This is a genomic window from Aeromonas sp. 102P (assembly GCF_051920345.1).
Taxonomy (GTDB): domain Bacteria; phylum Pseudomonadota; class Gammaproteobacteria; order Enterobacterales; family Aeromonadaceae; genus Aeromonas; species Aeromonas veronii.
The window spans coordinates 1,330,001-1,386,538 of record NZ_JBQBCZ010000001.1 but is presented as its reverse complement, the minus strand read 5'-3'; the positions used below and the strand labels follow the sequence as shown (position 1 = coordinate 1,386,538).

Below are 56,538 nucleotides of genomic sequence, written 5' to 3'. Positions count from 1 at the left end.
GCACGGCCACTGCCAACCGATAGGCCTTGATATGGCGCGCCGAGAGGCGGTGATAGAGCCGCCGGGCAAAGAAGAGTTCACTCCCCCCCTCACCCGCCAGCAGACGGGAAAATTGCCCGGACGGCATGGCAAGCAGGCAAGAGTAGGTGACGAGCACACCGCGCAGGGCGGCGTAGCCTTCCAGTTCTAGCGCCTCTACCTCGGGGCGCATGAAAACCTGCGCCCGCGCAACCTGTTTGAGGATATCGAGCACCCGTGCCGCGGGAGCCTGACCGTGGAGCAGGGCCTGCGGATAGCTCCCCTGCAGGATCGCCTCATGCTCGCTGATATAGGTGCTGGCCGCCAGCGCCACCAGATCTCTGGTCAACCGGTGACGAAAATGGGGGAAGAAACCCCAGCTGGAGCGCTGTGCATCACCAAGCAGGGTCGTCATGTAATCGCTGCCATCAGCGCTGCAGAGGGCAGCCAGCAGCTCATTCAGGGTGAGAATGCGCCTGTCTACCGCATCCTCCAGATCAGCGATGCAGTAGGAGATGTCATCTGCCGCCTCCATGATGTAGGCCAACGGATGGCGGCAGCCTGGGGCCAGCCCCAGACTCTGGCCGAGGGCGCGATAGAGGGGCTGTTCACTGAAGAAGATGCCGCGCTTGCTGCTCCAGCCATGATGCTGGCCGTAACTCACACCGGGTTGCGGCTGCTGCGGGTATTTGCACAGCGCCCCCAGCTGGCCGAGGGTAAGGTTGAGTTCGTGCAGGCTGTGTACCAACCGCAAGCTCTGGGCATTGCCGTCAAACAACAGCAGATCCTGACGCAGCTCCGCCCACTGGATCGAGGGGGGCTGTGCCAGTGCCTGCTGATAGAGGGGATCGACCATTTCACCGAGCCACTGGCTCATCACCTGCTCGCCGAAGTGGCCGAACGGCGGGTTGCCCACATCGTGCAAGAGGCATGACATCTCGACCAAATTGATAAAGGCCCCCTCGCACACCACACTGGCTGGCAATTCCGCCAGAATGCGGCGACTGATCTGGCGGCCGGTCTCCTGCACCTCCAGCGAATGGGTGAGACGGCTGCGCACCGAGGCTTTCACATCGAGCGGAAAAACCTGGGTCTTCTGCTGCAACCGGCGCACCGGTGCCGCCTGCACTATGCGGGCGCGATCCAGCTCGGTCGCCTCCAGCAGCTCCTCTTTCCCCCAGGGGTGAACACGCTCGGGGGTGATCAAACGGCTATACATCCTGTGGCTCCTTGCCCGCGGCTCCCATTGGATTCAAGACAACAACCAGCGACGCAGACGGGCGATATCGCCCGGATATTCCCGACGCAGCGTCTCAATCCAGTCTTCCACATTCTCCCACCAGGCGGGATGATCCGGGCTCTGGATCAGTTGCGCCGTCTGCTGCAGGCGACGCAGGCCGATGGAGCTTGCCGCCCCCTTGATCTTGTGCGCCTCCTCCACCACGCCAGCCTGATCCCGCGCGATCATGTTGGAGTCGAGCACCGCCATGTAGTCGGGCATCATCTTCTCGAACAGCTCGACGCTGGAGAGCAGTACCGGCTTGCCCACGGTATCGGCATAGTCGGTGAGGAAAGGGAGATCCAGCAACGCATCCTGAGCCACCGCATCAGCCTGCTCGTCCGCCTCGTCGTCGGCCAGATCGGCAAACAGGTGACCAATCACCTCGCGCACCGCCTTCGAGCCGAGCGGCTTGTTAATCACATCCCGCATGCCGCGATCCAGATAGTACTGGCGATCGCCGGTTACATTGGCCGTCAGGGCAACCATGGGCGGCAAACTTTCGCCGTAGCGCTCGAGCAGGGTTGCCGCCACATCGAACCCGGTCATGTCAGGCAGCTGGATATCGAGCAGGATAAGGTCGAAATCATCCGGGTTGGCCATCGCCAGCGCCTGGGAACCATCGCGCGCCACCTTGACCTGATGGCCGAGCTTGTTCAGCAGGGCGCAGGCAACCGTCACATTGAGCTCGACATCCTCCACCAGCAGGATGTCGAGGGAAGGCATCTCCTCTTCCAGTTCAGGCAACGCCTGTTCGACACAGGCGACCTCCAGTTCGGCGGTAAAGCAGGAACCCTCACCCGGCTCGCTATCCACGTAGAGCTGGCCGCCCATGGCCTGTACCAGCTGACGGGAGACCGCGAGGCCGATACCGGTACCGGTAGCGTGTTTCTTGCCCTGCACCTGGTAGTACATGGCGAAGATCTTCTCCTGCTGGGCGCGGGGAATGCCGACGCCGGTATCTTCCACCTCGAAGTGGAGCGCCAGCTTGCCCGGCTCGTCGGCAGGATGGGAGAGGCAGCGCACGGTGACGCCACCCTCATCGGTAAACTTGACTGCATTGCCCACCAGATTCCACAACACCTGACGCAGTCGGGTGCCATCCGCCATCACGAACTGCGGCATGTCGCCATCGCGATCAAAGTGCAGATAGAGCCCCTTCTGCTCCGCCTGAATGCGCGACAGCGTCTCCAGCTCGTCGAGGAACGCAGGCAGGTCGATCCGGGTTGGCGCAATTTCAAGCCGGCGCCGATCGAGTTTGTCGAGATCGATGATGTCGTTGAAGATGTTGCCAAGGGTGACCGCACTTAAGTGAATAGTCTTGAGCTGCTGACGCTGGCTCGGGTCGAGCGGGGTATCCATCAGCATCCGGCTCAACCCCACAATGCCGTTGAGCGGGGTACGCAGCTCGTGGCTGATGGTGGAGATGAAGGTGGTCTTGTCGCGGCTCGCCTTCTCCAGCTTGTCCTGATACTGCTTGCGTTCGGTGATGTCACGGCCAAAGCCGAGCAGGCCGAGCCGCTTGCCAAAGCGGTCGAAGAAGGGCACCTTGCGCAGCTCGAAGTAGGCCTTGCGACCATCGGGGTACTCCAGCCACTGCTCATAGGTGAGCGGCTCGTTGCTGGCAAAGACTTGGCGGTCGGTCTCTACCACCTTGTTGGCGATCTCCTGTTTGTAGACATCGAACGGGGTAAGGCCAATCAGCTCGCTCTCAGCCTTGCCGGTCAGCTCCTCCATGGCGCGGTTGCAGCCGGAGAACTGCTCATCCTCATTGCGGTAGTAAACCAGATCCGGGGAGCAGTCGATAAAGGAGCGCAGCAGAGCGGTGCGCTCTCCCAGATGAAGCTGGGCCTTTTCCCGCTGGAACACCTCGTTCTCCAGATCCTCGATGGCCTGCAGACGCAGGCTCTCGGCCCGGTTGGTCTCGGCGATCTGGCTGTTGAGGCGGCTGATGTTCTCCTGCAGCTGATTGTTGAGCTCGAGATCCCGCTCGCGCATATCCTGCAGCTTGCGCACCATCCGGCTCAGCCGCTGGCGGGAATCCTCCAGCTGATCCACCACGATGGAGAGAAAATAGACCGCCCAGGGGGTGACCAGCAGACCAAAAAACACCGAGCGCACGAAATCGATGACATCGATGCTGCCCCGCAAAAACAGGGTAACCCCCATCTGGATGGCGACCGCCAGCACTATGATGCCGGTGGCCAGAAACATGCTGAAACGCACCAGACCCAGCTTGGTCATCAGATCGACGTAATATTGCGCCCAGGATTTAATCTGCTTCATCTTGTTGTTTTCTCCCCGATATTCGCCGGACAGAATACCAGCACAACGCGCTTAACTCTTGTGTGATAAGCCAATAATTGGATATTCCTGTATCATATGTGACCATTGCACTCACCCGGGCAATACCAAGGTGACATCAGCAGCACGAACATCCCGGGCTTTACACCTCAACAGTTTGATATATCAGGAGTCTTTTGATGCGCAATCTCACCTTGCTGGGCCTCGGCCTGCTTGCGAGCCACGCTGCATACGCCGATCTGGGCGAAATTCCGCGCCAGTCCGGTTGGTCCGGCTTCCTGCTGGGCGGCGTCAGCGCTACCAGCTACAAGTCCAACTTCTATGCCGGCGACGACAACCACAGTCGCATCAACGATCTGGGCTCACCGGATAGCGAGAACAAGCTGACTCCGCTGATCAACGCCGATATCCGCTACACCTTTGCCGATACCCGAACCCAGATCTTCCTCGGTAACCTCATCCAGGATGCCATCCGCTTCGACTTTACCCAGCAGTTCGGTCTGCGTCAGGAGATGGGCGACAAGGGGATCGTCGCTACCTCGCTGGTATTCAACGCCATGCCGGTCGAGCTGTGGAGCGATCCTTTTGCCACCGGCGTGGATCGCAGCTCCACCGACCTGAAATCCAAAGGGGCGCGTTTCGCCTGGGACAAGATCTGGGGCAGCAACTTCAACGGCAGCATCACCGCCCGCAGCATCGACATGGATGATGAGCAGAGCGGCCAGCAGTATGACCGGGTCCATGGCACTCACTACGCATCCATGCTGGATCGCAATGGCAAGATGTATGACATGCAGCTCTCCTACAAGTGGACCTTCGCCGACGGTCAGGCTCTGGAACCTGCGCTGATCTACAAGCAAGCCAACCTCGATGGCAGCGCCGAAAGCTTCGAAAACACCGGCCTGCAACTGACCTATGCCAAGCGCGGCCCCCAGTGGTCGATTGTCAGCAACGTCTATGCCGGCAAGCGCAAGTATGACGAAGCCAACCCCATCTTCGGCCAGCGCGCCGATGCGGACGAGTTTGCCATCAACGGCACCTTCTTCTGGCATAGCCTGTTCGGGGTGAAACCGCTCAGCGCGACCTTTACCCTCTCCTATGCCAACGCCAGCTCCGATATCGGCTTCTACGATACCGAAGCGAGCCGCGTCAGCACCGGTCTGCTCTACAACTTCTAACCTCAGCAAAGCCGCGATAAAAAAGGCCACCCCATGGGTGGCCTTCTCATTGCTGCCGTAGACCTGCTTCAGATACCGAGCGAGTCGAGCAGATCGTCGTGATCGTTGCTGGCGGCCGGAGCTGCTGCAGGCGCCGGTTTGGCTGCGTCTTGCTTGGCCTGGGCGATCAGGGCATCGGGATCAAGCTCCTCGTGCTCCATCCCCTCATTGTGGATGCGAATGAACTCGGTCTTGTCCATCGCCAGCTCCAGATAGAAGATGTTGTTGCGAGCGGTGAAGAAGGTGACGCGGCGGGATTCCGGGCTGTCGAGATTGGTATCGACGCTCAGCATCACCTGCTTGTTGAGGGCCAGCATCTTCGGCTGGTTCTGGGTGATGTGAGTCTGCAGATCGCGGCCCACCTTGACGGTGAAGCTGCCGACGATCTGGTTCATCAGCTCGCCCATCACGTTGCTCACCTCGTCCGAGGTGTGGGAGATGGCGAGATCCTCCTTGGAGAGCCCCATGCTCAGCATATAGCTCTCATAGAGCTCCATGGCGGCAGCGGCGGAGAAGTTGATCACTACCAGACCGGAGAAGCCGCCATCGAACAGCACGAAGCAGCCGATATCGGGCTTCAGGCAGGTCTTGCTGATCCGCTGCACCATACCGGAAAAACGTACCTGACTCATGGTCGCGGCACTCAACACGTCGGTTACCGAGTTGCACAGACTGAGCAGTACATCCTCAGTCGTCAACACGACGTCATCATCGGATCTTGTAACTATCATGTGTCCTTCCTGAACATCGAGAATGGGCTTATCTATACCATAACTCTAACAGATGGCGCGGCCAGAAGACTGAAATAGCGACACGCCTCTCAGTTGACTCCGTTATCAGCAGTCACAGGGGTGAAACCGCTCAGCTTGGCGAGCCGGGCGCGCCATGTATCGGCCTGCTGCGCCAAAACTTGTGGCTCGTAAGGAACGACCGGATGAGCTCCCCAGATGGGGCCTGGCCAGGCGGCATCGGTGGCGAAACGGGCAACATGATGAATGTGCAGTTGCGGCACCAGATTGCCGAGCGCGCCGATGTTGATCTTGTCCGGACTGAGAGCCTGCTCCATCAGCGCCGCGACGGCGCAGGACTCCTGCATCAGCTGTTGCTGCTGCTCCGGTGCCAGATGGTGGATCTCGCGCAGGTTATCTACTCGCGGCACCAGAATGAGCCAGGGGTATTGACTGTCTTTGGCCAGCAGGACGCGGCAGAGCGGCAGATCGCCAAGCCAGCAGGTATCGGCCTGCAGGCGGGAATGCAATTCAAACATGAACACCTCGTTGAGTACGATGAAGAGGGCATCCGACAGGGATGCCCACGTTACTGCAACGGGCGGCAAACTTAAAGCTGCGGCACGGCCCAACTGATAAAGCGCTTGCGCAGGGCCGGGTCTGCCTGGAGGAACAGTTGCTGCAACTGCCCTTCCAGCTCGCTGGCAGCCACAACAGGTTGAGAGCCGCCAGACACTGCATTGATTGACGGAGCCGCAACCACTCCCACCGTCAGCGCCGCCCTGCCGCCACTGCGGTTGTATTCAGCCAGTTTCCCGTTCCAATCCACCCCAAGCAGGATGCCGCTGGTCACCAGTGCATCCTGCTGGATGGCAAGTGCCCGGCCACTCTCCTGCAACGCCACTGCGGGCGATTTGGCATAGGCCTCCATCCCCTGCTCATCGGCCGGTACGCTCGCCACCAGTTGCAACCGCTGGTTGCTCGCCTGATAGCGCACCACCTGCGGCTCGGAGCGAACCTGCCGATCATTCTCGCTGCTGCTGCGGCTGGGGATGACCCCCTCGAAACGCACCAGCAGTTGCTGCTCGCCATCCGCCAGGGTGGCATGCTGCTCATCTTGCAAGGTGCCGTTGCTCACCGCGAGGATGCGGAAATTCTCCGGCACCTTCACGTCCACCATGGCCTGCACACTGCCAGCCCCCAACACTGCACAGAGCAGCACAAACCCGGTCAACCCTCTATTACTCTTCATTCCCGCAGATCTTCCTGATGCCGATGATGGGCGCAGGGTAGCAGCCAAAGATGACAGAAAAATAACGCCGCTCAGAGCAGGTAGTGGGGTCGCTCGGCAAACCACTGGGCCAGCACCTGCTTGAACAGCCGGATCTTGCGCGGCACCCGCCGCTGCTGGGCATGCAGCACATGAAGCTGGTGCAGGCCGCACTGCCACTCATCTAGCACGGTCACCAGCTCCCCCGCCGTCAGCAGCGATTCCACCAGCATCAGCGGGCACTTGGCATAGCCCATACCGGCACGTGCCAATTGCAACACGGTACTGTAGTGGTTGGCTCGCACCTTGCCTTGTACCAGAATGTGGGCCTCTTCCCCCTCACGGATAAAGTGCCACTGCTCCCAGGCCGGATTGTGCCCCTGCAACAGGCAGCTGCGCCCGCTCAGCTCATAGGGAGTGGCAGGACGCCCCTCTCGCGCCACCAGTGCGGGACTCGCCACCACCACATCCTTGAGCCGGCCGAGCGGCAGGGCCACCAGATTGTCCGGCACCTCGCTCATGGCGCGCAGGGCGATGTCGTTTTCTCCCTGACTCATGTCGACCATCTGGTTGGTGAAGTTGAGCTCCACCTCCACTCCCGGGCAAAGCGCGGCAAAGCTGGTCAGCAGTTCGCTCACCATGCGATCGCCGGTGCTGACCGGGCAGGTAAAGCGCAGTCGTCCGCAATACTCTTCGGTCAGCGCCTGAATATCCTGCTCCGCCTGCCGTGCCAGCGCGAAGATCTCCCCCGCCTGCTGATAGAGGGTCTTGCCCGCCTCGGTCAGGCTGAGGCGGCGGGTGGTGCGCTGCAACAGTTGTGCATTGAGGGAGGCCTCCAGCGCGCTGACGTGGCGGCTCAGCATCCCCTTGCTCACTCCCAGCGTATCGGCAGCGGCCGAGAAACTGCCGCGCAGCACCACCTCATAAAAGCTGGCCAGATGGGCGATATCCATCATTAGCTCCAATATGGAAACAATGGGTTTATTTTACGCGCTTTTTCGCATTTTATGTTGCGCTAGAATCAACACATCCCAACCAGGAGTGATGCAGATGAAAATTGTGATTGTGGGTGCCTCCGGCACCGTCGGCTCAGCTGTCAGTGAACTGCTTGCCAAAGATCATCAGGTGATCCGGGTCGGCCACAGCCGTGGCGATGCCACGGTCGACATGCGCGATCCCGCCTCCATCAAGGCACTGTTTGCCCAAGTGGGCCAGTTTGATGCGCTGGTCGTCGCCAGCGGCAGCGTGGCCTTCAACGGCCTGACCGAGATGACCGACGAACAGTGGCAGGTGGGACTGGAGAGCAAGCTGATGGGCCAGATCAACCTGACCCGCGCCGCCATTCCCTATCTGACTGACAAGGGTTCCATCACTTTGATCAGCGGTATTCTGAGCGAGGAGCCGATCAACTGGGGCGTGAGCGCCAGCACCGTCAACAGCGCCATCGATCACTTTGTGAAAGCGGCCGCCTGCGAGCTGCCAAGGGGCATTCGCATCAACGTGGTGAGCCCCACCGTGCTGGCGGAGTCGATGGAGAAATACGCCGACTTCTTCCCGGGCTTCGTGCCGGTGCCCGCCGCCAAGGTGGCGCAGGCTTACAAAAAATCGGTGTTGGGCATCCAGACCGGCCAGGTGTTCAGGGTCAACGGCTAATCGCCGCTCGCTTGCCGCCAGACCAGCAATAAAAACGGGCCCCATAGCGGGGCCCGTCTGTTTCTCTGCCTCTCTCCATCGCCACCGGCAAACGTTTGTTTGTTGGCGACAAAAAAGAGAGCAACCCTTAGTCGATCAGACCGTACTGATCGCGCAGCACCTCGATGATCTCCTGCTTGGGATTGGCAGAACGCGCCAGCTTGTGGCCGATTATCTTCTCGGCGATCCCTACATAGGTGTTGGAGATATCCATCATCACTTCGGTCGGCAGCTTGTTGTCGCGGGCCAGGGCAAAACGTTCCGGCATGCGGTTCTTGTTGAGCAGGATGTCCGGATCCGGGAAGTGGCTGAGCAGCCACTGACGGAAACCCTCTTTGGACTTCTCGACAATCTGCCCGTCGCGCAGGGCCGCGCCATCCCAGATACGGGAGCTGTCGGGGGTGCCCACTTCATCCATGTAGATCAGCTTCTCGTTGCCCGCCGCATCGTGGACGTAACCAAACTCGAACTTGGTATCGACGAAGATCTGATCCAGCCCGGCCAGCGCGTCGCTGATGACGTTGAAGCCCTCTTTGAGCAGCACTTCGTAGCGGTCGATATCGGCCGGCTTGCTGAAGTTGAAGCCCTTGTAGTGGCGCTCGATATCGGCACGGGAGACGTTGACGTCATCGGCTTCCGGCACGCCATCCAGCCCTTTCAGCACGCCCTTGGTGGAGGGAGTGATGAGGATCTCCGGCAGCTTCTGATCCTTTTTGAGCCCTTCCGGCAGGGTGATGCCGCAGAACTCGCGCTCGCCATCCTTGTAGGCACGCCACATGGAGCCGGTGATGTACTGGCGGGCAATCGCCTCGATCATCACCGGACGGGCTTTTTGCACAATCCAGACGAAGGGGTGCGGAATATCCAGAATGTGGCTGTCGGCCAGCCCCTTCTCCTTGAACAGCTTGAACCAGTGGCTGGAGATGGCATTAAGCGCCGCCCCTTTGCCCGGCACGCCGTTCAGGCCATCCACACCTTGCCAGATGCAATCGAAGGCCGAGATGCGATCGCTGATCACCATGAGGGCGAGGGGCGCATCGGCCGGTACATCATAGCCTTTCTCTTTTATGAGCCGGGCACTGTCTTCGGGGGTCAACCAGTAGACGCTGCGCACTTTGCCGGAATGGACAGGTTTATCGGTACGGATCGGTAAATCGTCATTCACCGCCAATACTTGATCTGCAAGACTCATGGCTAATAACACTTCCTGTTTGTGGGGGGTAAACATCGCGAGTCACTCACCTGCACGCTCTGTTTGCAACGTGCTGGCAAGGGGGCTCGCATCATCGAAAACCGCTCGGAATCCCCGCGTTTTCAGGGGGATTCAGATAACAAAACAGGGGCACAAGGCCCCTGTATTTATTCTGCTTTTGCTGCTGCCTGATCGGCCAGCCCCTTGGCGAACGCCTCGGACAGGCTGATATACATCTGGGAGATAACCCCGGACGATACCGGCTTCTTGTCCTTGTCGAACAGGGTGATGGAGGTCTTGCCTCCCGCCATTTCGCCAAGCTGGAAGCGGTATTTCTCCTCCTCCAGTTTGAACGGCTCGCTCCCTTTCGCCTTCCAGAACTCGGCACCCGGCTCTTCGTATTCGACGTCGATCCAGCCCAGTGACTGCTGGGTATCCTTGATGGTGAAACCGTAAGCGGGCAGTACCTGGTTGAGGCGACGCCACACCTGATCAAAGGAGCCTTCGGCAATCCAGGCGCTCAGCTCGTTGTTGTCCAGACCCAGTTGCAGACCCATGCCATCGTTGGACTTGTGCTGCTCACGGGCTTTCAGCTGGCTGTCGTAATAGAGCGAGAACTGGTTCAGCACCCGCGCGGCATAGCGCTGGGCATCGGCAGGGGTCAGCTTGTTGCTGGTCTCGCCGTCGATGGTCTCTTCGTGATCCAGCACCCGGACCGACATGTTGACCGCGTGGCGCTGGGCATCGTTGCGCACGGTGAACTGGTAACGCTGACGGATTTTGAAGTCTTCGTCATCTTCACCCCAGCCATCGAGGGCGACTGTGTTGTCAAACCAGCCGGTCTGCAATACGCCATCCTGCTGATCCAGCTTCTCGGTGGTGACCTTGTATTTGGCCAGGAAGTTCATCAGGAACGACCAGGTGTCGCGCTCCACGCTCTGGCTGGTGCTCAGGGCATAGAAGGCAACGGTCGGTTCGGTTGCGGTCTGCACCACCTGACTGCCCGGTACCACGGTCAGCAGTTGAGCGGGTGGGCGCACATCGACCTGGGCGCCGAGGGCACCTTCACGGCTGCTCTCGGGAAGCGGCGGGATATCGTACTGGCTGTTGAAGGTGGGGGCACTCAATCCTGCGGGGATCAAGAACGCGCGGCCCTCGAGGCGGGCATCTTCATAACCGAAGTCGCGGTTGGCCATTTTGCGGTCCTGGGGGGTGCTGCAACCGGCCAATACGGCCACAGTCGCAACGCTCAGCACCAGACGGGCTCTATTTCCCTTTCCATTAGATTTAAACACTCGCCATCAACTCCGCTGTGGTCAGTGCTCGCGCCATCAGCTGTTCGCCCTCGGGGGTGAGGTCAACCAGCGGCAGGCGCAAGGTGGCTGTTGCAATCAACCCCAGTTGGGCACAGGCCCATTTCACCGGGGTGGGGCTCGGTTCGCAGAACAGAGTCTTGTGCAACGGCATCAAGAGATTGTTGATGTCATGCGCCTGCCCGGCATCACCGGCCAGCGCAGCACGACACATGTCGGCCATCTGGGCCGCTGCAATATTGGTGGTGACCGAAATCACGCCATCGCCACCTTGCAGCATAAAATCACAACCAGTGGCATCGTCGCCACTGTAGAGAGCAAACTCCGGCCCGCACAGCTCGCGCAGCAGCGGGGTGCGGCTCAAATCGCCGGTTGCCTCTTTCAAACCGATAATGCCGGGAACCTTGGCCAGACGGGCCACGGTCTCCGGTTTGAGATCGCAACAGGTGCGACCGGGCACATTATAAAGAATTTGGGGCAGACCACTAGCCTCGGCGATCGCACAATAGTGGCGATAGAGACCTTCCTGAGTGGGCTTGTTGTAGTAAGGAGTCACCGAGAGACCCGCCACCACGCCGGTTTTGGCCAGTCGCTTTGCCAATTCAATGGCATGGGCGGTATTGTTGGAGCCGCAACCGGCGATGACGGGAATGCGTCCGGCGGCATACTCAACGGTCTTTTCAACGACAGCGATATGCTCCTGCTCGCTCAGGGTCACCGATTCCCCTGTGGTACCCACCGCAACAATGGCGCTGGTCCCGGCGCTGACATGATAGTCGACCAGTTTGGCCAGACTGGCCCAATCGACTTCACCTGAAGCCAGCATGGGGGTAACGAGCGCAACAATACTACCGCGTAACATGGACTTTTCTCCCGATTTTCAGGGGCGTAATGGTAAAGCTGACCCCTTTGAAAAACAAGGGAGAGAGGGGGCAAGCCGTGATACCATCCGGAACAAAAAGTAATGGACGAAAGTCGGCAGCGTCCCTCAGGGAGTGGTCATCAGGGCCGGAGGGTTGGCTTGCCAGCGCGGCTTTCGCAACGAAATAACGGACGAGAGAAGATTTATGACTCACTACCTGGTCGTAACGGCCATCGGCACGGACAGGCCTGGCATCGTCAATGAAGTGACCCGCCACGTCAGTGGCTGTGGTTGCAACATTGTGGACAGCCGCCTTGGCATCTTCGGCAATGAATTTACCTTTATCATGCTGCTCTCGGGCGACTGGAACAGCATGATGCAACTCGAAATCAGCCTGCCCCTGCGTAGCCAGGAGTGGGATCTCATCACCATGATGAAACGCACCGAGCGCCACCAGTCCCTGCAGTATGACGTCCGCGCCAGTGCCGATCTGTTGATCCGCGACGAGCCCGGCATCGTAAGCCAGTGCACCCAGTTCTTCAGCGAACATGGCTGGAACATCCAGGCGATGCAATCCATGACCCTGGAGCAGCAGCCGTTCAACCTGCTGAAGATCAGTTTTCAGCTCAATCTGGCCAGAGAGGGTGAAGTGGAAGGTTCGCAAACCGCCTTCGCCGAATTCTGTCGTCAACTGGGTGCCGAATCGTTCGAGTTTATCGTCAATCGCAAACACGCCTGAGGGCGTTTTACCCGAGGAGACCCCATGCAACCACTACAAGCTGGCAGCCCCGCCCCCGATTTCTCCCTGCCCGACCAGAATGGCAATCAGGTCAGCCTCGCTGGCCTGCGCGGCAAGAAGGTGCTGGTCTATTTCTACCCCAAGGCGATGACCCCCGGCTGCACCACCCAGGCCTGCAGCCTGCGCGATGTGAACGCCGAGTTGGCCGCCCTCAATGTGGTGGTGCTTGGCATCAGCCCGGATCCGGCCAAACGGCTGAAAAAGTTCGAAGAGCGGGACCAGCTCAACTTCACCCTGCTGGCTGATGAAGACCACGCCGTCGCCGATGCCTTTGGCGTCTGGGGCCCGAAGAAGTTCATGGGCAAGGAGTATGACGGCATTCACCGTCAGAGCTTCCTGATCGACGAAGAGGGCAAGATTGCCCACCACTTCGACAAGTTCAAAACCAGCGATCACCATCAGGTGGTACTGGATTTCCTCAAGGGGTAACCCTCCCCTGCGTTATTGAAAGGCCTGCCATGCAGGCCTTTTTCGTCTGCTCAGCCACCCCTTGCCAGCGGATTTTTCTCACCAACTCCCCCGCCCAGATCAAAAAATTCATTTTATATATGGGTTAACGTGACCCCAGAATCATCTTCCAGCGAGATATCCCATGAACATGAGCAACACTGAGCGTTTGATCCTGAGCAACCAGTACGAAATTCTGGCGAAACTCAATCCGGAGAAAGCGGACGTCTACCAGCGCGCCAGCACCATCATCGAGCGCGGCTACTGCCTGCAGATCCTCGAGCTGGAGAAGAGCTTCGGCCATCTGGATCTGGCGACCTGCCAGGAGGTGATCGACACCCTGGAACTGCACCACGCACTGGCCATCTCATGGGGCAATCTGGATGCCGCCGATCAGAGCGAGATCAATGCCAGTCGGCTGGAGTTCAACGGCTACAGCCGCAGTCAGGAGCGTGAGCTGGCTGACTACGTCTGCTTCCTGCTGGAGGTGGACAAGCGCTTCCCCGAGCTCAAGTGCCCGTGCGACGAGCTCTCCAGCGACATCGCCATGCGTGACAAGTACCAGCGGATGCTGCAGGTGTGGCGCCAGTGTCCACGTCAGTACAAGCTCTCCATCCAGGAAATCCGCAAGGTGCTGGCGGCCTGATCCACACACCAACCGCAACAAAAAAGGCGCCACTGGCGCCTTTTTGCATCTGAATCGGGTTATTCGTAGAGAAAGGATTTATCGAGCTGCTGGAAGGCGGCATTGAGGGTATCGGCCAGCTCTTCATAGCGCGGCTGAGACACCAGCTGGCGGCGGCCACCCTGCTCGTTCATCTTGCCGTTGATCTCCCGATACCAGCTCGCCAGCGACGGGGGCAAGCGGGTGTCGGCACGCTGGCCGAGCCAGTAGTAGCCCTGCAGCGGCAAACTGAGCAGAAACAGCACCGAGGTGATGACGGAGGGCCAGTAGTGCAGCTCGCCAAACTGGAACTGCAGCATCACGCTCAACACAGCCAGCGCGGGGATCACCTTGAGAGCGAACTCGGTCGCCTTGATCACCCGATTTTCAGGAAACATCGAATTGAGCTCGGGACGGCGCGGCCAAAGCGTCATATAATGGCGGCCTTGCTGTAACTTAGTTCCAAAAATGTTCATGCTCATACTACCTCCGAGCGCTTTTTGAACGTACTAACGGCAAAACCTCGACAAAATTTGATGCAAAGTAACAAAGGTTGAGGATGACTTTGTTATTTTTCAACAATCGGGTTATCCTTTGTACGCCCATTTTTGCGTCAAAAGCGTCTTGCTATTGACCTGTCAGGGACGTCTGGATTTCGGGTCTTGTATCACTATACAAGGGGCAAGCAACAGATTGCCAACCCTCATAAGGATAAGTTGAAAGTTTTTGGCCGCACCGCGTCCAACGCATCCGCCTACACAACCCAATCTGCGATAGGATTTATTCATGAGTAAGCTGGTTCTTGTTCTTAACTGTGGCAGCTCTTCCCTGAAGTTTGCCGTCATTGACGCAACCACCGGTGATGACCTGCTGTCCGGCCTGGCCGAGTGCTTCAACCTCGACGACGCCCGCATCAAGTGGAAACTGAATGGCGAGAAAGGCAGTGCCGATCTGGGCGCGGGTGCCGCTCACCAGGAAGCGCTGGACTTCATCGTCAACAAGATCCTGCCGCTCAATCCGGAACTGTCCAAGAACCTGATCGCCATCGGTCACCGTGTTGTTCACGGTGGCGAGCGCTTCACCTCTTCCGTTGTCATCTGCGAAGACGTGATCGCTGGCATCGAAGCCGCCGTTCCGTACGCACCGCTGCACAACCCGGCTCACCTGATCGGTATCCGTGAAGCTCGCCGCGTATTCCCGGCGCTGGCTGACAAGAACGTGGCCGTATTCGATACCGCGTTCCACCAGACCATGCCGGAAGAAGCCTTCCTGTACGCCCTGCCGTACAAGCTCTACAAAGAGAACGGCATCCGTCGCTACGGCGCTCACGGCACCAGCCACTACTACATCAGCCTGGAAGCTGCCAAGCAGCTGAACAAGCCGGTTGAAGAGCTGAACATCATCAACTGCCACCTGGGCAACGGCGGTTCCGTCTGCGCCATCAAGAACGGCAAATCTGTTGATACCTCCATGGGCCTGACTCCGCTGGAAGGTCTGGTGATGGGTACCCGTTCCGGTGATCTGGATCCGGCCATCATCTTCTTCCTGCACGACAAGCTGGGCATGAGCGTGGCCGATATCAACACCATGCTGACCAAAGAGTCCGGCCTGCAGGGTCTGACCGAAGTGACCTCCGACTGCCGTTTCGTTGAAGACAACTACGACAGCAAAGAAGAAGCCAAGCGTGCTATGGACGTTTACTGCTATCGCCTGGCCAAGTACATCGGCGCCTACGCTGCCGCCATGGACGGTCGTCTGGACGCCGTTGTTTTCACCGGTGGTATCGGTGAAAACTCCGCCCCGATCCGTGAAATCACCCTGAACAAGCTGGGTCTGCTGGGCTTTGACGTTGATCACGACGCCAACCTGAAGGCTCGTTTCGGCAAGGGTGGCGAGATCACCAAGGCTGGTTCTACCAAGGCCCTGGTTATCCCGACCAACGAAGAGTGGGTTATCGCCCACGACGCGCTGGAACTGGTCGGCGCTTAATTGACGCAGTAACTCGAGGCCGCCCACAGGGCGGCCTTTTCCTGATCCCAAAAAATGAACAAGGGGTATAAAGTGGCACGCACTATTATGCTTATCCCGGTCGGCACTGGTGTCGGCGTAACTTCCGTGAGTCTGGGCGTTGTTCGCGCCATGGAGCGTCACGGTGTCAATGTCAGCTTCTTCAAACCGGTTGCCCAGCCGCGTCCGGGTGAAACCGGTGCCGAGCGCTCAACCGCCGTTATCCGCGCTGCTGCCAACATCAATCCGCCCGAGCCCTTCACCCTCTCCTACGCCGAGAACATGATCAGCTCCAGCAACACCGACATCCTGCTGGAAGAGATCGTTGCCCGCTTCGAAGAGCACGTGAAATCCAGTGGTGCCGAAGTGCTGGTTGTCGAAGGTATGGTGCCGACCGACAAGCAGCCCTTTGCCAACAAGCTGAACTACGACGTCGCCAAGGCGCTGGATGCTGACATGGTATTCGTGACCCACCCGGGCCATGACTCCAGCCAGAAGCTGAAAGAGCGCATCGAACTGGCCTGCTCCAACTTCGGTGGTGTCAACAACCCCCGTATCGTTGGCTGCGTGATCAACAAGGTTGGCGCGCCGGTTGACGAGCATGGCGTAACCCGCCCTGACCTGACCGAGATGTTCGAAGCCCATCACCACGCTTCCGACGCGGCTCACAACCTGGAAGTGCTGCAAGTGTTCGGCAAGAGCCCGCTGCGCATCCTGGGTTGCATCCCCTGGAACACCCAGCTGATCGCCCCGCGCGCCAAGGATCTCGCCAAGCATCTGGCCGCCAAGATCCTGCACAAGGGTGAGCTGGACAGCCGTCGCCTGCAGACCGTGACCTTCTGCGCCCGCTCCATCCACAACATGGTCGAGCACTTCCGTCCGGGCAGCCTGCTGGTCACCTCTGGCGACCGCTCTGACGTCATCGTCTCCGCCTGCCTCTCCGCCATGAACGGCGTCAAGCTGGGCGCCCTGCTGCTGACCGGTAACTATCATCCGGAGCCGCAGGTAATGGCGCTGTGCCAACAGGCCATGGCCACTGGCCTGCCGATCATGATGACCGGTACCAACACCTGGCAGACCGCCGTCAGCCTGCAGAACTTCAACGTCGATATTCCGGAAGATGACCGCGAGCGTATCGAGCTGGTACAGGACTACGTCGCTGGCCACATCGACAAACACTGGATCGAGTCACTGACTGTCAGTTCTACCCGTTCCCGTCGTCTGAGCCCGCCGGCGTTCCGTTATCAGCTGACCGAGCTGGCCCGTCAGGCCAACAAGCGTGTCGTGCTGCCGGAAGGCGACGAGCCGCGCACCATCAAGGCTGCCGCCATCTGTGCCGAGCGTGGCATTGCCCGTCCGGTACTGCTGGGTAACCCGGAAGAGATCCGTCGCGTTGCCGAACAGCAGGGTGTGGTACTGACCGATCGCGTCGAGATCATCGATCCGGCCGTTGTGCGCGAGCGCTATGTGCCGCGTCTGGTCGAGCTGCGCAAGAACAAGGGCATGACCGAAGTGGTTGCCCGCGAGCAGCTGGAAGACAACGTGGTACTGGGTACCATGATGCTGGAGCGCAATGAAGTTGACGGCCTGGTATCCGGCGCGGTGCACACCACTGCCAACACCATCCGTCCGCCGATGCAGATCATCAAGACCGCTCCGGGCTCTTCCCTGATCTCCTCCATCTTCTTCATGCTGCTGCCTGACCAGGTTCTGGTCTACGGTGACTGCGCGATCAACCCGGATCCGACTGCCGAGCAGCTGGCCGAGATCGCCATCCAGTCCGCCGACTCTGCTGCCGCGTTCGGCATCGAGCCGCGCGTAGCCATGATCTCCTACTCCACCGGTACCTCTGGCGCCGGTGCCGATGTAGAGAAAGTGCGTGAAGCGACTGAGCTGGCCAAGGCCAAGCGCCCCGACCTCATCATCGACGGCCCGCTGCAGTACGATGCGGCCATCATGGAGAACGTGGCCAAGTCCAAGGCACCGAACTCACCGGTTGCAGGTAAAGCCACCGTGTTCGTCTTCCCTGACCTGAACACGGGTAACACCACTTACAAAGCGGTGCAGCGTTCCGCTGACCTGGTCTCCATCGGCCCCATGCTGCAAGGCATGCGCAAGCCGGTCAACGACCTCTCCCGTGGCGCCCTGGTTGACGACATCGTCTACACCATCGCCCTGACCGGTATCCAGGCTGCACAGGCTGACGAACAAGCCTAATCAGTGCCTGTCTGAAAAAACCGATCACAAAGGCTGCTCACCCCAGGTGAGCAGCCTTTTTTCTTAGTTCTCTTTTGAAGACCAGTGAAACATACCATCAGCGCAGTGTTATGCAGAATAATGCCATGTGATGTGCCAGAAATGTCTCGAGCGTAGCGCTGCGGGAAAGCGTGCCCGCCACCTTAAAGATGCATCTAAAATTGATTCAAGATCATACGCTTGGATATATGAGGTCATTCATAGCGAAGCGCTTATAGCAAATATTTCGTCATCGGCATGAGATTTTGACCTGTTAGAAATAGCAGTGAAAAAGACCCGTTCGATACGCTATTCATCAATGTGCCGCTCGGCAATATCCACATCATGGAGGAATGGAAATGCTGATGAAGAAGCTCTCTGCAGTCATGTTGCTGGCCTGCTTGCCACTGTTCAGCCAACCCGTGCTGGCCGCAGATAAGGCAACGCCCAAGCAAACAACCACGACCGCGGTTGCCAAGGAGTCCGGCAAGCTGAATATCAATACGGCCACCCTTGCCGAACTCACCAGCCTTAAAGGGATTGGTGACAAGAAGGCACAAGCCATCGTCGACTATCGGGAAAAACAGGGAAAGTTCACCTCGGTCGATCAGCTGGCGGATGTCAATGGCATTGGCCCGGCCACGCTGGAAGCCAACCGTGACATGATCATCGTCAAATAACGTCCGAGCTCTGCATATACGAATGGGGCAGCCTGTGGCTGCCCCATTTTTCTTGGAGTATCATGGCCGCACTTTAATCCCGCTGGATAGTTTTCCATGAAAAAGACTCCTCTGACAGTTCGCAAGGCCGTGCTCCCGGTAGCCGGTCTGGGTACCCGTATGCTGCCAGCCACCAAGGCCATCCCGAAAGAGATGCTGCCGGTGGTCGACAAACCACTGATCCAGTACGTAGTGCGCGAAGCCATCGCCGCCGGTATCAAAGAGATCGTGCTGGTCACCCACTCGAGCAAGAACTCCATTGAAAACCACTTCGACAAGAGTTTCGAACTGGAAGCGACCCTCGAGAAGCGAGTCAAGCGTCAGCTGCTGGAAGAGGTGCAACAGATCTGCCCGAAAGACGTCACCATCATGCACGTCCGCCAGGGCGAGGCCAAAGGTCTGGGCCACGCTGTGTTGTGTGCCCGTCCGCTGATCGGTGACAACCCGTTTGCCGTGCTGCTGCCGGATGTACTGATTGATGAAGTGGCCAGCGACCCGAAAAAAGACAACCTGGCCGAGATGGTGCACATGTACGAAGAAAACCAGATCAGCCAGATCATGGTGGAAGCGGTTCCCGAGAGCGAAGTGGACAAGTACGGCATCGCCGACATCAAGGGCGAGGCCCTGAGCGAGGGGATGTCCCTGCCGATGCAGGCCATTGTCGAGAAGCCGCCCCGTGACGAAGCCCCCTCCAATCTGGCGGTGGTGGGTCGTTATGTCCTCTCCTCCAATATCTGGCCGCTGCTGGAGAAGACCCCGGCCGGTGCCGGTGACGAGATCCAGCTAACTGACGCCATCGCCATGCTGATGGAGCAGGAGCAGGTCAACGCCTACTTCATGAAGGGCAAGAGCCACGATTGCGGCAGCAAGCTGGGCTACATGAAAGCCAATGTGGAATATGGTGTGCGCCATCACGAGCTGAACGGCGAATTTATCGGTTGGCTGAAGCAGTTCGTCAAGCAGTTGTAATCGCTGATAAATCTGTTTTTTATAGACGTATTTAAGGGGCATCAAATGATGCTCCTTTTTCATTTTTGCAACAAAAAATCAATCAAGAGTAAATAAACTCTCAGCAAATCATAATGTTGTAATTTATTCACACATGCTCTATAAGGATTGAGGCGTGTTTCTCGCCCTTGCATAAAAAACTCAAAAAAATATAAGACACAGGTGGAAGTTCCAATGAATAACCCGTCAAAAGGGACCTTTTTAGGTCACCCTAAAGGGCTTTTTTTGCTCTTTAGTACCGAACTGTGGGAGAGATTCTCCTATTACGGCATGCGTGCCGTACTGGTGCTCTATCTGACCGACCTGACTGCCAACGGCGGTCTGGGCTGGAGTCAGGCAGATGCCCTCAAACTCTACGGTATCTATACCGGTCTGGTTTATATCACTCCGCTGATCGGCGGCTGGCTGGCTGACACCTTCCTGGGTCAACGTCGCGCCATCCTGATCGGTGCCGTGCTGATGGCAGCAGGTCAGTTCACTCTGGCACTGCCCCACGCCATGTTCCCGGATATGGTCAACACCATGTTCTACGCGGGCCTCGCGCTGCTGATCGTGGGTAACGGCCTGTTCAAACCGAACATCTCTACTATGGTGGGTGACCTCTATGAAGAGGGCGATCACCGCCGTGATGGTGCTTTCACCATCTTCTACATGGGTATCAACCTGGGTTCCCTGCTGGCAGGTGTGATCTGTGGTGCTGCTGCCACCGCCTACGGCTGGCAAGCAGCCTTCGTCGGCGCCGGTATCGGTATGCTGCTCTCTCTGGTGATCCAGGCCACCATGGCCCAACGTTTCCTGGGTGACATCGGTCGTGTCACTGCCGCCCAGCGCGCAGCAGCCCTGCGTACTACCGAGCAGAAAGCACCGCTGACCAAGCAGGAAGTGGATCGCATCAAGGTTATTCTGGTACTGGGTCTGTTCACCATCATCTTCTGGGCCGGCTTCGAGCAGGCCGGTGGTCTGATGAACCTCTACACCCAGGAGTATACCGACCGCATGATCGGCAGCTTCGAAGTGCCGACCGCCTGGTTCCAGTCCCTGAACCCCTTCTTCATCATCACTCTGGCACCGGTCGTTGCGGCCATCTGGATCAAGCTCGGCAAGAAAGAGCCGAACTCTCCGGTGAAATTCGCCATGGGTCTGCTGTTCCTGGCTATCGGCTTCCTGTTCATGGTCGGTGCCGTGCTGCAGCAGGGTGGTGACAACACCGTCAAGACCTCCATGTTCTGGCTGGTAGGTGCTTACCTGTTCCACACCCTGGGTGAGCTCTGCCTCTCCCCGATTGGCCTCTCCATGGTGACCAAGCTGGCTCCGCTGCGTCTGGCTTCCCTGATGATGGGTGCCTGGTTTGGCTTCGTTGCCTTGGCCAACTACGCTGCGGGCTTTATCGGCTCCTTCGTGGGTGAAGCCGGCCCGATCGCCATCTTCGGTGGCATCGCCCTGGCGGCGGTACTGAGCGCCCTGATCCTGCTGACCATGGCCAACCGCCTGGTTTACTGGATGCACGGTGCCGAAGGCCCGGCCAAAGAGCCGCAAGCTCAAGAGAAGAAACTGCACTCCGCCACCGTCTAAACGGTCAGGATTGTAAACAACAAACAGGGCGCCCATCGGCGCCCTGTTTGTTTTGGCCTGTTTATCAGGCGGCATCAGTGATGACGAACCTGCACATCCAGCGAGCCGCCGCTGTCGCTGCGAAACTGCAGGGCGAACGGTTCATGCCAGCTGCGTTTGTGCAGGGCGTAGTGGCTGCTGCGCATCAGACCAAGGGGTAGGCCGCCGGAGCGCATCAGCCAGTGGGGAGAGGTGAGCCCTGCGTTGGCAAACACCAGCCCATCATGCTGATCAAACAGCAGCGCCGCCATGGCAAAAGAGTGGCGAAGCCCGGACGCCATCAACTGATGGTTGAGGTAGTCGAGCAACCGGTGCGGCTGGCTCAGCAACCGGCTCTCGTTCTGCTGAAACTGGCGGTAGGGGACGTTCATCAAGGATCGCACCAGCGCACCACAAAATGCCGCATCCGTACCCATGATGGGCAGCTCCATCACCAGCACCAGCAGCTTGTCTTCCACCTTGAAGGTATCTGGAATAAACAACTGCCCCAGCCCCTTGAACGTGACCTGCCAGGGACCCCACTCCTGCAAGCCCGGCGGCTTGAGCCCCGCCAGCAGGCGGCTGGCCGCCTTGTCGTGGGCACTGAAATAGTCGATGTGATCCATCAGCTCCAGTTGCTGCGCCCGGCTGGCGCTGCCGTTGAGACACTGTTCAATGCTGCGCTCTACCAGCGCGTAATCCTCGAGGGGTTTGAGCAGATAGTCCCGCGCACCGGCACGCAAGGCGCTGGCGACTGCCTCCATGGTGCTCTGGGCCGAAATGACGATAACCGGAATATGGGGATAGCGCGCAGAGAGGCAGGCGATCACCTCGTGGCCATCCATATTGGGCATATTGAGATCGCAGAGCACCACATCAGGATGGTAGAGGGCCGCCGCCGATAGCCCCTCAATACCATCTTCGGCCTGAAACACCGTTGCCCCGTCCCGTGCGAGGTAACTCACTAACGAGTGGCGAAAAACGGCCTCGTCCTCCACCACCAGGATCCGTAGCCCGGCTTTTGACATCTTGATAAAGCTCTTATTAGTCAATTGGTTATTTAGGTATTAAGACTAGCTCAAAAGTGCGGTCAGCGCGGAAACCCTGCGTCAAAAGTAGACCTCGATCATACGATGGCATCAAGAGAACCCCATCCGTCCGCGTAGCTCTATTCGCTCGGGAGGCCCCGCGACTACGACCGCCATCCGAATTGTGCAAGTGGGCGCCATAAGGGATAATGCCCCCCACTCCAGCTCGTGAAGAAGACCATGACCCCAGCCGAATACAGCGCCCTTGCCCACCCAAGATTGTCCCATCCGGCTCGCAGTCTCTATACCCTGCAGCTGCGCCGACTGGTGCTGGAAAATCAGGCGGCCCGGCTCAACTATCCCGAGCTGGGTCGGGCGCTGGCGGTGGTCGATCCGGGTGATCCCTGCGGCTTCTCGTTTCAGGTCAATGCCCGCCAGCTCACCGAGCTGTTCGATGAACTGATGGAGGCGGGCCTGCTGCAGGTCGAGGCTCAGCCCGAGAGTGAGCACTACCATCAGTGCCCGTTCCAATTGCCATTGCTGACCCAGAAGTTGCGCAGCCCGCTGCCGGAGCGTCCCTTCCAGATGCATCTGCAATGGCGTCCGGACGAAGAGCTGCCCGCCCTCGCCCGTCTGTGCGGAATGATCGATGCCAGCTATAGCGAAGAAGATCTGGGGGAGTTTATCGCCTACTGGCTGGGGCGCCCCGAGGTGTTCGACTCCCAGCATCAATGGATGCTCAAGTTCATTCGCGCCCTCAAGACCCGCCGCTATACCCGTCGCAAACCGATGGAGGTGCAAGGCTACCAGCAGGTGACACCGGCCCCGCCAGAGTCGGGCCCCAGCAAACGGGCCCAACAGATGATTGAAGAGGCCAAGCGACTGGCCCAACAGCAGACGCAAGAACCCGCAGCGCAGCAGGAGCCGGATAATGATTGATAGCGGCCCCCGCCTGCAGGCAGAATCAACCCCTTGTCTACCCATCCCTGATCGAGCAGAAGGAGCATTCCATGACTGACCCGCAAGATCCCCTGCGCCAGGAGCTGGAAGAGATCGAAGCCAAGCGCCAGAAGATCGCCAAGGCCAAGCAGGATCACCGTATTCACGACCCGGAATTGAGCCGCCATGTGGGTGGCCTGCTGGAGCGCATTCGTCGCCTGCAACAAGAGACCGGCGGCGGTCAGTATGACTACGAGACCCTGCGCAAGGAGTACGACGCCAAGGCCAACGCCGAGGTGCGCGAGCTGCAGAAGGCAGCCCGCCAGGAACGGATCCAGAAACTGATCGCCCAGGCCGACCTCAACCCTGACTGGGTATTTGACAAGATGGATGCCGGTGACCCGGCGCTGCAATACCCCATCGAAACAGCCCGTTACTTTATCAGCGGCTTCGAGCACTGGGAGAAGAGCGGTGGCGGCTGCATGCTGATCTATGGCGACTACGGCACCGGCAAGTCGACCCTCGCGGGGGCGGTAGCGCATGAGCTGATCGCCCGTCACCAGAAATCGGTGATCTTCCAGCAGTGGGCCTCCATCGTCGATCGGCTGTTCTTCAACGTGATCCCCGATCAGGACGAGCGCAACCAGTACCGCCGCGCGCTGGAAGAGGTGGATCTGCTGATCATCGATGAGGTATCGGCCAACCGCGCCAAGATGGCGGAGAGCCAGTCCAGCTTCCTCGGCCACCTGCTGCGCCGCCGTCGCAACCTGTCAAAGAGCGTCATCATCATCACCAACCACACGCCCCAGAGCCTGCATCAGGCGATCGGTGATTTCAGCTATGAGGCGATCAAGGCGTTCAATCCGGTGGATATCCACCTGAGCGGCCCCAGCCGTCGCCCCAGCATCGGCAACTACAACGGCTGATCCCTCTCAAAGAGTGCGAGTCGCTGACGGCTCGCACCTTCTCCTCCTTGCTGACTCACAAATAGAAACAACTCTCATTTACAGCAGACGAACAAGCCACTAGGCTAGCCCCTTTTGCCAAGGGAGCTCATCTATGCCAACCACACTGATTTTCGGAGCCAGCCGCGGGCTGGGCCGCGCCTTTACTCATCACGCCCTGAACCAAGGGCACCGGGTCGTTGCGCTGGTGCGCAGCCCCGAGATGGCCATGGAACTGAGTGCGCTGGGAGTTGAGGTGATCGAGGGGGATGCGCTGGATCCGGCTGCGGTGCAGCAGGCATGTGTCCGGGCAGGGCAAAATGCACAAGTCGTCTCTACCCTCGGCAGCTTCCGTCAGGCCGCGCCGGTGGACTATCAGGGCAACCGCCATGTAATCGATGCCATGGAGCAGGCAGGCCTGAAACGGCTGCTGCTGGTCACCTCCCTCGGCTGTGGCGACAGCTGGCAGTATCTACCGGAGCGGGCCCGCGCCGCCTTCGGTCACGAGGTACGTCTCAAGAGTCTGGCGGAGAGCTGGCTGCAGACCAGCTCCCTCGTATGGACCATTCTGCGCCCGGCGGGCCTGCAGGATGGCGACGCCACCGGCCGTGCCGAGCTCAGTCAGGGCAAGGAGGTACACGGACTGGTGCGCCGCGCCGATGTGGCCGCCCAAGGGCTGCGCCTGCTGGCGAATGAGACGGCGGTGGGACAGATCTACGCTATCGGGGATCCCGAACTCCAGCGCGGCTAAAGCAGCAGTAGACCGCTTAACCCCACCACATAACAAAACGGTCAGCCCAAGGGCTGACCGTTTTCGCTTTACCGCACACGCTATCTCACGGGCGCTTGCCCTATCCCGCTTAACCGGTGGTGGTTTCGCCCTGCACGACTGACGGGCGAGCAACCGGCAGCGACCGCTGCCGCCAGCGCAGCAACAGGCAAGCCAGAACACCGTAAAGCAGCGCCAGACCCCATAGTTGCCACCAGTAACGTGAGACCTGCGCAAAGTCGGCCCCCATCTGGTTAAGGCGCAGAAAACCCTCGATGGCGGGGATAGTGGGCACCCACTGAGCCAGCCAGTTGAGAGGCGCCGGGATCAGCTCGAGCGGCCAGATAAAGCCCGCTAGAAAAACCAGTGGCAGGGAGGAGATCAGCACCACCTGAGTCGGCAGATCCCGCCGGGTAAATATCGCGCCGAGCACCACGCCAAACCAGCAGGTCGCCAGCAGGAATGGCAGGGCGAACAGCCAAAGCTGCATCGGGTCGGCATGGCGAGCGATGTTGTAGTGATCGAAGCAGAAGCCGAGGAAGTAGCTCACCGGCAGCAGGAACAACCCAGCCAGTACCAGGGTTCTGGCCAGCAGCAGCGGCAACACCGGCGCGCTTTGCCAGTAACCGTGCTCGCCTCGACAACTTCGCTGGTTCTGGGTCGCCCCCAGGATCCCCGCCCCCATCAGCAGTACCTGATGGAGGATCAGCACGAACACCGCCGGCACCACGTAGTTGACGTAGCCCATGGTGGGGTTGAACACCGGCACCACGTTGAGGGCCACCGCATTCCAGCCCATGGCCGCTTGTGGCAGCGCCTCGCCGTGGCTCAACAGCCGCGCCACCTTCACCTGCGCGGCGAGAGTGCCACCGGCCTGCGCCAGCCCTTCGGCAATGGTGCCGTAGACCAGAAAGTAGGAGGCATCACCGGCATAGCTCAGGGTGACGCTCTTGCCCAGCATCAGGTCCCGATAGAAGTGGTTGGGGATATGCAGGATCCCGCTCGCCTCCCCGGCCATCATCAGCTGGCGTGCCTCGGCCAGCGAATTGGCTCGCGCCACCAGCTTTACCTGCGGCGTGGCATCGGCCATAAACTCCAGCTGACGGGACAACTGACTGCCATCGTCGTTGACCACCACTACCGCCTCTTCCCGTGGCAGCTGATGCAGATAGGGCTGGGGATAGAGAAACGAGTAGAAGATCACCCCGCCAAACAGGGTCAGCATGATGGCGCGATCCGCCAGCAGGGTGCGCAGCTCGAGGCGCAACAGATCAACAAATCCCAGCATCACTCAGGCTCCTTTTCAGCAACTGCCACTGCGGCTGATTGACGGGCCAGCTCGGCCTGCTGCTTGTAACGGCGCACCACCAGCAGCAAGGGGAGCAGGAACAGCAGCAGAGCCCCCAGTTGCGGCAGCGCCGATGCGAGGGGCAGACCGTAGTTGCTTTGGCCAATCTGCAGCTCTACATAGTGAGAGACCGGCAACAGGCTGCGCCAGAAGCGGGCGAAATCCCCCATGGCGCTCACCGGAAAGGTGACGCCCATAAAGGCGAAACTGGGCGCAGTGTAAGCCCCCGCCAGCGACAGGGCGCGCGCCGGATCCCGAATGATGCCGTAGAAAAAGGCCCCCATGGTGACGCAGGCCGCCGAGGCGAGCCCCAGACCCACCACCAGCACCAGCCAGCTGCCGTGCATGGGGTAGGAGAAGCCCTTGAACAGCAGCAGTGTCCAGACAATTCCCCACCCCCAGCCAATCAGCATGTGGGGCAGCAGGGTGCGCCAGAGACCAAACCAGACACCGCGAGTAGTCCAGTCCAGCCCCAGCCGATCATTACGGGCCAGTGCATTGAGGCCAAACAGCACCACCAGGATCTGCCACACCGCGGGCAGAATGGCACTCAGCAGAAACTGGGCGTAGCTGGAGTTGAGATTATAGAGCGCAGTGACCTGACTGCTGATAGGCACAGACTGTCCAATCGCACCGGGCAGCGCCTGGCCATCGGCCATCGCCTCCAGCACGCCGACCTGACCGTTAAGGGTGCCTACCACCTGCGCCAGCGCCGAGTTGACCAGCTTGGCGATGAGGATGAACTGGCCGTTGTTGAACACCGTCACCTGCGGCTGGGTGCCCTGACGGGCATCCCGCTCCAGATGGTTGGGGATCACCACCAGCGCATAGATGTCGCCACCGCGCAGGGCTCGGGCACCGGCATCGATGGAGTCAAACTGTTGCGCCACCTTGAGCCCGGCCGAGCCATCCAGCGAGAAGGCGAGCTGGCGCGAGAGCATGCTGTGGTCGAGATCCACCAGCCCCACCTTGAGGTCGCGGGCCAGCCCTGCCGAGAAGATCCAGCAGAGGATCCCCATCAGCAGCAGCGGTACCCAGCTCATCAGGGCGCGGCTGAACGGATCCTGCCACAGCAGCCGAAATTCACGCCCCATCAGAGTTCAACCAGCACACTCATGCCAACCCGCAGCCCCTCAACCGGTTGCAGCGGGCGAGCCTCCACCTGGAAGCTCTTCATATCGAAACCCTGACGGGTATCGGTGGCGCGCCAGGTGGCAAAATCCCCCATCACGGCCACATGGGTCACCCTGAAGCGCACGGTCTGATCGCCAAGGCCCGGGATGCGGGCATCGAACTCGGTACCGACCGGGAAGCGGGGCAGCAGATCTTCGCGAACGTGGAACTGGGCCCAGGCATCGTTCATGTCGAGCAGAGTCACCACGGGGAAGCCTTGGGGCGCCAGCTCGCCGCTGCGCAGCAACACCTGACTCACTTCACCATTGTGGGGGCTGGTGATGCGGGTATCGGCCAGATAGGCTTCAACCTCGGCCACGGAACCCGCCGCCATCTTGGCCTTCTCGCGAGCGGCGATCTTGGTCTCTTCCCGCGCCCCTTCCAACGCCATCTGGTACTGTTGCCACGCCATCCCTTCGCTGTAGCGGGCGGCTTGCCAGGCCGTCCAGGCCTCGTCGCGTTTTTGCAGCGGCATTACGCCGTCGCGGTGCAGGCTGGCGACCCGCTCATAGGTCTTGCCACGCAGCTGGGCGGCGGCCTTGGCTTTTTGCCACTGATCCTTGGCGGCAGCGATCTGTTGGGCACGGGCGCCTTTCTCCGCCTCTTGCGCCAACGCACCCGCTGCGGCCTCACCCGCCTTGGCCTGGCTCAGCTTGGCTTCGATCTCGGGGCTCGCCAGGGTAAAGACCAGTTGATCCTTGGTCAGCTGATCACCCTTTTTCACCAGCACCTCGTCGATGCGCCCCGGCACCTTGGAGGAGACCGAATATTGCTGCGCTTCAATCTGCCCTTGCAGATGCACCGGCTCCGGCTGATAGGCCAGCCAGAAACGCCAGCCGAGCCACACCACCAGGATCACCAGCGCCAATGGCAACAACAGCGGTTTACCCTGGCTCATCTTCTTTTTGATGGGGGGATGGCTCATCACTTCACCTCGACAAACGGGCGACCCTTGACGGTCGGAAAAGACATGAAAAAAGGAACAGACAGGACCGGGCTCATGAGTTCACCTCGATCACCTGACCATGCTGATATTGATTGAAACTGTTCATCTGGCCGGAGAGCGCCAGCAGGCGGGCCAGCGACACCACATATTGATAGGCCGCCGCCGCGCGCTGAGTCTTCACCCCCGCCAGCTGGTTTTGGGCATCCACCACATCGAGGGAAGTAGAGAGCCCCTGCCCGAAGGCCTTGTCCCGCAGCAGCACGTTCTCCTCTGCCAACGCCTGGGTGGAAGAGAGGGATTGATACTCCTCCAGCCCCTGCGCCGCTTCGCGCCAGGTCTTCTCTACCAGCAACTCCAGATCCTCGCGGGTCTTGGCCTGCAGCAGATTGACTTGCAGCTCGGCGCTCTTGGCGGCCTGTACCGTCTCGGAACGGCCATCGCGGCTCACCAGTGGCATGCTGACCCCCACCCCCACCAGCCAGTCCGGCGCTGTCTTGGAGGCGAGCGAATCATCTTCATAGAGGTTGTAGTTGCCGAACAGGAACACCTCGGGGGCATATTTGCCCTGCTCGACCCGGATCAGCCCCTTGGCCTGCTCCTTCTTGGCGCTGAGCAGCTTGAGACCGGGGTGCACCTCCAGGGTCTGGCTTACCAACCCCTCGAGGCGCGGCAGTTCCTTGTTGACGAACAGGCCGCTGCCCGGCTGGGCATTTGGCAACTTCAGCATGCGGCCGAGGGCCAGCTCGGCGATCTCGAGGCTGCGGCGCGCCTTCTGGGTATCGATGCGGGCCCGATCATAGGCCGACTGGGCGGAGAGGCGCTCCACCCTGGCGATCTGCCCCTGCGCTTCGAGCTTCTTGGCGTGATCCAGATGGTGGGCCAGCCCCTCTTCGATCTCCTGTTTGGTCTGCACCACCTGAGCAGCCAGCACCACGCCGAAATAGGTTTGGGAGAGGCTCTCGAAGGTGGATTGCTGCTTGAGCACCAGCAGTTGCTGCGCCTCGCTCACCTGCGCCTGGCGGATATCCTGCGCCGCATCGATGCGACCACCGGCAAACAGCGGCCAGAGCATCTTGACCGAGCTGGTCACCACATTCTGTTTGGTCAGGGGGGTGACAAATGCGTTGGCCCCGACCCCGAACAGGCTGCCGAGCGCCAGGATCAGATCTTTCTGCTTGGCCAGCGGATTGAGATCGAGGGCATCAAGTTCAATCGGCTGATCAAGATGGGTATAGCTGGCCCCCAGATCCACCTTGGGCAGATACATGTCCTTGGCCGCCTCGCGCAGCTGCTTGGCCCGATCGACCCCGGCCTGCTCGGCAGCCAGCCCTTCATCCTGCTGGATGACCCGGGTCCAGGCTTCGCCGAAGCTGATAGTTTGCGCCTGCGCCGACCCCAGCACGGCCCCCATCAGACACGGCCAGAGTGATTTAATGAACCTTGACGTCATAGATCCCCAATCCGCTTTTGTTGCATAAATGTTTGGAGCATTTGCTCGACTTAAGCCCGCCATCATAACGCAAAGCGGGCCTGCAAGTGGACTGACAATTATGCAGGTGTCCGACCCGAATGGTACAGCGCTCACTCTCCGTCAATCTGGCCGTTTTTCAATAACTCCAGAATTTGCAAGCCTTGGCGCGACGTTTTTTTCAGAAAAAAATGGCTGACGCTCAAATACTAACCTTTTCTCCTGCCTAAAAAATGCGTAATATACGCCGCCCTAAGCCGATGGTAACCGTGGAATGCAGATAGGTCCCCACACGCTTGAAACTCCCTTGATTGTGGCTCCCATGGCCGGTGTAACTGACCGACCATTCCGTGAACTTTGTTTGCGATTGGGGGCTGGCATGGCCGTTTCCGAGATGCTGCTGGCCAACCCGGATGTCTGGGATACCCAGAAAACCCGGATGAGGATGGATCACTCTGCAGAAGGCGGATTGCGATCGGTCCAGATTGCCGGGGCCGACCCCGAGATGATGGCGTTTGCTGCCCGCTACAACGTGGAGCAGGGCGCACAGATCGTCGACATCAACATGGGATGTCCGGCAAAAAAAGTGAATAAGAAGTTGGCAGGTTCTGCCCTGCTGCGTGCCCCCGATCAGGTCAAAGCAATTTGCCGGGCCGTGGTGGATGCAGTGGAGGTACCTGTCACCTTGAAGATCCGCACAGGATGGGATCCGGATAACCGCAATGGCGTGGAGATCGCCCGAATCGCCGAAGATTGCGGTATCGCGGCCCTTGCCGTGCATGGTCGTACCCGTGCCTGCCTCTACAAGGGCGAAGCGGAGTACGACACGATCAGGGCGATTAAGCAGGCCGTATCGATTCCTGTTGTCGCCAATGGTGACATCAACAGCCCGGAAAAAGCCCGGTATGTCCTCGACTATACCGGTGTTGACGCCGTGATGATCGGCCGAGCTGCGCAAGGACGACCCTGGATTTTCCGGGAAATCCGTCATTTTCTTGAGACGGGCACCAAGCTGCCGCCTCCCGAGAGGGAAGAGGTTCGCACCCTGATGAACGAGCATGTAACCAACCTGCACCGGTTTTATGGTGCATATCTGGGAGCGCGCATAGCCCGTAAACACGTGGGCTGGTATCTGGATGAAGAAGAGACGGGCCGAGAATTCCGTAAGCACTTCAATGCCCTGGATTGCGCAGACGCGCAACTTGAGGCACTCGAAGCGTATTTCGATGGATTAGGTTAACAAGATAACTAAAGAGCCGACCGAATATGTTCGAACAAACCCTGACTTCTGATGCATTGGTAACAACTACTCACAATCACGCTGCCGAGCCGACCCAGCGCCCCCTGCGTGACTCTGTGCAACAGGCCCTGCGTAACTACCTGGCCCAGTTGAACGGTCAGGAAGTGATTGATCTGTACGATATGGTTCTCTCCGAAGTCGAAGCGCCGATGCTGGACGTGATCATGCAGTACACCCGTGGTAACCAGACTCGCGCTGCCGTGATGATGGGTATCAACCGTGGCACCCTGCGCAAGAAGCTCAAGCGTTACGGCATGAACTGATTGCTGGCCGCGAGCCGCGACGGCGGTTCAAGGCAGATGCGAAAGGCGCCAGGTAGCAATACCTGGCGCCTTTCCTTTATGCTCTCCCCTCCATTTCACCATGGCGACCCCGATGAACCGCACTCCCCTGCTGCTGATGGTACTGGTCACCCTGCTGGCCGCCGCTGGCTGGCTCTTCTCGAAAGAGGCGATCCGCGAACTGCCCCCCGCCGCCTTTATCGGCAGCCGCTTTCTGCTGGCAGCCCTGCTGTTGCTGCCCCTCGCCTGGCTGCGCGAACCTCCGCCGACTCGCGCCCAACTGGTGCGCGCTGCCGGTTGCGGCACATTGCTCGGTGCCAGCCTGCTGCTGTGGGTCACCGCCATCAGCCAGAGCGATGCGCTGGGCAGCGGCGCCTTTATCATGAGCGTCGCGACCCTGATGGCCCCGCTGGCCGCATGGGGAGCCTTTCGGGCCAAGCCCGGCCGCCACTACTGGCTCACCCTGCCCATCGCCATCGCCGGTTTGCTGCTGCTCTCCAGCAGTACCCACTGGGGCGTGTCGCTCTCGCTGTTCTGGTTTCTGGCGGCGGCCACCACCCTCGGTATCCAGCTTGCCGTCCATCGCCACTTCGCTCAATCCATTGCCCCCACCTGGCTCACCTGCATCCAGCTGGCGATGACCGGCCTGCTCGGCACCCTGCTCTCCCTGCTGACTGAACAGTGGCCCGAGGCTGGAGTCAGCCACGGCATCTGGGGCTGGTTTGCGGCGAGCGTCTTGATCGCCACCACATTGCGCTACTGGCTGCTCACCCACGCATTGAGCAAGATGACTACCGCCCACGCAGCCCTGATGATGCTGCTGGAACCGGTCTGGACTCTGCTGCTGAGCACCCTCTTCTACAGCGAACCCCTCGGCGGCGCCAAACTGGCCGGTGCCGGACTGGTGCTCGGCGCCCTGGTGCTCTACCAGCTCCCCCTGCTGCTGCGCAGTCGCACGCTGAAACCGGCACGCTAGCTCCCCACTGCAAACGCCTCTATGCAGATGAAACAACCAACGAAAAGGGGCCTGCAGTTGCAAGCCCCTTTTGTTGCATTGTCACGGCGAACTGGTTGGGCCATGCTCTCGACTCGGCCCTGTGCGCCAGCTCCCTTCTTGAACGCCCCTTGGCAGCCAGTTAGCGGCTTGAAAAAGCCAGCCTGATCCCGAGCCCGACAAACAGGGTGCCAATGCCTCGGTTGAGCCAGCGGCCGAGACGCTGTGACAACCGTACCCTGTGGCTGGCATAGACGGTGGTAAAGACCAGCAAGTGACACCAGATGATGCCGCCCAGGTTGAAGATGCAACCGAGCAAGATAAAGGCGAGCGCCTTGTCGGGGGCATCCGGTGCGATGAACTGGGGCACAAAGGCGAGGAAAAAGAGCGCCACCTTGGGGTTGAGCACATTGGTCAGCACTCCCTGCCGGTAAATCTGGCCATAGGAGAGGGCGGGTAACGTGGCCCCTCTCTCCATTGATCCTGTTGCCTGCTGGCGCAGCAGAGAGAATCCCAGATAGATGAGGTAGATGGCGCCAGCCAGCTTGATAAGGGCAAACAGCTCGGCCGAGGCACTGAGCAGGGCCGACAGACCGAGGGCCGCCGCCAGCACATGCACCATGACACCAGTGCCGATGCCCAACGTCGCGACCGAACCGGCACGCCACCCTTGCGAGCCGCTGCGCAGCATGACCAACAGGGAGTCGGGCCCCGGCATGATATTGAGCAGCAGCCCCGAAACCATAAACAGTGCCAGATCATGAATACCGAACATCACCTCTCCCCTCGTAAAGCAAAACCAAACAAAGAGGGCTCCGCAGAGCCCTCTTTCCTTTCACTCTGCGGCAGCTGACGTGTCATCAGCTGCCCCGCCAGCCATCAGGGCCGCAGTGCCTTGTCCGCCCGCGAGATACCGCAGACGCCGGAGCGAACCACTTCGATGATCTCGTTGGTCTGGGCGGCAGTCTTGATAAAGGCGTCCAGCTTCTCGCTGGTGCCCACCAGCTGCACCGTGTACTGCTCGGGGGTGACGTCGACGATCTGGCCACGGAAGATATCCGCCAGCCGTTTCAGCTCGTCACGGGCACCACCGGCGGCGCGCGCCTTGACCAGCGCGATCTCCCGCTCGATATGCTCCCCTTCACTCAAGTCGCACACCTTGAGCACATCCACCAGCTTGTGCAACTGCTTCTGGATCTGCTCCAGCACCCGCTCGTCCCCCATGGTGACTATGGTCATACGCGACAAGGTGGGATCCTCGGTCGGCGCCACCGTCAGGGTCTCGATGTTGTAGCCGCGCTGGGAGAAGAGGCCCACCACGCGACTCAGAGCGCCGGATTCGTTCTCCAGCAGTACTGAAATGATGTGTCTCATCAGGTTCTCTCCGTTTTGCTCAGCCACATCTCATCCATGGCGCCAAACTTGATCTGCATCGGATAGACGTGCTCATCCGGGTCTACCGAGATATCCATGAACACCAGCCGATCCTTCATGGCGAAGGCCTTCTCCATGGCGCTCTCCAGCTCGGCCGGATCGCTCACCGCAATGCCGACGTGGCCATAGGCTTCTGCCAGTTTGACGAAGTCCGGCAGGGACTCCATGTAGGAGTGGCTGTGACGACCGCCGTAGAACATCTTCTGCCACTGCTTGACCATGCCCAGCGCACGGTTGTTGATGGAGATGATCTTGATGGGCACCCCGTACTGCATGCAGGTCGAGAGCTCCTGAATGTTCATCTGCACCGAGCCGTCGCCGGTGACGCAGCAGACCACCGCATCCGGGTTGGCAAACTGGGCCCCCATGGCTGCCGGAATACCGAAGCCCATGGTGCCGAGGCCCCCCGAGTTGATCCACTGGCGCGGTTTGGCAAACGGGTAGTAGAGGGCCGCAAACATCTGGTGCTGGCCCACGTCGGAGGCAACAAACGCCTGACCCTGAGTCACCTTGTAGAGGGTCTCGATCACCTGTTGCGGCTTGATCTGGGTAGCCGACTTTTCGTAGGCCAGACAGTGACGGGAGCGCCACTGGTTGATCTGGCTCCACCAGTCCGCCAGCGCCTCCTTGTCGTTATCGAAGCCACACTCGCGGATCACTTCCAACATCTGCTCCAGCACGGTTTCCACCGAGCCGACGATAGGCACATGGGCCTGCACCGTCTTGGAGATGGAGGTGGGGTCGATATCGATATGAACCACGGTCGCATTTGGGCAGAACTTGGCCACGTTGTTGGTGACGCGGTCATCGAAGCGGGCTCCCACGGCGAAGATGAGATCCGCGTTGTGCATGGTCTTGTTGGCTTCGAAAGTGCCGTGCATCCCCAGCATGCCGATAAATTGCGGATGGACGCCGGAGAAAGCCCCCAGCCCCATCAGGGTGGTGGTCACCGGCAGATTCAGCAGCTCCGCCAGCTTGGTCACCAGATGGTCCGCATTGGCGTTGATGGCACCACCGCCCACGTACATCACCGGGCGCTGGGCTTCTACCAGCAGCTTGGCAGCCCGCTTTATCTGCCTTGACCAGACTTGGTCGGGTTGTAGGAGCGCAGGGAGACCGTCTCGGGATACTGGTAGGGGAATTTTTCTTTCGGGTTCTGCACATCTTTGGGCAGATCCACCACCACCGGCCCCGGGCGGCCGCTGGCTGCAATGTAGTAGGCCTTCTTGATGGCCTCGGGAATATCGCTCGCCTTCTTGCACAGGAAGCTGTGCTTCACCACCGGGCGGGAGATACCGATCATGTCGGTCTCCTGGAACGCATCCTCACCGATCATGCTGGTCGGCACCTGGCCGGAGAGGATCACCAGCGGAATGGAATCCATATAGGCGGTGGCAATACCGGTAATGCAGTTGGTCGCTCCCGGGCCTGACGTTACCAGCACAGTCCCCACCTTGCCGGTGGAACGGGCGTAACCGTCAGCCATGTGAACCGCGGCTTGCTCGTGCCGCACCAAGACATGCTCCATCTTGCCGTTTTCGAAGAGAGCGTCATAGATGTCGAGCACTGAGCCACCAGGGTAGCCGAAGACGTGCTCAACTCCCTGATCTTCCAGCGCTCTAACCACCATCTGGGCGCCTGATAACATCTCCATGATAAAGCCCTCCAGGCTTTGCTCCGTTTAGCGAATCCCGCCGACGATGCCGTGCTTCCCGGCACGGCCCGATCCGTTTCTTGTTGTTATCTGAATGCAGATCGGTCCAATTCAGCCCCGTCGACAGTAGAAAAAAAGGATTTTTCCGTCATTCACCCGAAAATAGGGTGAAAAACCAACTTAACCCGCTTCATAACGCTTGTCCACGGCTTTATCTGACCAGAACAGTCATACATTTCAACCGGCTATTAACATTCAATGAGTTGCCGCAGCGGCCATGAGACAAAAGGGAAGGAAGTCGGGGAATGGCCAGCGGATCATTCCGCAGAGGGGAAAACAGTCACAAAAAAGCCCACCGTTCAGCGGTGGGCTTGATGCCGGATGATGACTCAGTTGTCCTGATCCGGCTCCGCCAGCCAGATCTGCTGATCCGGATCGGTCTCTTCACTGACCGAGATGCTGACACCCATATCGAGCAACTCGTGCAGGGTGAGATTGTCAGCCAGGTTCATGACTTCGCCGTTTTCATTGGTAAAGCGCATTTGCTCCGTCCTCTCCTTGGTGGGATCGCCTTTCAGTCTAGTCAACAACGCTCACTTGCGATAACCAGCAACTGGATAAACAGTCGCCCCCATCCAGCTCGCTCAGGCGATCACTCACCTCCTCCGGAAACAGGGTGCGCGCCCAGAGCCGCCGCGACAGAGAGGCTACGCTCTCGTCGGCTCCCGCCGCCAGCCAGCGGGCCAGCTCCCCCGCTACATCGGGGTAGCAAACCGCCCCCGGCGAGGCGCTGTCGAGCCAGGTGCGCACCAGATTGGCATCGAGCACATCCATCAGGGTCGCCAGTCCCATCATCTCGAGGGTCTTGCCATTGGTCAGCTGCTCGAACTGGCCGCCGAGGGGCTTGACCAACAGCTTCTTGCCGAGGGTGAGCGCCTCGGAAGCCAGCTCGAAACCCGCGTTGGATATAACGCCGCGACAACCGGCCAGCACGGCGATAAACCCGTGCCGTGACGGCGGCTCGAAGCGCAGATTGCGCCATTGGCTCGGGGTGCGAATGGCGGGGTGAAAGCAGACGAAGCGCTGCTGACCAAAGCGCGACAACAGGGCGGCGATCGCCTCGGTCTGCTCGAATGGCAGATAGACCAGGATCTCGCCGTTATCCGGTGCGGCGGCGATGGGGTCGATCACCGGCGGCAACAAGGGGTGACCAAAGTGAAACCAGTGCAGCCCGAGCGGCTGATCCACAGGAGCAAAGTGGCGCATCAGCTGACGGCTGACCCCATCCTCCCCCCAGCGCGGAATGGGCCAGTTGAAGCTGGCCTGATGGCTGACGGTGAGGCTCGGCTTGCCATAGCGGCGGGCAGCGTGGGCGGTGAGTGGCTCAAAATCGCTCACCACCAGATCGTATTCGCTGCAATCGAGAGACCGCAGATCCCGCCAGAAGGTGAGCGGCGAGGCGGCTTGCAGGGTACGCCACGGAGAAACTCGCCCCTCGTGACTGACAAAAGTGAGGCCGGCAAAGGCGCGGTAGGCGCCAAACTCCTCCATGTCGAAGTAGCGGTCGGCAGGGCGACCGCTGAAGAGATAATCCACCTCGACCCCAGCCGTGCGCAGCGCCCGCGCCAGGGTGCGACTGCGACTGATATGACCGTTACCGGTGCCTTGCACCCCAAACAGTATCCTCATGAGTGGCTCCAGCCGAGCGCCAGCACGGCGCAACCGCCCCCCAGCAGGGCACCGGCCACCAGATCACTCAGGTAGTGCACCCCGAGCAGCAACCGGGATGCTCCCACCAGCGCCGCCCAGCCAAACAACAAGGGTGCCCAGAGCGGAAAGCCGGTGGCCAAAATGGTGGCCATCAGAAAAGCGGCGGCAGTGTGGCCGGAAGGGAGGCTGTAACGATCGGAGGGGGTGATAAAGACCGGCAAGCCGACCGGCCGTTGCCGTTTCAGGCTGTTTTTCAGCAGCAGATAAAGGGGCAGTTCGATGGCAAATGCAAGCAGTGCCAGTCGCACCAGTTCCCGCTCTGCCTCCCCCTGCCACCAGAGCAGGGCGGCCAGCACAGCGTAAAGCGGGCCATCACCGGTGCGGGAAATGAGACGACTCACCCTCGCCTGCTGCCGGTTGTAGCCGTGAAGCAGGCAGACCCGGCACACCTGCAGGTCCCATTGCTGGATCTTGTTCATATCCCCTCCTTCCCTGAATTCTGCTTGCAGAGTAAGAAAGCGGGATGACGTTACGTTGAACAAGGGATAACAGATTTATGAAAAAAGGGCCGAATGGCCCTTTTTAATCTCGATGTGGCGGCAAAATCAGTGGCTGCCGCGCAGACCGGTCTCCATCAGACGGCAATTGTGATCCGCCAGACGGGCCATGAAGTGCTCATCCACTTTCAGGCCAAACACCTGCTCGTAGAGATCTTTCATCACGAATGGCTGCCACATCATGCTGAGGAAGGAGATCTTCAGCATGTCGGGATCCAGGTTGTCACCCAGCTCACCGTTGGACTTCATGGTTTCCAGCAGGGCATCGAACTGCGGCAGCTGGCGTTCCAGCAGGCGGTTCAGCACAAAATCCCGGCCCGGGCTCTTCTCGGTCGACAATGCGCTGGAGATGGCAGAGGTCAGCTCGCTGTTGGGCGCCATCACCTGATAGTAGGTGTTGAGCAGCTCGTTGAGGCTGTGATTGCTGTGTTCATCTTGCCAGGCATGGTCGAGGGGTTCGGCGACATCGCCCAACACCGCTTTGTAAAGACCCTCTTTACTGCCGAAGTAGTAGTGGATCATTGCCAGATTGGAGCCAGCAAGCTCCGCGATTTCGCGTGTAGTCACCTTGCTATAGGGAGTATTGAGAAAACGCTCACGGGCGGCAGCAAGCAACTTGTCACGAATGTCAGAACGTCCGACCGGACGACCAGGTCTACGTTTTTCCATTTAACACCTCAGATAATTCAGCCAATGCTGATAAGTCGATCTGGTTGTGCAGAGAATAGAGCACAGCAGGAATGACCAGATAATCGGTCATGGGCCGAATATGGGACAAGGAAATTTGCAATCCTTTACAATCCGATTAAATACGTCAGCAGATTGCCCCTGACCTTCCGTGTTGACACAGCATAAAAATCTCGATATTGGTAAAAGCGTTATCGACTGGAAGGAATAACAACGTCATGCGTATCGCCACCCCGCTACTACTAATCTCCCTAATCGCGTTAACTCGCGCGGGATCCTTGTAGCCGGGCTAAGGCATAGCCGGAATTTACAAAAACCCGTGCACCCTGCACGGGTTTTTTTATGCCGCCGCAGGATGCACGTTACCGAACTTAGGAAGAGGGAAGTCACATGTCAGATCGGGTCATCATATTCGACACCACCTTGCGTGATGGTGAGCAGGCCCTGGCGGCCAGTTTGACAGTCAAGGAGAAGCTGCAGATCGCCCAGGCACTGGAGCGGCTCGGTGTCGACGTCATGGAGGTGGGCTTCCCGGTCTCCTCTCCCGGCGATTTTCAATCGGTGCAGACCATCGCCCGCCACATCAAGAACAGCCGGGTCTGCGCCCTCGCCCGCGCCCTGCCCAAGGATATCGACGCCGCCGGCGAAGCCTTGCGGGTCGCCGAGGCGTTTCGCATCCATACCTTCATCTCCACCTCCTCCATCCATGTGGAGAGCAAGCTGAAAAAGAGCTTCGAAGACGTGCTGGAGATGGGGGTCGGCGCCATCAAGCACGCCCTGCGCTACACCGATGATGTGGAGTTCTCCTGCGAGGATGCGGGCCGCACGCCGATCGATAACCTCTGCCGCATGGTGGAGGCCGCCATCAAGGCGGGCGCCCGCACCATCAATATCCCGGATACTGTGGGCTATACGGTACCGACCGAGTTCTCCGGCATCATCCACACCCTGTTCAACCGGGTGCCCAACATCGACAAGGCCATCATCTCGGTCCACTGCCACGATGATCTGGGGCTCTCGGTGGCCAACTCCATCGGCGCGGTGCAGATGGGGGCCCGCCAGATCGAGTGCACCATCAACGGCATCGGCGAACGGGCGGGCAACTGCTCGCTGGAAGAGGTGGCGATGATCCTCAAAACCCGCGCCGACCTGCTCGGGGTACAAACCAATATCCGCCACAGCGAAATTCATCGCACCAGCACGCTGGTCAGCCAGCTGTGCAACATGCCGGTGCAACCCAACAAGGCGATCGTCGGTGCCAACGCTTTCTCCCACAGCTCCGGCATCCATCAGGATGGGGTGCTCAAGGCGAAAAATACCTACGAAATCATCACTCCCGAGAGCATTGGCCTGACCCAGAACAACCTCAACATGACCTCCCGCTCCGGCCGTCACGTCATCAAGCACCGGATGGAGTCCATGGGCTACGCCGAGAGCAGCTACGACCTCGACCACCTCTACGGCAAGTTCCTGACCCTGGCCGACAAGAAGGGGCAGGTGTTCGACTACGACCTCGAAGCACTGGCCTTCTTCAGCCAGATCCACGAAGAGCCGGAGCACTTCAAACTGGAGTACCTCGGGGTGCAGAGCGGCAGCTCGGTACTCGCCACCGCCTCGGTCAAATTGAAGGTGGGACAGGATCTGATCTGCGAAGCGGCCACCGGCAATGGCCCGGTGGATGCGGTCTACCAGTGCATCAACCGCATCACCGGCTATGAGATCCGCATCGACAAATATGCCCTCAAGAGCAAGGGCGAAGGGGAAGATGCCCTCGGTCAGGTCGATATCGTCGCCGAGTACAAGGGGCGCAAATTCCACGGCATGGGACTGGCCACCGACATCATCGAATCCTCGGCCCACGCCCTGCTCCATGTGATCAACAGCATCTGGCGCGCCGATCAGGTGGCCGAACAGATGGAACGCAATAACAGCATCAAATCAGAAACCGTCTGAGCCGAACTCGGTACCAAACAGACGGAATGGAATGACAGCATAAAATCGGAAACCGTCTGAGCAGGACTCGCAGCCACACAGACAGCATGGAATGACAACATCGGGACGGGGAACGTCTGAACCGGTAACCGCGCGCAGCGTCGGGGAAACCGGACAGAGGGATCTCAAAGACAATATCAGGATGGAGAGTGTATGAGCAGTTATCGGATCGCAGTATTGCCGGGTGACGGCATTGGCCCTGAAGTGATGGCCGAGGCCATCAAGGTGCTGGAGAAGGTGCAGGCCAGGTTCGGCCTCGCCTTCGAGTATGATCGCCATGACGTGGGCGGCATCGCTATCGACAACCACGGTACCCCGCTGCCGCAAAGCACCATCAAAGGTTGTGAAGCGGCCGATGCCGTGCTGTTTGGCTCGGTGGGCGGCCCGAAATGGGAACATCTGCCCCCCAACGTTCAGCCGGAACGTGGCGCCCTGCTGCCCCTGCGCGCCCACTTCAAGCTGTTCTGCAACCTGCGTCCGGCCCGCATCTACACCGGTCTGGAGCAGTTCTCCCCGCTGCGCGCCGATATCTCCGATCGCGGTTTTGACATCGCCTGCGTGCGCGAGCTGACCGGTGGCATCTACTTCGGCCAGCCCAAGGGGCGTGAGGGAGAAGGGGCGAACGAGAAGGCATTCGACACCGAGGTATACCATCGCTTCGAGATTGAGCGCATCGCCAAGATTGCCTTTGAGTCGGCTCGCGTGCGCCGTGGCAAGGTCACCTCCATCGACAAGGCTAACGTGCTCGCCTCTTCCATTCTGTGGCGCGAGGTGGTGACGCAAGTCGCCAAGTCCTATCCGGACGTAACCCTCAACCATATGTACATCGATAACGCCACCATGCAGCTCATCAAGGATCCGTCCCAGTTCGATGTGCTGCTCTGCTCCAACCTGTTTGGTGACATCCTCTCCGACGAGTGCGCCATGATCACCGGCTCCATGGGACTGCTCCCCTCCGCCAGCCTCAACGAATCGGGTTTCGGCCTGTTCGAACCGGCCGGTGGTTCGGCCCCGGATATCGCCGGCAAAGGGATTGCCAACCCCATCGCCCAGATCCTCTCCGCCGCCCTGATGCTGCGCTACAGCCTGGGTCAAGAGGCTGCCGCCCAGGCCATTGAGCAGGCCGTGGCCCAGACCCTGGCCGAGGGTTACTTCACCGCCGACCTGCATCAGGCCAGCGCCCGCCATCCGGTGCAGAGCACGTCCGAGATGGGTAGCCAGATCGCCGCCCGGATCTGAGCCGCATAACAGAGAACAAGGAAGAAAGAAGCAATGGCCAAGACCCTCTATCAGAAAGTATTCGACGCCCATGTGGTACGGGAAGTGGAAGGGGAGACCCCCCTCATCTACATCAACCGCCATCTGGTGCATGAAGTGACCAGCCCGCAGGCATTCGACGGCCTGCGCGCCATGAATCGCCAGCTGCGCCGCCCGGATCTGACCTGGGCCACCATGGATCACAACGTCTCCACCACCACCAAGGACATCGCCGCCTCCGGCGAGATGGCCCGCATCCAGATGGAGACGCTGGCCGACAACTGCAAAGAGTTCGGGGTTCGCCTCTACGATCTCAACCACAAATATCAGGGGATCGTCCATGTGATGGGCCCCGAGCTCGGCATTACCCTGCCCGGCACCACCATCGTCTGCGGCGACTCTCACACCGCCACCCACGGCGCCTTCGGCTCGCTGGCGTTCGGCATCGGCACTTCCGAAGTGGAACATGTGATGGCCACCCAGACCCTGAAACAGGGGCGCGCCAAGACCATGCGCATTTCGGTCAACGGCAAGCTGGCGGAGGGCATCAGCGCCAAGGACGTGGTGCTGGCCATTATCGGCAAGGTCGGCCATGCCGGTGGTACCGGCTACGTGGTGGAGTTTGCTGGCGAGGCCATTGCGAGCCTCTCCATGGAAGGGCGGATGACGGTGTGCAACATGGCCATCGAGCTCGGCGCCAAGGCGGGCATGATCGCCCCCGACCAGACCACCATCGACTACATCCGTGGCAAGGAGTTTGCTCCCAAGGGCGAGGTACTGGAGCAGGCCATCGCCTACTGGCAGAGCCTCAAGAGCGATGAAGGTGCCCGTTTCGATGCCGAAGTGGTGCTGGATGCCGCCGATATCGCCCCGCAGGTCACCTGGGGTACCAACCCGGGCCAGGTGATTGCCGTCAATGAGCCGATTCCGGCACCGGAATCCTTTACCGATCTGATGGAGCAGCAGTCCGCCCGCAAGGCGCTCGCCTACATGGATTTGCAGCCAGGCCAGAAGCTCTCCGACGTTGCCATCGACAAGGTGTTTATCGGATCGTGCACCAACAGCCGCATTGAGGATCTGCGCGCTGCCGCCGCCATAGCTCGCGGTCGCAAGGTAGCCGCTGGCGTGCAGGCGCTGGTGGTGCCGGGCTCCGAGCAGGTGAAGGCGCAGGCCGAAGCCGAGGGGCTGGACAAAATCTTCATCGAAGCTGGTTTTGAGTGGCGCCTGCCGGGCTGCTCCATGTGTCTGGCGATGAACAACGACCGGCTGCAACCGGGGGAGCGCTGCGCCTCCACCAGCAACCGCAACTTCGAAGGGCGTCAGGGCCGCGCCGGCCGCACCCATCTGGTCAGCCCAGCCATGGCCGCCGCCGCCGCCGTCACCGGCCGCTTCGCCGACATTCGCGTACTGTAAGAGGACATTACGATGACAGGATTCAAACAGCATAAAGGGATCGTCGTCCCCCTCGACAGCGCCAACGTCGACACCGACGCCATCATTCCGAAGCAGTTTTTGCAGAAGATCAACCGCATTGGTTTCGGCAAGCACCTGTTCCACGACTGGCGCTTCCTCGACGATGCAGGCCAGCAGCCCAACCCCGAGTTTGTACTGAACCAGCCACAATTCGCCGGTGCCAGCATCCTGTTGGCCCGCGAGAACTTCGGCTGCGGGTCTAGTCGCGAGCACGCCCCCTGGGCGCTGGCCGACTACGGCTTCAAGACCATCATAGCCCCGAGCTTTGCCGACATTTTCTACGGCAACGCCATCAACAACGGCATGGTGCCGGTACGCCTGAAGGAGGAGGAGGTCGACGCCCTGTTCCAGCTGGTGGCCGCCAAACCGGGCATCGAGATCGAGGTGGATCTGGAAGCCAATCAGGTACGCGCCGGCAAACTCAGCTTCGGTTTCAAGATCGACGAATTCCGCCGTTACTGCCTGCTCAACGGGCTGGATGCCATCGGTCTGACCCTGCAGCACGAGGCCGCCATCAGCGCTTTTGAGGCGAAGCAGCCGAGCTGGATTTAACGCGCCAGTTGCAAAAAAACGAGTAGAATCAACAGGGAGCTTCGGCTCCCTGTTTTACTGTCCGCGACGCTTCCCACTTTGGGCCACCGGAACTGGCCCGTGCCACAGGAAAGGATGATGAAGAGACCGACGGCAATTCCTCTGCTCTGTGCCCTGCTGCTTGCCCTGCCTGCGGGGGCCAGCCAAACCAGCTTCAACAACAGCCTCGGCCAGATCAGCGTCGGCTGGCAGGATAGCGAAGGCAAACCCCAACAGCTCACCTACCGGCTCGAACAGGGCAAGTTGCCGCCCCTTATCGCCTATCGTCCGGCGAGAATGCAGGAGGAGGTGTTGCAGGTGTTGCTGCGGGAGGTGCGCCAGAACTACCCCGAGGTGCAGTTCACCCTCGCTCGTCCCTCGCTGGAGCTGCATCTGAAAAGCCGCAATCAGGACAAGGCGCGCGAGGCGATGGCCTTTCTGCAGTCCAAGCGGAGCAAAGAGGAGCTGGCGTGGCTGACCAAACACTACTTCCAGTACTTCAACACCCCGGACGGACAGCTGGCGGTGAAGCAGGATCATGTGCGCATCGCGCTGGAGAGTCGCAGCGGGCTGGCTCCGCTGGCGGATCAACTCAAGCAGCAGGGCAGCACCGAAACGGAAGCGCGCCAGAAAACCGTGGCCCATATGCTCACCTTTATCCAGAGCATCCCCTACCAGCAGCTCGACAGCCTGAATGGAAGGCAGGGCAAAGGATTTCTCCCGCCCCGTCAGGTGCTGGAGCAGAACCGGGGTGATTGCGACAGCAAGGTAACCCTGATGGCCGCCATGCTGGCTCAGCTCTTTCCGGAGCTGAAACAGGCCATGGTGTTCGTCCCCGGCCATGCCCTGCTGGCCGTTGACCTGCCCGCCAAGCCGGGGGATGTGACCCTCAACTGGCAGGGGCAGAACTACCTGCTGCTCGAACCTACCGGTCCCGCCACCTTGCCTGCGGGCCAAATAGCATCGACCAGCAAAACGCTGGTCGATAGCAAGCAGTTGAGTGTGCAGCCGGTTCAGGAGAAAGGCTAATCCCCTCCCTCTGCCGATGGGGAGAGAGGATTAACCCTGAGGCAGAAACTCTACCGCCAGCAGCAACCCGATCTCCTCCTCCAGCACCCGGATAATACGGGCATGGGCTTCAAAGGGGGGCAACAGATTGTTGTTGGTGGCAAGACTGATCCGGATGGGCTGATTGATGTCGAGCTGGTGTTCAGAGACCGCAATCCCCATGCCGTTGGCACTGAGATCCCGGCAGATCCCCTCCAGCACCAGCTGCTGCTGATAGACGGTGACCGGAGCATTGATGACCATGCGCGCAAAGGCACGCCTTTCCTTGGTATTGGTAAGCACGCGAACATCCTCTGTTGGGTGGGCGTCATCTCATGGGTATTGCACAATTGTGCTGGTCTACCCAAAAGAACGTTAATACAATGCGGTTCGTTTCTCAAACGGGGTGCGGTTTACCGCTGAGATTATACCCGTGTACCTGATCCAGATAATGCTGGCGGAGGAATTTGAGGCATGGCGCTCATTTTTTGCGCCCTCACCCGCTGGCACCTCGTTATTAACAAGTAATAGGGAGTGCCACCCATGAAGACCCTGCTGCTGGTCACCACCGGCCTGCTGTCGGCCAATGTGTTCGCCGCCGACACCCTCACCGTCTACACCTACAGCTCCTTCACTGCCGAGTGGGGTCCGGGGCCCAAGATCAAACAGGCCTTCGAGAAAGCGTGCGACTGCACCCTCAATCTGGTTCCCCTCGAAGATGGCGTCGCCATCCTCAACCGGCTGCGACTGGAGGGCAACCACAGCAAGGCCGACCTGGTGCTGGGGCTGGATGATGCACTCATCAGTGAAGCCAAGCAGAGCGGCCTGTTCGCCCCCCATCCCGCCAAGCTCGACGGCATCAAGGTGCCGGGTGGCTGGCAGGATGACACCTTTGTACCTTACGACTACGGCTACTTCGCCTTCGTCTACGACAAGAGCAAGCTCAAGACCCCGCCCAAGAGCCTGAAAGAGCTGGTGGAGCGCCCCGATCTCAAGGTTATCTATCAGGACCCCCGTACCTCGACCCCGGGACAGGGGCTGATGCTGTGGATGAAGTCTGTCTACGGTGACAAGGCTCCTGAAGCCTGGGCCACGCTTGCCAAGAAGACAGTCACCGTCACCAAGGGGTGGTCCGAGGCCTATGGCATGTTCCTCGATGGCGAAGCGGACATGGTGCTCTCCTACACTACCTCCCCCGCTTACCACCTTATTGCCGAGAACAAGCCCCAGTATCAGGCTGCCGCCTTTGAGGAGGGTCACTACCGTCAGGTGGAAGTGGCCGCCAAGCTGAAAAGTGCCAAACAGGAGAAGCTGGCTGACCAGTTCCTGCAGTTTATGGTGAGCCCCGCCTTCCAGAACGAGATCCCGACCGGCAACTGGATGTATCCGGTGATCGACACGCCGCTACCCAAGGGCTTCGAGCAGATGATCACCGTAGCCAAGCCGCTCGCCTTCAGTGCCGATGAGGTGGCCGCCAATCGCAAAGGGTGGATCCGCGAGTGGCTGCAAGCCGTCACCCAGTGAGCCGTTATCTGAAACCACAGACTCGTCCCCTCTGGTGGCTGCCGGGCAGTGCTGCCACCCTGTTGATCCTGCTGTTATCCCTCGGGCCGCTCGCGGCCCTGCTGTGGCAGGCCGGTTCGCTGGCCCCCCGCACCCTGTTCGCAGATCCTTATCTGCGTCATGTGCTGGGCTTCAGTCTGGGGCAGGCACTGCTCTCCACCTTGCTGAGCCTGGGGCTGGCCATTCCGGTGGCCCGTGCATTGGCGCGGCGCCGTTTCATTGGCCGAACCCTGCTGATCAAGTTGTTTGGCCTCTCGCTGGTGCTGCCGGTCATCATCGCCATCTTCGGCATAGTAGCGGTACACGGCAAACAGGGGTGGCTGCCGCAACTGTTGCGCTCACTGGGGCTGGATCCCGGCAACTATCTCTACGGCCTGTTCGGTATCCTGCTGGCCCACGTCTTCTTCAATATGCCGCTGGCGGCACGCCTGATGTTGCAGAGCATAGAGAGCATCCCCGAATCGAGCTGGCGCCTCGCCAGCCAGCTCGGCATGCGCTCATCCAACATCTTTCGGCTGCTGGAGTGGCCGCTTATTCGCGGCATATTGCCGGGGCTGGCCAGCCTCATCTTTATGCTCTGCTTCACCAGCTTCACTACCGTGCTGGCGCTGGGGGGGGGGCCGAAATCGACCACCCTGGAGGTGGCCGTCTATCAGGCGCTGCGCTTTGACTTCGATCTCGCCACCGCAGGCGGACTGGCGCTGGTGCAGCTCATCCTGACCGCTGCCCTGCTCGCCCTGCAACACAAGCTGCAGAGCACCCCGGCCAGTCGGGTGACGCCTCGTCGCCCCTGCCTGCGGCCGGATCGCCATCAGCCGGGCGCGGCCGTGGTGGATCTGCTCTCGCTCGGTATCGGGCTCGCCATCTTTCTGCCACCGCTGCTGGCTATCGTGGTGGCCGGCCTCCACCCCGGCCTGCTGACGGCGCTCACTTCCGCCAAACTGTGGCAGGCGAGCGGCCAGTCGCTGCTGATTGCGCTGGCGGCGGGCACCCTGGCGACCTTGCTCGGCAGCGGCCTGCTACTCACCAGCCGTCACCTCAAGGTGCGCACCCGTCAGCGGCGGGCTGCCGCTCTGTGGGAGGCAAGCGGCTCGATGATCCTGATGATCCCGGCCGTGGTGCTCTCTACCGGTCTCTTCATCCTGTTTATGCCGTTCGCCGATGTGTTCGCCCTCGGCCCCTGGCTGGTTGTGCTGGTCAACGCCCTGATGGCGCTACCCTATGTGCTGCGCACCCTCTCCGCTCCCATGCAGCTGGTGGTACGCCAGTACGACCGGCTGGCGGACAGCCTGGGAGTACGTGGCCTGCATCGCCTGCGGCTGGTGGAGTGGCCGCTGTTGCGCCGCCCTCTGGCACTGGCGATGGCGCTGTCGATGATCCTCTCGCTGGGGGATCTCGGCGCCATCGCCATGTTTGGCAGTCAGGAGCTAACCACCCTGCCCTGGCTGCTCTACCAGCAGCTTGGCAGCTATCGATTGACCGAGGCAGCCGCCACCGCTCTGCTATTGCTGACACTCTGTTTCTCCCTGTTCTGGCTGGTTGAACGGGGGCTTGGAGGAAAACATGCTGAACATTGATACGCTTGCGACCAGCTACCCCGACTGGCACGTCAGCTTCAGCGCGAAGCTGCCCAAGGGGGAGATCACCGCGCTGATTGGCCCAAGCGGCGCAGGTAAGTCGACCCTGCTCGGGATGATCGCCGGTTTCGTGCCGGTGGAATCAGGTAGCCTCAGCTTCGAGGGCGAAGATCTGCTGCCGCTGGGCCCGGCCGAGCGGCCGGTCACCACCCTGTTTCAGGATCACAACCTGTTCCTCCACCTGTCAATGTTCGACAACATCGCCATCGGCCTTCACCCGGGTCTGCGCCTGAGTGCCGCCCAGCGGACACAGGTGATCGATGCAGCCGCGCGGGTTGGCCTCGGCGAGATGCTAAGCCGCCTGCCGGAGCAGCTCTCCGGCGGCCAGCAGCAGCGGGTCGGGCTGGCTCGCGCGTTGGTGCGCGGCAAACCGCTGCTGCTGCTGGATGAGCCCTTCTCTGCCCTCGATCCCGCCCTGCGCCGGGAGATGCTGGCGGAAGTGGCACGCCTCGCCTGCGAACAGGGCATTACCGTGTTGATGGTTTCCCACAATCCGGAGGATGCCCAGCTGATTGCCGATCAGGTGCTGTTTGTCGACGAGGGGCGCATCGCCCTGCAAGGCAAGCCGGATATTCTGCAAAACAGCAACCACCCGGGGCTGCTGCGCTATCTTGGCCAATAGCCCTCGGCAACCATAAAGTGCGCCATGATCAAAAGGGGAGGCCGATTGGCCTCCCTTTGTATCTGGAAATATTCAGTTTAATCAGAGATTTTCCTCGGCGAACGAGGCCAGCCGGCTGCGCACCACGCCATTGAGGAAGATGTTGGCACTGCCGTCAAAATCCTTGAAACGCTCGACGATGTAGGTGAGCCCCGAGGTCACCGGACTCAGATAGTTGGAGTCGATCTGGGCCAGGTTACCGGAGCAGACGATCTTGGTGCCTTCGCCGCAACGGGTGATAATGGTCTTGATCTGGGAAGCGGTCAGGTTCTGGCACTCATCCAGCAGCACGAAGGTGTTCTGGATGCTGCGCCCGCGCATGAAGTTGACCGATTTGAACTGGATGTTGGCCTTCTCCATGATGTAGCTGAGCGAGCCGCTCATGTTCTCGTCCTGCTTGTGCAGCACCTCCAGGGTGTCGGTCACCGCCGCCAGCCAGGGCATCATCTTCTCCTCTTCAGTGCCGGGCAGGAAGCCGATGCTTTCGGCAATTTCCGGGGTATTCCGGGTGACGATCACCTTCTCGTAAATGCCCTTCTCAATCACCAGCTCCAGCGCAGCAGCCATGGCCAGCAAGGTCTTGCCGCAACCGGCCGGGCCGGTCAGGATCACCAGATCGATGTGCGGATCGAGCAGTGCATCCAGCGCCATCCCCTGATAGACGTTCTTGGGATGGACACCCCACGCCTTGCGAGACATCAGCCGCTCACGGCCCAGATCCTTGATGCGGATCTTGTTGCCATCGTGGCTGAGCACCCGGGCGGCGAAGAAATTCTCTTCATCCACCAGATACTGGTTTACATGAACCCCTTCCAGCAGATTGGCATCGATCACATGGATGGTGTCGCGGCCATGGGTCTCGCTCTCGCACTCGCCAACCCGCTCCCAGAAGCTGCCAGGCACCACCTGAAAGCCTTTGGCCAGCAGGCGGATATCATCGATCAGTTGGTCACTACGGTAATCTTCAACGTGAGCAAGCCCGGCCCCTTTGGCCTTGAGGCGCATGTTGATGTCTTTGGTGACCAGCACCACCTGACGCTTCAACTCGTGCTTTTGCAGATAGAGGGCCGCGTTGATGATACGGTTGTCGGCCTCCTTGTCGGTAAACACCTCGGCATCCTGCGGCAGATGGTGATCGCTGAAGATGCAGATATTGCCGCTCGCTTCGCCAGCCAGCGGCACGCCCTGGGTGATCTGATCCGGGGTTGCATCGCGGAACACATCTTCCAGCGCACGAATGGCCACCCGCGCGTCGCGGCTGACATCCTTGTTGCGATCCTTGATGTTATCGAGCTCTTCCAGCACCGTCATGGGGATGAGCACGTCGTGCTCTTTGAAGGAGTAGATAGCGAGGGGTTCGTGAAGCAGAACGTTGGTATCCAGGATAAACAGCTTTCGGTCCGTATTGTCCATAAGCATCCTCCTTGGCACTGAAGGGCCACGTGTGTGAATCTCAGATGTCATTGAAACCACACGGCCGTGACAGTTTTATTACCCTCAACGCTACGCCCGATTTTACTATCGCGCAACAAATCACTTGGCCGCCTGATTTGATTGAGCATAAAAACAGCAACAAAAAGACCGGCGCTATGGCCGGTCTTTTCTCTATCGTTCAACTACTTGGGCATGTCTGTCAGCCGCACTTGGAGTCGCCACAGTTGAGGCAGGTCATGCAGCCATCCTTCAGCACCAGCGCCTTGGTGTGGCACTTGTAGCAGAGCGCGGCATTGGCCGGAAAACCACTGCTCGCCTGCTGCTCTTCAGCCTCCTGAGCGGCTTTCAACTCGGCCTGCTTCTCGGCCAGAAATGCCTGCTGATGCTCGTCCAGCCCGGTTGCCTTGAGCATGCCGATCTCGGTGAGATGGCTCTCGATCACGTTGCCAATTTCGGCGATCAGCGACGGCACATACTTGCCCTTGTTCCAGTAGCCACCCTTGGGATCGAATACGGAACGCAGCTCCTCGACCAGGAAGGTGACATCCCCACCCTTGCGGAATACCGCCGAGATGATGCGGGTCAGCGCCACGATCCACTGATAGTGCTCCAGGCTCTTGGAGTTGATGAAAATCTCGAACGGACGGCGAGTTTCGTGAACCGTGCCCTCGTTGAGAATAATGTCGTTGATGGTGATGAACAGCGAGTGCTCGGAGACATGCTCCGGCGTCTTCAACTTGTAGGTGGTTCCCATCAGCCGCTCCGGGCGCAGCACGGTTTCGTGCATATGCACCACGTCATCCTGCACAGAGAGATCTTCTTGCGGCTCATCCTTGGTACGCACCTTGTAGGCGACGATTTTCTTGTCGATCTTCTTGACCATAATGTCGTTCTCAGAATTTACCGTAATAGCCTTCTTTCAAGGCGTCGTAGAGGTTGGCGGCCGTATGCAGCTCGCCATCGTATTCGATCTCTTCGTTCCCCTTGACGGAGATGACGGAGCCATCCTCCAGGGTGAAATCGTACAGGGTGTTCTCCAGATCCTTCTCCTTCACCAGCACGCCCTGGAAGGCCTCCGGATTGAAGCGGAAGGTGGTGCAGCCCTTGAGGCCAGAATCCGAGGCATACATGTAGATGTCCTTGAACTGCTCGAACGGGAAATCGGTTGGCACGTTGGCAGTCTTGGAGATGGAGGAGTCGATCCAGCGCTGGGCCGCAGCCTGAATGTCCACATGCTGCGCCGGGGTGATGTCATCAGCAGTAATGAAGTAGTCCGGCAGACGGCTCGCCTCATCATCGGCATAGGGCATGGCGGACGGATTAACCAGCTCACGATAGGCCAGCAGCTCGAAGGAGTAGACATCCACGCTCTCCTTGCTCTTCTTGCCCGGCTTGATAACGTTGCGGCTGTAGTGGTGGGCAAAGCTCGGCTCGATGCCGTTGCTGGCGTTGTTGGCCAGAGACAGCGAGATAGTGCCGGTGGGTGCAATACTGCTGTGGTGGGTGAAACGCCCACCCACTTCGGCCAGCTCGGCGACCAGCGCAGGATCTACCTCGGCAACCTGCTGCATATAGCGGCTATAACGCGCATGCAGCACCTTGCCCTTCACCTTGTCACCCACCTTGATGCCATCAGCCGCCATTTCCGGGCGCAGACGCAGCATCTTGCCGGTTACTTCGAACTCCTGCTCCATGATGGGGGCAGAGCCCTTCTCCTTGGCCAGACGCAGGGACTCCTGCCAGCCGGTCATCGCCAGCTCCTGGGATACCTGCTCGGTAAAGGCCACGGATGCCGCAGAGCCGTACTTGATCTGCAGCATGGTGAGGGTCGAACCAAGCCCCAGGAAGCCCATGCCATGCCGGCGCTTGGCAGTGATCTCCTCGCGCTGTTTGGCCAGCGGCAGTTGGTTGATCTCCACCACGTTGTCGAGCATGCGAGTAAAGATGGCCACCACCTTGCGAAACGCCTGCCAATCGAACGCCGCGTTTTCAGTAAAAGGGTCGCGCACAAACTTGGTCAGATTGACCGAGCCCAGCAGACAAGCACCGTAGGGCGGCAACGGCTGCTCACCACAGGGGTTGGTCGCGCGGATCTCTTCACAGAACCAGTTGTTGTTCATCTGGTTGACCTTGTCGATCAGGATGAAGCCGGGCTCTGCATAGTCATAGGTGGAGGTCATGATGACATTCCACAGCTTGCGGGCTGGCATGGTCTTGTAGACCTTGCAGGCGACCTGCCCCAACTCGTTGAATACAACCCCTTCCTTGTTGGGCCAGTCGGCCCATAGCACCTGAGCAGGATCGTCCAGCGCAATGCCATCCTGCTCTACCTCTTTGGCGGTGTAGGGGAAGATCAGCGACCAGGGAGCATCCTCTTTCACCGCCTTGACGAAATCTTCGGTGATGAGCAGAGAGAGGTTGAACTGGCGCAGACGGCCATCTTCGCGCTTGGCCTGAATAAACTCGATCACATCGGGATGACGGATATCCATGGTGCCCATCTGGGCGCCACGACGGCCACCGGCTGACGAGACGGTGAAACACATCTTGTCATAGATATCCATAAAGGAGAGCGGGCCGGAAGTGTAGGCACCGGCACCGGAGACAAAGGCACCGCGCGGGCGCAGGGTCGAGAAGTCGTAGCCGATACCGCACCCGGCTTTCAGGGTCAGACCGGCCTCGTGCACCTTGCCGAGGATATCGTCCATCGAATCTTCGATGGTGCCGGAAACAGTACAGTTGATGGTTGAAGTCGCAGGCTTGTGCTCAAACGCCCCGGCGTTGGAGGTGATGCGGCCCGCCGGAATGGCCCCATTGCGCAGCGCCCACAGGAACGGCTCATACCAGGCCTCAGGCTCCAGCTCCTGCTCTGCCAACGCACGGGCTACCCGCTGGTAGGTCTCACCGATAGAGCTGTCGATGGGAGTGCCATCCTTGCTCTTGAGGCGATACTTGCTATCCCAGATCTCGAGGGACGTTTCCTGCATGGGGATAAGGCGGGAGCCAAGCTCACTCTCCAGCACCGGGTTAGATTTAGCCATTTTCAATCAACCTTATGTGAATGCATCGACATCATAACAACAGCAGAAAACACAACTAATGGTGCCATCTAAAATTAATGACACAACATATAGTACACCTAATGCCATGAGGGCGCCGATTCTAACCTAAAAAAATGCCCCGGCCAGCAGATTTCTGGGCCGAGGCACTTAACTGATTAATTTACTGAGAGATTTAACACTCAGAGATAGATCAGGGCTTCTTGACGTATACCGTCGGTGTTTCACCCGCCATATTCAGATAGAACTCGTAGACGCCATCGGCATCCGGTGAGAACTTCATGTCCTCATACTTGGAACAGGGGTTGACCGGCACAGCCTCACCACCCAGTACGGCAACACCATCACTCGGGCTCTTGTAGCCAAAGTTGGTACCGCAGCTCCAGCCTGAATCAGCAAACTTGAACTTGTAGGGGGCCCACTCTTTCTTGAGGGTGCCTTTGGCCATATAGAGCTTGTCGGCCACCTTGACGACCTTGCTTTCATCAGTCGCCATCCAGTCGTTCATCTCCCCGCGCAGGTAGATGGACTTGCCACCGAAGTCGCTGTTGTCTGCCCCCGCCTGCTCTGCACCACCATTGGATGCGCAACCGCCTAATACCAGGGTTCCCGCCGCCAGCATCATCGTTACTGTTCTTTTGAACATGGGTCTATTCCTTAAATTATTGTGATTCCTTGGTCCATCCATGTGGACTGAAGAATTAAACCAGAGCAGCCATCACAAGAAAGGTAGAGGCATCACATTCTGTGCTTTTTATATCCAACACATTGAACTAGTGAGGAAATATCGAACAAAAAAGAGGCCTTTTTGGGGCTGTAGAAGGGTAATCAATGAATGACAAGAAGGGGAAAGTCTAATAATCCGGCGACGTGCTGAATTGCAGGCAATAAAAAACCCCGCTCGATGAGCGGGGTTTCTTGTATTGGGTGCCTGGCAGTGTCCTACTCTCGCATGGCGAATGCCACACTACCATCGGCGCTACCGCGTTTCACTTCTGAGTTCGGCATGGGATCAGGTGGTTCCACGGCGCTATGGCCGCCAGGCAAATTCTTCAATCTTGGAAAGCTGACGTGAATAACGACTAGGTCATTATCACTGAATTAGTAGTTCGCTTGGTATCTGTTACAAGCCTTAGAACACTTCTTGGGTGTTGTATGGTTAAGCCTCACGGGTAATTAGTACGGGTTAGCTCAATGCATCGCTGCACTTACACACCCCGCCTATCAACGTTGTGGTCTCCAACGGCCCTTTAGGACCCTCAAGGGGTCAGGGATGACTCATCTCAGGGCTCGCTTCCCGCTTAGATGCTTTCAGCGGTTATCGATTCCGAACTTAGCTACCGGGCAGTGCCACTGGCGTGACAACCCGAACACCAGAGGTTCGTTCACTCCGGTCCTCTCGTACTAGGAGCAACTCCCTTCAATCATCCAACGCCCACGGCAGATAGGGACCGAACTGTCTCACGACGTTCTGAACCCAGCTCGCGTACCACTTTAAATGGCGAACAGCCATACCCTTGGGACCGACTTCAGCCCCAGGATGTGATGAGCCGACATCGAGGTGCCAAACACCGCCGTCGATATGAACTCTTGGGCGGTATCAGCCTGTTATCCCCGGAGTACCTTTTATCCGTTGAGCGATGGCCCTTCCATTCAGAACCACCGGATCACTATGACCTACTTTCGTACCTGCTCGACCTGTCCGTCTCGCAGTTAAGCTGGCTTATGCCATTGCACTAACCTCCTGATGTCCGACCAGGATTAGCCAACCTTCGTGCTCCTCCGTTACTCTTTGGGAGGAGACCGCCCCAGTCAAACTACCCACCAGGCACTGTCCGCGAGCCCGATTCAGGGCCCTGCGTTAGAACATCAAACATACAAGGGTGGTATTTCAAGGACGGCTCCAGCGCAACTGGCGTCACGCCTTCAAAGCCTCCCACCTATCCTACACATGTAGGTTCAATGTTCAGTGCCAAGCTGTAGTAAAGGTTCACGGGGTCTTTCCGTCTAGCCGCGGGTACACCGCATCTTCACGGCGAATTCGATTTCACTGAGTCTCGGGTGGAGACAGCATGGCCATGGTTACACCATTCGTGCAGGTCGGAACTTACCCGACAAGGAATTTCGCTACCTTAGGACCGTTATAGTTACGGCCGCCGTTTACCGGGGCTTCGATCAAGAGCTTCGCTTGCGCTAACCCCATCAATTAACCTTCCGGCACCGGGCAGGTGTCACACCCTATACGTCCACTTTCGTGTTTGCAGAGTGCTGTGTTTTTGATAAACAGTCCCAGCCATCTGGTCACTGCGACTCCCAACTGCTCCATCCGCAAGGGACTTCACTGTCAAGAGCGAACCTTCTCCCGAAGTTACGGTTCTATTTTGCCTAGTTCCTTCACCCGAGTTCTCTCAAGCGCCTTGGTATTCTCTACCCGACCACCTGTGTCGGTTTGGGGTACGATGACTTGTAATCTGAAGCTTAGAGGCTTTTCCTGGAAGCAGGGCATCAATGGCTTCCACACCGTAGTGTGTTCGTCTCGTGTCTCAGTGTTGTATCAGCGGATTTGCCTACCGATACCACCTACGCACTTTCACCAGGACAACCGTCGCCTGGCCCACCTAGCCTTCTCCGTCCCCCCATCGCAATTACAAGTCGTGCAGGAATATTAACCTGCTTCCCATCGATTACGCCTTTCGGCCTCACCTTAGGGGTCGACTCACCCTGCCCCGATTAACGTTGGACAGGAACCCTTGGTCTTCCGGCGAGGAGGCTTTTCACCCCCTTTATCGTTACTTACGTCAGCATTCGCACTTCTGATATCTCCAGCATACCTCTCGATACACCTTCGCAGACTTACAGAACGCTCCCCTACCACTCACACATAAGTGTGAATCCGCGGCTTCGGTGCCTGGTTTGAGCCCCGTTACATCTTCCGCGCAGGCCGACTCGACTAGTGAGCTATTACGCTTTCTTTAAATGATGGCTGCTTCTAAGCCAACATCCTAGCTGTCTGAGCCTTCCCACATCGTTTCCCACTTAACCAGAACTTTGGGACCTTAGCCGGCGGTCTGGGTTGTTTCCCTCTTCACGACGGACGTTAGCACCCGCCGTGTGTCTCCCGGATATTACTTACTGGTATTCGGAGTTTGCATGGGGTTGGTAAGTCGGGATGACCCCCTAGCCCAAACAGTGCTCTACCCCCAGTAGTATTCGTCCGAGGCGCTACCTAAATAGCTTTCGGGGAGAACCAGCTATCTCCGAGTTTGATT

Annotated in this window: 50 protein-coding genes, 2 rRNA genes, 1 pseudogene and 1 riboswitch (2 of these 54 only partly in view); of the genes and pseudogenes, 24 read left to right on the top strand and 29 right to left on the bottom strand. The window is 59.3% G+C overall.

The window, feature by feature from the left end; all coding sequences use genetic code 11:
• Both dgt and arcB read right to left on the bottom strand, forming a co-directional pair.
• Window positions 1-1,237: the 5' portion of a dGTPase gene (dgt, locus tag ACTG1K_RS06660; protein ID WP_440004980.1), read on the bottom strand. Its footprint begins 128 nt before the window's first position; only the first 1,237 of its 1,365 coding nucleotides appear in the window; it begins with the start codon at window positions 1,235-1,237; its stop codon lies off the left edge, out of view.
• Window positions 1,238-1,270: 33 nt separating this feature from the next.
• On the bottom strand, window positions 1,271-3,583 hold the full coding sequence (arcB, locus tag ACTG1K_RS06655) for an aerobic respiration two-component sensor histidine kinase ArcB (RefSeq protein WP_440004979.1): 2,313 nt from the start codon (window positions 3,581-3,583) through the stop codon (window positions 1,271-1,273).
• Window positions 3,584-3,780: 197 nt separating this feature from the next.
• On the opposite strand from arcB, the gene ACTG1K_RS06650 reads away from it, so the two are divergent.
• Entirely contained in the window at window positions 3,781-4,779 is a 999-nt protein-coding gene (locus ACTG1K_RS06650; protein WP_071914428.1) for a DUF2860 family protein, read from the top strand.
• A 68-nt stretch (window positions 4,780-4,847) separates the two neighbouring features.
• Here the strand turns inward: ACTG1K_RS06650 and ACTG1K_RS06645 are convergent, their stop codons facing one another.
• The 4 genes from ACTG1K_RS06645 to ACTG1K_RS06630 all read right to left on the bottom strand — a co-directional run bounded on the left by ACTG1K_RS06645 (window position 4,848) and on the right by ACTG1K_RS06630 (window position 7,769).
• Window positions 4,848-5,549 carry a DUF3334 family protein gene (locus tag ACTG1K_RS06645; RefSeq protein WP_033114911.1) on the bottom strand — a complete coding sequence of 234 codons (702 nt, stop codon included), beginning with the start codon at window positions 5,547-5,549 and terminating at the stop codon, window positions 4,848-4,850.
• Between the two features lie 89 nt (window positions 5,550-5,638).
• The gene (locus ACTG1K_RS06640) at window positions 5,639-6,085 is read right to left on the bottom strand and encodes an HIT domain-containing protein (protein WP_440004978.1); all 447 of its coding nucleotides are present in this window, start codon (window positions 6,083-6,085) and stop codon (window positions 5,639-5,641) included.
• A gap of 71 nt (window positions 6,086-6,156) precedes the next feature.
• The gene (locus ACTG1K_RS06635) at window positions 6,157-6,798 is read right to left on the bottom strand and encodes a DUF2057 domain-containing protein (protein WP_440004977.1); all 642 of its coding nucleotides are present in this window, start codon (window positions 6,796-6,798) and stop codon (window positions 6,157-6,159) included.
• Between the two features lie 71 nt (window positions 6,799-6,869).
• Complete coding sequence (locus ACTG1K_RS06630; protein ID WP_440004976.1) at window positions 6,870-7,769, bottom strand: LysR family transcriptional regulator; 900 nt, start codon at window positions 7,767-7,769, stop codon at window positions 6,870-6,872.
• A gap of 97 nt (window positions 7,770-7,866) precedes the next feature.
• Here ACTG1K_RS06630 and ACTG1K_RS06625 point away from each other — a divergent pair, with 97 nt between their 5' ends.
• A complete protein-coding gene (locus tag ACTG1K_RS06625; RefSeq protein WP_440004975.1) occupies window positions 7,867-8,469 on the top strand; it encodes a short chain dehydrogenase in 603 nt (200 codons plus the stop codon).
• 127 nt (window positions 8,470-8,596) lie between these two features.
• Here ACTG1K_RS06625 and ACTG1K_RS06620 read toward each other — a convergent pair whose 3' ends face one another.
• The 3 genes from ACTG1K_RS06620 to dapA all read right to left on the bottom strand — a co-directional run bounded on the left by ACTG1K_RS06620 (window position 8,597) and on the right by dapA (window position 11,875).
• Entirely contained in the window at window positions 8,597-9,700 is a 1,104-nt protein-coding gene (locus tag ACTG1K_RS06620) for a phosphoribosylaminoimidazolesuccinocarboxamide synthase (protein WP_440004974.1), read from the bottom strand.
• 167 nt (window positions 9,701-9,867) lie between these two features.
• On the bottom strand, window positions 9,868-10,995 hold the full coding sequence (gene bamC / locus ACTG1K_RS06615) for an outer membrane protein assembly factor BamC (RefSeq protein ID WP_042080542.1): 1,128 nt from the start codon (window positions 10,993-10,995) through the stop codon (window positions 9,868-9,870).
• Complete coding sequence (gene dapA, locus ACTG1K_RS06610; RefSeq protein WP_005349232.1) at window positions 10,988-11,875, bottom strand: 4-hydroxy-tetrahydrodipicolinate synthase; 888 nt, start codon at window positions 11,873-11,875, stop codon at window positions 10,988-10,990. Before dapA ends, bamC begins: the two co-directional genes overlap by 8 nt.
• A 205-nt stretch (window positions 11,876-12,080) precedes the next feature.
• Here dapA and ACTG1K_RS06605 point away from each other — a divergent pair, with 205 nt between their 5' ends.
• The 3 genes from ACTG1K_RS06605 to ACTG1K_RS06595 all read left to right on the top strand — a co-directional run bounded on the left by ACTG1K_RS06605 (window position 12,081) and on the right by ACTG1K_RS06595 (window position 13,767).
• Window positions 12,081-12,614 carry a glycine cleavage system protein R gene (locus ACTG1K_RS06605; protein WP_005349229.1) on the top strand — a complete coding sequence of 178 codons (534 nt, stop codon included), beginning with the start codon at window positions 12,081-12,083 and terminating at the stop codon, window positions 12,612-12,614.
• A gap of 24 nt (window positions 12,615-12,638) precedes the next feature.
• The gene (gene bcp / locus ACTG1K_RS06600; RefSeq protein ID WP_005358255.1) at window positions 12,639-13,103 is read left to right on the top strand and encodes a thioredoxin-dependent thiol peroxidase; all 465 of its coding nucleotides are present in this window, start codon (window positions 12,639-12,641) and stop codon (window positions 13,101-13,103) included.
• A gap of 163 nt (window positions 13,104-13,266) precedes the next feature.
• Window positions 13,267-13,767 carry a YfbU family protein gene (locus ACTG1K_RS06595; protein ID WP_047436197.1) on the top strand — a complete coding sequence of 167 codons (501 nt, stop codon included), beginning with the start codon at window positions 13,267-13,269 and terminating at the stop codon, window positions 13,765-13,767.
• A gap of 59 nt (window positions 13,768-13,826) precedes the next feature.
• Here ACTG1K_RS06595 and yfbV read toward each other — a convergent pair whose 3' ends face one another.
• Window positions 13,827-14,267 (bottom strand): terminus macrodomain insulation protein YfbV, encoded by a 441-nt coding sequence (gene yfbV, locus ACTG1K_RS06590; RefSeq protein ID WP_047436201.1) that lies wholly within the window; start codon window positions 14,265-14,267, stop codon window positions 13,827-13,829.
• Window positions 14,268-14,571: 304 nt separating this feature from the next.
• Between yfbV and ACTG1K_RS06585 the strand changes: the two genes are divergently transcribed.
• From ACTG1K_RS06585 to ACTG1K_RS06565, 5 genes are all read left to right on the top strand, one after another.
• Complete coding sequence (locus ACTG1K_RS06585) at window positions 14,572-15,774, top strand: acetate kinase (RefSeq protein ID WP_005349210.1); 1,203 nt, start codon at window positions 14,572-14,574, stop codon at window positions 15,772-15,774.
• A gap of 54 nt (window positions 15,775-15,828) precedes the next feature.
• A complete protein-coding gene (gene pta, locus ACTG1K_RS06580; protein WP_005339119.1) occupies window positions 15,829-18,009 on the top strand; it encodes a phosphate acetyltransferase in 2,181 nt (726 codons plus the stop codon).
• 377 nt (window positions 18,010-18,386) lie between these two features.
• A complete protein-coding gene (locus ACTG1K_RS06575; RefSeq protein ID WP_047436205.1) occupies window positions 18,387-18,707 on the top strand; it encodes a ComEA family DNA-binding protein in 321 nt (106 codons plus the stop codon).
• A gap of 96 nt (window positions 18,708-18,803) precedes the next feature.
• Entirely contained in the window at window positions 18,804-19,715 is a 912-nt protein-coding gene (gene galU / locus ACTG1K_RS06570) for a UTP--glucose-1-phosphate uridylyltransferase GalU (protein ID WP_047436208.1), read from the top strand.
• A 213-nt stretch (window positions 19,716-19,928) separates the two neighbouring features.
• Window positions 19,929-21,326, top strand: a complete 1,398-nt coding sequence (locus ACTG1K_RS06565; protein WP_047436211.1) for a peptide MFS transporter — start codon at window positions 19,929-19,931, stop codon at window positions 21,324-21,326.
• A 74-nt stretch (window positions 21,327-21,400) separates the two neighbouring features.
• On the opposite strand, the gene ACTG1K_RS06560 is transcribed toward ACTG1K_RS06565, so the two are convergent.
• A complete protein-coding gene (locus tag ACTG1K_RS06560; protein ID WP_204484104.1) occupies window positions 21,401-22,372 on the bottom strand; it encodes a response regulator in 972 nt (323 codons plus the stop codon).
• Window positions 22,373-22,612: 240 nt separating this feature from the next.
• On the opposite strand from ACTG1K_RS06560, the gene ACTG1K_RS06555 reads away from it, so the two are divergent.
• From ACTG1K_RS06555 to ACTG1K_RS06545, 3 genes are all read left to right on the top strand, one after another.
• Window positions 22,613-23,311 carry a DnaT-like ssDNA-binding domain-containing protein gene (locus ACTG1K_RS06555; RefSeq protein WP_429150623.1) on the top strand — a complete coding sequence of 233 codons (699 nt, stop codon included), beginning with the start codon at window positions 22,613-22,615 and terminating at the stop codon, window positions 23,309-23,311.
• Window positions 23,312-23,382: 71 nt separating this feature from the next.
• Entirely contained in the window at window positions 23,383-24,237 is an 855-nt protein-coding gene (locus ACTG1K_RS06550) for a DnaA ATPase domain-containing protein (protein ID WP_005349200.1), read from the top strand.
• Window positions 24,238-24,370: 133 nt separating this feature from the next.
• Complete coding sequence (locus ACTG1K_RS06545; RefSeq protein WP_429150621.1) at window positions 24,371-25,006, top strand: SDR family oxidoreductase; 636 nt, start codon at window positions 24,371-24,373, stop codon at window positions 25,004-25,006.
• Between the two features lie 109 nt (window positions 25,007-25,115).
• On the opposite strand, the gene ACTG1K_RS06540 is transcribed toward ACTG1K_RS06545, so the two are convergent.
• From ACTG1K_RS06540 to ACTG1K_RS06525, 4 genes are all read right to left on the bottom strand, one after another.
• Window positions 25,116-26,312, bottom strand: a complete 1,197-nt coding sequence (locus tag ACTG1K_RS06540; RefSeq protein ID WP_101531305.1) for an ABC transporter permease — start codon at window positions 26,310-26,312, stop codon at window positions 25,116-25,118.
• On the bottom strand, window positions 26,312-27,466 hold the full coding sequence (locus ACTG1K_RS06535; protein WP_425857427.1) for an ABC transporter permease: 1,155 nt from the start codon (window positions 27,464-27,466) through the stop codon (window positions 26,312-26,314). Before ACTG1K_RS06535 ends, ACTG1K_RS06540 begins: the two co-directional genes overlap by 1 nt.
• On the bottom strand, window positions 27,466-28,470 hold the full coding sequence (locus ACTG1K_RS06530) for an HlyD family secretion protein (RefSeq protein ID WP_440004973.1): 1,005 nt from the start codon (window positions 28,468-28,470) through the stop codon (window positions 27,466-27,468). The genes ACTG1K_RS06535 and ACTG1K_RS06530 overlap by 1 nt, the downstream gene beginning before the upstream one ends.
• A gap of 73 nt (window positions 28,471-28,543) precedes the next feature.
• Entirely contained in the window at window positions 28,544-29,941 is a 1,398-nt protein-coding gene (locus tag ACTG1K_RS06525) for a TolC family protein (RefSeq protein WP_323907376.1), read from the bottom strand.
• A gap of 292 nt (window positions 29,942-30,233) precedes the next feature.
• On the opposite strand from ACTG1K_RS06525, the gene dusB reads away from it, so the two are divergent.
• From dusB to ACTG1K_RS06510, 3 genes are all read left to right on the top strand, one after another.
• Window positions 30,234-31,199, top strand: coding sequence for a tRNA dihydrouridine synthase DusB (dusB, locus tag ACTG1K_RS06520; RefSeq protein WP_019445016.1), 966 nt, complete (start codon window positions 30,234-30,236; stop codon window positions 31,197-31,199).
• Window positions 31,200-31,225: 26 nt separating this feature from the next.
• On the top strand, window positions 31,226-31,522 hold the full coding sequence (fis, locus tag ACTG1K_RS06515; protein WP_005309538.1) for a DNA-binding transcriptional regulator Fis: 297 nt from the start codon (window positions 31,226-31,228) through the stop codon (window positions 31,520-31,522).
• Window positions 31,523-31,634: 112 nt separating this feature from the next.
• Window positions 31,635-32,516, top strand: a complete 882-nt coding sequence (locus ACTG1K_RS06510; RefSeq protein ID WP_335812893.1) for a DMT family transporter — start codon at window positions 31,635-31,637, stop codon at window positions 32,514-32,516.
• 160 nt (window positions 32,517-32,676) lie between these two features.
• On the opposite strand, the gene ACTG1K_RS06505 is transcribed toward ACTG1K_RS06510, so the two are convergent.
• The 7 genes and pseudogenes from ACTG1K_RS06505 to ACTG1K_RS06475 all read right to left on the bottom strand — a co-directional run bounded on the left by ACTG1K_RS06505 (window position 32,677) and on the right by ACTG1K_RS06475 (window position 38,558).
• The gene (locus tag ACTG1K_RS06505; RefSeq protein ID WP_440004972.1) at window positions 32,677-33,309 is read right to left on the bottom strand and encodes a LysE family translocator; all 633 of its coding nucleotides are present in this window, start codon (window positions 33,307-33,309) and stop codon (window positions 32,677-32,679) included.
• Window positions 33,310-33,413: 104 nt separating this feature from the next.
• Window positions 33,414-33,908 carry an acetolactate synthase small subunit gene (gene ilvN, locus ACTG1K_RS06500; RefSeq protein WP_005311605.1) on the bottom strand — a complete coding sequence of 165 codons (495 nt, stop codon included), beginning with the start codon at window positions 33,906-33,908 and terminating at the stop codon, window positions 33,414-33,416.
• Window positions 33,908-35,622: pseudogene (locus ACTG1K_RS06495) on the bottom strand (acetolactate synthase 3 large subunit). Before ACTG1K_RS06495 ends, ilvN begins: the two are co-directional and overlap by 1 nt.
• Window positions 35,623-36,011: 389 nt before the next feature.
• A complete protein-coding gene (locus tag ACTG1K_RS06490) occupies window positions 36,012-36,164 on the bottom strand; it encodes a hypothetical protein (RefSeq protein ID WP_005341188.1) in 153 nt (50 codons plus the stop codon).
• Window positions 36,165-36,201: 37 nt separating this feature from the next.
• The gene (locus tag ACTG1K_RS06485; protein WP_440004971.1) at window positions 36,202-37,311 is read right to left on the bottom strand and encodes an MJ1255/VC2487 family glycosyltransferase; all 1,110 of its coding nucleotides are present in this window, start codon (window positions 37,309-37,311) and stop codon (window positions 36,202-36,204) included.
• Window positions 37,308-37,811: a phosphatase PAP2 family protein gene (locus ACTG1K_RS06480; RefSeq protein WP_005339149.1), complete on the bottom strand. Its 504-nt coding sequence runs from the start codon at window positions 37,809-37,811 to the stop codon at window positions 37,308-37,310. Before ACTG1K_RS06480 ends, ACTG1K_RS06485 begins: the two co-directional genes overlap by 4 nt.
• Window positions 37,812-37,937: 126 nt before the next feature.
• Entirely contained in the window at window positions 37,938-38,558 is a 621-nt protein-coding gene (locus ACTG1K_RS06475) for a TetR/AcrR family transcriptional regulator (protein ID WP_005349170.1), read from the bottom strand.
• Window positions 38,559-38,966: 408 nt separating this feature from the next.
• Here ACTG1K_RS06475 and leuA point away from each other — a divergent pair, with 408 nt between their 5' ends.
• The 5 genes from leuA to ACTG1K_RS06450 all read left to right on the top strand — a co-directional run bounded on the left by leuA (window position 38,967) and on the right by ACTG1K_RS06450 (window position 44,897).
• Window positions 38,967-40,529, top strand: a complete 1,563-nt coding sequence (gene leuA / locus ACTG1K_RS06470; RefSeq protein ID WP_058057212.1) for a 2-isopropylmalate synthase — start codon at window positions 38,967-38,969, stop codon at window positions 40,527-40,529.
• 192 nt (window positions 40,530-40,721) lie between these two features.
• Entirely contained in the window at window positions 40,722-41,807 is a 1,086-nt protein-coding gene (gene leuB / locus ACTG1K_RS06465; protein ID WP_440004970.1) for a 3-isopropylmalate dehydrogenase, read from the top strand.
• Between the two features lie 33 nt (window positions 41,808-41,840).
• Complete coding sequence (leuC, locus tag ACTG1K_RS06460) at window positions 41,841-43,238, top strand: 3-isopropylmalate dehydratase large subunit (protein WP_425857442.1); 1,398 nt, start codon at window positions 41,841-41,843, stop codon at window positions 43,236-43,238.
• Between the two features lie 12 nt (window positions 43,239-43,250).
• The gene (leuD, locus tag ACTG1K_RS06455; protein ID WP_440004969.1) at window positions 43,251-43,850 is read left to right on the top strand and encodes a 3-isopropylmalate dehydratase small subunit; all 600 of its coding nucleotides are present in this window, start codon (window positions 43,251-43,253) and stop codon (window positions 43,848-43,850) included.
• 117 nt (window positions 43,851-43,967) lie between these two features.
• A complete protein-coding gene (locus ACTG1K_RS06450; protein ID WP_069555887.1) occupies window positions 43,968-44,897 on the top strand; it encodes a hypothetical protein in 930 nt (309 codons plus the stop codon).
• 30 nt (window positions 44,898-44,927) lie between these two features.
• On the opposite strand, the gene ACTG1K_RS06445 is transcribed toward ACTG1K_RS06450, so the two are convergent.
• Window positions 44,928-45,218 carry a PilZ domain-containing protein gene (locus ACTG1K_RS06445; protein WP_108540907.1) on the bottom strand — a complete coding sequence of 97 codons (291 nt, stop codon included), beginning with the start codon at window positions 45,216-45,218 and terminating at the stop codon, window positions 44,928-44,930.
• 89 nt (window positions 45,219-45,307) lie between these two features.
• A riboswitch (TPP riboswitch) is annotated at window positions 45,308-45,398 on the top strand.
• 60 nt (window positions 45,399-45,458) lie between these two features.
• On the opposite strand from ACTG1K_RS06445, the gene thiB reads away from it, so the two are divergent.
• From thiB to thiQ, 3 genes are read left to right on the top strand one after another with little or no spacing between them, the layout of a single operon-like run.
• Window positions 45,459-46,439, top strand: coding sequence for a thiamine ABC transporter substrate binding subunit (gene thiB, locus ACTG1K_RS06440; RefSeq protein WP_425857445.1), 981 nt, complete (start codon window positions 45,459-45,461; stop codon window positions 46,437-46,439).
• Window positions 46,436-48,055 (top strand): thiamine/thiamine pyrophosphate ABC transporter permease, encoded by a 1,620-nt coding sequence (thiP, locus tag ACTG1K_RS06435; protein WP_425857450.1) that lies wholly within the window; start codon window positions 46,436-46,438, stop codon window positions 48,053-48,055. Before thiB ends, thiP begins: the two co-directional genes overlap by 4 nt.
• Window positions 48,042-48,737 (top strand): thiamine ABC transporter ATP-binding protein, encoded by a 696-nt coding sequence (thiQ, locus tag ACTG1K_RS06430; protein ID WP_425857446.1) that lies wholly within the window; start codon window positions 48,042-48,044, stop codon window positions 48,735-48,737. The genes thiP and thiQ overlap by 14 nt, the downstream gene beginning before the upstream one ends.
• Window positions 48,738-48,818: 81 nt before the next feature.
• Here thiQ and ACTG1K_RS06425 read toward each other — a convergent pair whose 3' ends face one another.
• The 6 genes from ACTG1K_RS06425 to ACTG1K_RS06400 form a co-directional block, all read right to left on the bottom strand.
• A complete protein-coding gene (locus ACTG1K_RS06425) occupies window positions 48,819-50,189 on the bottom strand; it encodes a PhoH family protein (protein ID WP_005358170.1) in 1,371 nt (456 codons plus the stop codon).
• 220 nt (window positions 50,190-50,409) lie between these two features.
• Window positions 50,410-51,093, bottom strand: a complete 684-nt coding sequence (locus tag ACTG1K_RS06420) for a TSCPD domain-containing protein (protein WP_149153585.1) — start codon at window positions 51,091-51,093, stop codon at window positions 50,410-50,412.
• A gap of 10 nt (window positions 51,094-51,103) precedes the next feature.
• Window positions 51,104-53,251 carry an adenosylcobalamin-dependent ribonucleoside-diphosphate reductase gene (locus tag ACTG1K_RS06415; RefSeq protein WP_425857448.1) on the bottom strand — a complete coding sequence of 716 codons (2,148 nt, stop codon included), beginning with the start codon at window positions 53,249-53,251 and terminating at the stop codon, window positions 51,104-51,106.
• Between the two features lie 211 nt (window positions 53,252-53,462).
• The gene (locus ACTG1K_RS06410) at window positions 53,463-53,915 is read right to left on the bottom strand and encodes a pullulanase (protein ID WP_005349109.1); all 453 of its coding nucleotides are present in this window, start codon (window positions 53,913-53,915) and stop codon (window positions 53,463-53,465) included.
• Between the two features lie 283 nt (window positions 53,916-54,198).
• Window positions 54,199-54,313 (bottom strand): 5S ribosomal RNA (gene rrf, locus ACTG1K_RS06405).
• 111 nt (window positions 54,314-54,424) lie between these two features.
• A 23S ribosomal RNA gene (locus ACTG1K_RS06400) occupies window positions 54,425-56,538 on the bottom strand (it continues 776 nt past the right edge of the window).

What these genes read in the sequence shown, in the direction of transcription:
- arcB (WP_440004979.1), bottom strand. Translation starts at nt 3,583, where the DNA reads ATGAAGCAGATTAAATCCTGGGCGCAATATTACGTCGATCTGATGACC.
- ACTG1K_RS06650 (WP_071914428.1), top strand. Translation starts at nt 3,781, where the DNA reads ATGCGCAATCTCACCTTGCTGGGCCTCGGCCTGCTTGCGAGCCACGCT.
- ACTG1K_RS06645 (WP_033114911.1), bottom strand. Translation starts at nt 5,549, where the DNA reads ATGATAGTTACAAGATCCGATGATGACGTCGTGTTGACGACTGAGGAT.
- ACTG1K_RS06640 (WP_440004978.1), bottom strand. Translation starts at nt 6,085, where the DNA reads ATGTTTGAATTGCATTCCCGCCTGCAGGCCGATACCTGCTGGCTTGGC.
- ACTG1K_RS06635 (WP_440004977.1), bottom strand. Translation starts at nt 6,798, where the DNA reads ATGAAGAGTAATAGAGGGTTGACCGGGTTTGTGCTGCTCTGTGCAGTG.
- ACTG1K_RS06630 (WP_440004976.1), bottom strand. Translation starts at nt 7,769, where the DNA reads ATGGATATCGCCCATCTGGCCAGCTTTTATGAGGTGGTGCTGCGCGGC.
- ACTG1K_RS06625 (WP_440004975.1), top strand. Translation starts at nt 7,867, where the DNA reads ATGAAAATTGTGATTGTGGGTGCCTCCGGCACCGTCGGCTCAGCTGTC.
- ACTG1K_RS06620 (WP_440004974.1), bottom strand. Translation starts at nt 9,700, where the DNA reads ATGAGTCTTGCAGATCAAGTATTGGCGGTGAATGACGATTTACCGATC.
- dapA (WP_005349232.1), bottom strand. Translation starts at nt 11,875, where the DNA reads ATGTTACGCGGTAGTATTGTTGCGCTCGTTACCCCCATGCTGGCTTCA.
- ACTG1K_RS06605 (WP_005349229.1), top strand. Translation starts at nt 12,081, where the DNA reads ATGACTCACTACCTGGTCGTAACGGCCATCGGCACGGACAGGCCTGGC.
- bcp (WP_005358255.1), top strand. Translation starts at nt 12,639, where the DNA reads ATGCAACCACTACAAGCTGGCAGCCCCGCCCCCGATTTCTCCCTGCCC.
- ACTG1K_RS06595 (WP_047436197.1), top strand. Translation starts at nt 13,267, where the DNA reads ATGAACATGAGCAACACTGAGCGTTTGATCCTGAGCAACCAGTACGAA.
- yfbV (WP_047436201.1), bottom strand. Translation starts at nt 14,267, where the DNA reads ATGAGCATGAACATTTTTGGAACTAAGTTACAGCAAGGCCGCCATTAT.
- ACTG1K_RS06585 (WP_005349210.1), top strand. Translation starts at nt 14,572, where the DNA reads ATGAGTAAGCTGGTTCTTGTTCTTAACTGTGGCAGCTCTTCCCTGAAG.
- pta (WP_005339119.1), top strand. Translation starts at nt 15,829, where the DNA reads ATGAACAAGGGGTATAAAGTGGCACGCACTATTATGCTTATCCCGGTC.
- ACTG1K_RS06575 (WP_047436205.1), top strand. Translation starts at nt 18,387, where the DNA reads ATGCTGATGAAGAAGCTCTCTGCAGTCATGTTGCTGGCCTGCTTGCCA.
- galU (WP_047436208.1), top strand. Translation starts at nt 18,804, where the DNA reads ATGAAAAAGACTCCTCTGACAGTTCGCAAGGCCGTGCTCCCGGTAGCC.
- ACTG1K_RS06565 (WP_047436211.1), top strand. Translation starts at nt 19,929, where the DNA reads ATGAATAACCCGTCAAAAGGGACCTTTTTAGGTCACCCTAAAGGGCTT.
- ACTG1K_RS06560 (WP_204484104.1), bottom strand. Translation starts at nt 22,372, where the DNA reads ATGTCAAAAGCCGGGCTACGGATCCTGGTGGTGGAGGACGAGGCCGTT.
- ACTG1K_RS06555 (WP_429150623.1), top strand. Translation starts at nt 22,613, where the DNA reads ATGACCCCAGCCGAATACAGCGCCCTTGCCCACCCAAGATTGTCCCAT.
- ACTG1K_RS06550 (WP_005349200.1), top strand. Translation starts at nt 23,383, where the DNA reads ATGACTGACCCGCAAGATCCCCTGCGCCAGGAGCTGGAAGAGATCGAA.
- ACTG1K_RS06545 (WP_429150621.1), top strand. Translation starts at nt 24,371, where the DNA reads ATGCCAACCACACTGATTTTCGGAGCCAGCCGCGGGCTGGGCCGCGCC.
- ACTG1K_RS06540 (WP_101531305.1), bottom strand. Translation starts at nt 26,312, where the DNA reads ATGCTGGGATTTGTTGATCTGTTGCGCCTCGAGCTGCGCACCCTGCTG.
- ACTG1K_RS06535 (WP_425857427.1), bottom strand. Translation starts at nt 27,466, where the DNA reads ATGGGGCGTGAATTTCGGCTGCTGTGGCAGGATCCGTTCAGCCGCGCC.
- ACTG1K_RS06530 (WP_440004973.1), bottom strand. Translation starts at nt 28,470, where the DNA reads ATGAGCCATCCCCCCATCAAAAAGAAGATGAGCCAGGGTAAACCGCTG.
- ACTG1K_RS06525 (WP_323907376.1), bottom strand. Translation starts at nt 29,941, where the DNA reads ATGACGTCAAGGTTCATTAAATCACTCTGGCCGTGTCTGATGGGGGCC.
- dusB (WP_019445016.1), top strand. Translation starts at nt 30,234, where the DNA reads ATGCAGATAGGTCCCCACACGCTTGAAACTCCCTTGATTGTGGCTCCC.
- fis (WP_005309538.1), top strand. Translation starts at nt 31,226, where the DNA reads ATGTTCGAACAAACCCTGACTTCTGATGCATTGGTAACAACTACTCAC.
- ACTG1K_RS06510 (WP_335812893.1), top strand. Translation starts at nt 31,635, where the DNA reads ATGAACCGCACTCCCCTGCTGCTGATGGTACTGGTCACCCTGCTGGCC.
- ACTG1K_RS06505 (WP_440004972.1), bottom strand. Translation starts at nt 33,309, where the DNA reads ATGTTCGGTATTCATGATCTGGCACTGTTTATGGTTTCGGGGCTGCTG.
- ilvN (WP_005311605.1), bottom strand. Translation starts at nt 33,908, where the DNA reads ATGAGACACATCATTTCAGTACTGCTGGAGAACGAATCCGGCGCTCTG.
- ACTG1K_RS06490 (WP_005341188.1), bottom strand. Translation starts at nt 36,164, where the DNA reads ATGCGCTTTACCAATGAAAACGGCGAAGTCATGAACCTGGCTGACAAT.
- ACTG1K_RS06485 (WP_440004971.1), bottom strand. Translation starts at nt 37,311, where the DNA reads ATGAGGATACTGTTTGGGGTGCAAGGCACCGGTAACGGTCATATCAGT.
- ACTG1K_RS06480 (WP_005339149.1), bottom strand. Translation starts at nt 37,811, where the DNA reads ATGAACAAGATCCAGCAATGGGACCTGCAGGTGTGCCGGGTCTGCCTG.
- ACTG1K_RS06475 (WP_005349170.1), bottom strand. Translation starts at nt 38,558, where the DNA reads ATGGAAAAACGTAGACCTGGTCGTCCGGTCGGACGTTCTGACATTCGT.
- leuA (WP_058057212.1), top strand. Translation starts at nt 38,967, where the DNA reads ATGTCAGATCGGGTCATCATATTCGACACCACCTTGCGTGATGGTGAG.
- leuB (WP_440004970.1), top strand. Translation starts at nt 40,722, where the DNA reads ATGAGCAGTTATCGGATCGCAGTATTGCCGGGTGACGGCATTGGCCCT.
- leuC (WP_425857442.1), top strand. Translation starts at nt 41,841, where the DNA reads ATGGCCAAGACCCTCTATCAGAAAGTATTCGACGCCCATGTGGTACGG.
- leuD (WP_440004969.1), top strand. Translation starts at nt 43,251, where the DNA reads ATGACAGGATTCAAACAGCATAAAGGGATCGTCGTCCCCCTCGACAGC.
- ACTG1K_RS06450 (WP_069555887.1), top strand. Translation starts at nt 43,968, where the DNA reads ATGAAGAGACCGACGGCAATTCCTCTGCTCTGTGCCCTGCTGCTTGCC.
- thiB (WP_425857445.1), top strand. Translation starts at nt 45,459, where the DNA reads ATGAAGACCCTGCTGCTGGTCACCACCGGCCTGCTGTCGGCCAATGTG.
- thiQ (WP_425857446.1), top strand. Translation starts at nt 48,042, where the DNA reads ATGCTGAACATTGATACGCTTGCGACCAGCTACCCCGACTGGCACGTC.
- ACTG1K_RS06425 (WP_005358170.1), bottom strand. Translation starts at nt 50,189, where the DNA reads ATGGACAATACGGACCGAAAGCTGTTTATCCTGGATACCAACGTTCTG.
- ACTG1K_RS06420 (WP_149153585.1), bottom strand. Translation starts at nt 51,093, where the DNA reads ATGGTCAAGAAGATCGACAAGAAAATCGTCGCCTACAAGGTGCGTACC.
- ACTG1K_RS06415 (WP_425857448.1), bottom strand. Translation starts at nt 53,251, where the DNA reads ATGGCTAAATCTAACCCGGTGCTGGAGAGTGAGCTTGGCTCCCGCCTT.
- ACTG1K_RS06410 (WP_005349109.1), bottom strand. Translation starts at nt 53,915, where the DNA reads ATGTTCAAAAGAACAGTAACGATGATGCTGGCGGCGGGAACCCTGGTA.